We start from the raw sequence: 57671 nt of genomic DNA, 5'->3' as shown, positions 1-57671 counted from the left end.
AACATCGTCTTTTGTCGCATTTACGATAAAATCATTTCTTGGATACCCTGTCTCAATCAATCTCTCTTTATTGATTCCAAATGCACTTGGAAACACTTGGGAACAAAACGCATTTGGTGAAATCATATAGTTATATCGAGCTACATCCACATCGTAGGAATTGCACATTTGTTCATAAGTAACCGCAGAACGATAAAAAGTCGTATCTTCAGAAACATCTATATCATGTGCCAGGCGTTTTAAAGGTGTTCCATGCCATGTCTGAAGATAAAATTGATTCTCTTTTTTACAAATATATATAGGCATCTTACAATTTATGATCCAGTATTTTGCCTTTGACATATAGTAAAAATAGGAAAGACTGAAATATTCTTTTATTTCAGCACCTGGAATTGTTATGTTTTTACGTTTATGATCCTTAATAAACCATATAAAACGATATCCTTTAAATCTTTCATCTTGGACGATTTCTTCATAAATCGCTTTAGGATTATCTGAATATCCTTTTCCATGAAAAGATATAAAGATCATTAATTTATCATCCACTTTAAACAATTTATAAGTTAACTTATATGTGATCCTTATGATCTTACCGGCTATTTTCTTTATCTTTCGTAATATAAACATATCAACCCTCTTTTACCATCATTTTGATTGGAACAAATATCTTTTTTGATATCATATGAACAAAACGATCAAACACTTCTGCCATAATTCCTGTCATAACCAAACTAAATATAAAATATACTATCATATGTTCATCTATAAACTCTAAATGGTCCCCTATGATCATTGGAATCCTTTGAAGAATATATATACTAAAAATATGACTTCCTAACCATTTTAGCACAGGATTATCAATGTGAACGATCATAGACAGATGATTGATCAATAAAGTAAATACTAGAGCGTGAATTATATAAAACAACATCGCATTTCGCAATAGAATTGATATTAAAAATATAATTACCAAAACAGCTAAGGCCCAATAATATTTTTTCTTATCTTTCTGAACCATTTTTTCATATTTTGGTTTGATTTGAGCATACACCATACCAAGCCAGAAACAAAGAAAAGTATTGTACCATCTAGTCCCAGTCTGATACTGGGCCAGCAATACCATTGATATTAAAGAAAAAATCAAGACTAGACTTAATGACATTTTTCTATCTTTAGAAATCGTAAATGAAACATATGTGATCATATACAATAAAAGGATATCAAATAAGTACCAGTTGCTGTTTCCCACACTAATCCATCCTACACAAGATAATATGATTTCGATCGGATCAAAAAAACGTCCAAAGAAAGATTGAACAAGTAAAAATAAAACAATCGCAACCGAAAAATCAAAGATCAGTTCTAATACTTTGACGGGAATCGTTCTAATGTACGCCTCTTTTTTTCGGTTGATTGAAGTTAGGATGCCATAACCGGAATAGAATAAAAATGTTGTCACGACCAGCTGACCAAAGAAACCACGAACATTCATATAGATGAAATTCAATGGATATTCATGATCCAAATATCCTGCGAAATGACTTAAAAAAACTAAAAAAACAAATATCCCATTGATCTGAATCGTTGTGTCACGACTTATATAATCTCGATTGAAAAAATCAACTCTTACTCCGGTAATACATAAACAGAAAAAGATTAAAAGAATAAGCGTCATTAGATGATTTCATCCTTTCTCAATAACGTAATCAAACGTTCTGTATTCTTGCCATCATGGAAATCAACCAGTTTTGAATATCGTTTCTGATAAACTTCATCTTGACCATGGAAATAGTTAATATCAATTGCCTTGCTTAATTGATAAGGATTCATACAGATATCCCCATAAACATTTTCTTTATTCAACATCAATTTTGTCGTTGGGCCATAATTTGCCATACATTCATCTTTTTCTTCCCAATAGAAAATTACATTACAGCCGCGATAGAAGGCATCATAGGCAATGGAAGAATAGTCTGTGATCAAAATACGCGTATCCTTTAAAATTTCATCGTATTTATCCGTTACATTAAGATATTGTTTCAATTCAAATTCTGTATCCTTGATCGCATCAAAGAAAAGCGGATGTGGCAATACGATCAATTTATCTTTAAATTTTTCTGGAATTGCATCAACAATTCTTACCAGCATCTGATAATACTTCGTTTGAGTAAAATCATAACGAGCTTCATTATATTCCCAAGGTCTCCATGTAGGCATGACCACGATCTTATCCGCATCTTCATTCAAAGTATTTCTATCAAATTTAGGCAGACCGCAGACATAAATCGTTTCCGGATCATATCCGCCTAATTCAATAAAATGCCTAGCTTCTTCTACAGATGAAGTAACGACACGATATTTTCCTTCTGTTTTCATTGGTTTAAAGAAACTTCTAGATTCAGAATCTAATGAAACCATGTACATAACACCATGCTGCAAAAAGACATAATTCAAAGACTTGTCATTGATCTTATTTAGCGCATGTTTATTAGAGATTCTTAGATCAATCGCATGAACCAAAGCCTCTGAGCCCAAAAATGTCTTCGACATAAAGAAATATAAGTAATGTTTAAAAGATCCTTTATATAAGATATTTGTACGATACTTATTGGCAATTTCATGAAAATGTGAATAATTTTTATCTAAGATAAAATACGCATCCTTATATCCATCATCAATCAATTTCTCATATAAAACACTCGCACTTTCTTCATAACGACTGCTTTCTTTTTCATACAATAATACAATCTTTTTCTTTGGCATGATTTTTGATAAATAATAGGCAAGATCTAGTTTGATTTGTTCAATTGTTTTGTCTGTTAAATTCTTTTTTCGAACTGTCAAATACAAAATATTGTTTTTTGACTGACGAAAATAAGCCGATGTATTGTTCTTTTCAAAAATCTTGATAGGTCCTTGTTTATTCTTGCCTTTTCTTCTAGCCAAAGCACTATAAAGACATCCTTTTTCAAATCCATATCCATTTTCATCTTGATATACAAATTTTAATTTGTTCTGAATTTCAAATTCCATAATATCGCTTGTAGGAATCTCTACTTTATATGTAACGATTGATACATATTGATTTAAAGAAAACAATTTATTGATATGGCAAGGATAATTCTTTTCATTGATCTGACAATGAATCTTACCTAAATCAAATTCATATGCATTTCTCATTACGGCAACAGCCCAGACATTCATGCTATTGGATGTATTATGGAAACGATGAACGATATTGGCTAATTGAAAACTTGCATTATAATATGTTTCTTTCTTATCGTTCCAATACGCTTTTACATCTTTATCATAAAGATCAATTACTTGATCATACTTTTTTGATGCATCTGCACACATCTTTTTATAGATTTTTGTTGAAATCATCGTTCCTGCAAATGGCTTTGGTAAGATATATGCTGCTTTAGGACATTTGAATGTTTCTAACATCAAATTTATATATTGAGCCTTCCCCGACATGTTAATGACTAAACCAGGCTTAATGGAATAAAAGAAACGATTTCTTTCCTGATTGATAATTTTTCGTAGACCCCTATTGAATAATTTGTCAAAAAAAGTAAAAGACAAGCTTAGGCGAGCCTTAACAACTTGATAAAGGCTGAAATTGTATTTTTTAACTAAAGCTAAATAATCGACTTTTTCATTTAATTGTGATAAAAATTCAATTCTTTTATCATTCACAGCTCCTCTAAAACAAACAATAACCTTCTTATCTGGGTATTGATCTACCACTTTATCAATCTCATTTAAAAGATATTGATTTAATGCATCCCCTTTTAATGCCCCTACATAAACTAAAACAAGATCCTGCTTTTCATTCTTTTCCAAAATAAGATTTTTCTTCTCTCCATGCACCAAAAGATCCACAATTTTTTCAGGAATAAATAAATCTCTATAACGACAAAATTCATTTAAGAACTGCTCCATCAAAATATCTCTTGGATAGTTTATTTCATTTATCAATTTAACAACTGTCTCCACGATTGGAAAAGGAAGTTCTTCAATAGAAAAATAGGTTCCCCTTTCTTCCATATACTCATTTAAGTCATACGTAAATAAGATGATCTTCTTTTTCGTAATCGCAAAATCAAAAAAGACACTTGAATAATCTGTGACAAGAATATCACAGATACTTAAGAAATCATATGTTTCATATTCCTTAGGAAATGGTTTGATATGTTTGTATTTTGAATAATCCATTGTATTTCCTACAAGGAAATGAAGATTTACATAGAATATTTGATCATCTTCTAATTTTTTATCGATTTCTTCAAAATATTTTTCCAATATCTTTTTTTGAACGATCGCATCAGCTGTTCGATCACTTCCTCGCCATGTAGGCATATAGGCAATCAACTGTTTATCCATCAAGCCTAACTTTTGACGTAATTCTTCTTGAAAATCAAGATCTAAAAATACACTGTTGCGAGGATAATCACACATTAAAATATTGCCTCTATAAAGACTTTCTAACATGTAATCTTTCATAAAGACATTTCTTGTTAATAGATTTGGAAATAAAGCATAATCTGCCATTAAGTAGTTTTTCTGAATATTCGCAAGTGATTTGGCATTCTTTATATCGCTTTTACCCAAAGTTTTTAATGGTGTTCCATGCCAAGTATTTAAATAAATCTGATTATTTCTTTTTATAAAAAAAGGAGGAAATGAGTTATCCGTCAATAAATATTTACATGTTGCCAAAAGTTTTGCATACTCATCACTTAAGCGAACTACAAATTCTACATTGTAGCTATAAAAGGAAAACCTATCTTTGGCAGACTGTAATGTATCTTCTGTTACGACCCAGTAAACCTTGAACTTTTTCCACGCAGGATTTGTACAAAGTTCCCTGGCAATCGCAAACATATTCCCATTGATATTTTTCCCCTGCCCTGCTTCAAGTAAAAAGCCATTTGGATCAATATCTGTTTTTCGGTATTTCAGGTATGTATTTTGCACTCCTTTGACTTTTGTGATAACTCTTTTCAACATATTTATTCCCTCTTACTTATCTTTTAATTCTTCTTTCAACTGAGTTGTAGAAATACCCTGTGTTCTTGGCAAATACACAACTTCGCAGTATTCCTTTAAAAAATCAAATTTTCCTTTCCAGTCATCTCCCATGACAAAAACATCAACATTATATTTTTTAACATCTTCTATCTTTTGATCCCAACTTGTTTCTGGAATCACTTTATCAACATAGCGAATTGCCTCAACGATCTGCATACGATCTGTATCCTTGATCTGGCAAACTTTCCCTTTTTGAAGATTAAATTCATCACTACTTACCGCAACGATCAAATAATCACCTAACTCTTTTGCCCTTTTTAAAATATTTAAATGACCAATATGAAAAAGATCAAATGTTCCATAAGTAATAACTGTTTTCATGATATTCATCCTTTCATACATGTACACTATGTAGATTTTAGTATATTTCTTCTTTTTTTACAATTCTTCAAGATTTCATGTCATAAAGAAAAAGAAGATCGTATCAATCTTCTAATTAAACAAGGAAAAAAGCTTACGTTTTTTCTGTGGTGGCAACAATCTTTTCGCAAATTTTTCATCAAGAACTTTTTGTTTTTCCTTGCCTTTTAATGCGTTTAATTGTTCTACATACTCTGAATAATGTTCACACACTTGATTGATGTCACCAACTTCTTGAAGAACGCCGCCTTCAATCCACATTCCGGTCTTACAGAAATTTTTCACTTGTGACAAAGAATGCGATACGAAAAAAATCGTTTTTCCTTCATCATCTCTTAGCTGCATCATTCGATCCATGCATTTTTTCGCAAACCCCTTGTCCCCAACAGATAAAGCCTCATCAACGATAAAGATATCTGGATTTAATGCCAGAGATATTGAAAATCCCAATCTAGATTTCATACCACTGGAATACTTTTTGACAGGTTGATATAAAAAATCACCGAGTTCAGCAAAATTGACTACATCATCAATGATCTCATCAATTCTTTTTTTCTTTAAACCCATCAAAGCGCCTTTTACACGAATGTTTTCCAAACCTGTTAATTGTTGATTTAATCCCGTATTGATGGAAATCAAAGCCTGCTCTCCATTTACGTGAACACTTCCACTATCTATATCTGAAATCCCTGCCAATACCAAAGATAAGGTGGATTTCCCAGAACCATTGGTTCCTAAAATACCAACAACATCGCCTTTTTGAATTTCAAACGATACATCTTTTAAAGCATAAAATCGTTTTTTATCCTTTTTATACTGATTGTTCTTATTTTTTAATTCGTATATCTTAGATATATTTTCTACTTTTACCGCATAATCTTTCATATATGTATCCTCTATATCAAATCAATAAATTTCTTTTTAAATTTATACATCAACATACAACCAATCACAAAAAGAATAAGAACAACACCCCAAAAATATAAAGTTAAGGCTGGGTGATCTAAAAAAGTCTTTCCATAAAAAATAGAATCACGATATCCAGAAATAATATAGTAGGCTGGATTTAATTTCATGATCGTATTCAAAATATTATGAAATGGTACATGGCTGGCAAAATGGCATTCCCAAATAACAGGTGAAAAATACATAAACATACGAATCAATGATTTTACTAATTTTCTAATATCACGATATAACATCGTCAAAACAGAAAGGATCAAAGAAACAGCTTCCGCAAACATGAAAGCACAGAATGCATAATAAATGATTCCTAGCCAATGAATATTAGGAAAATATCCACACAATAATAAAGTAATAAACGCGATAATCAACATACAACCATGATTAAACATTTCTTTAGCACAAACTGTGGCCGGTAAAACTGATACGGGAAACTTCATTTTTGTGATGACATTGATCTTTGAAAAGATTGCCGTGCACCCATTTTGAATACATGGCTGAATGAACCACCATGCTGAATACCCAACGATCAACCATGGCAGATAACTTACAACGATTCCATTGACTTCTATTGGTTTTCGATTCCAAGCCACACCAAAGATCAACCAATACGTAAAAACTTGAATAGCTGGCGAAGCAAAATTCCAGAAAATACCGAATTTGGAATCGCGCATATCAGCTAATAATTCATATTTCGCAATACAGTAAATACGATATAAATTTGAAAAGTTTTCCTTTATTACATATTGAACACTTTTAAACATACTATCTCCTTTTGTGCCATCATTATACCATAAATGAGATTTCATATATTATATCTACATTTTTGTTTTATACAAATATCCTATATATGAAAAAGTCCGCTATTTTGTAGCGGACACAAAACGCATTCTTCCTCCTTTCTAACTACTATATTAGAAAGGAAAAGTGACAAAAGAATGACAATGCATAATTATTTACTCATCTTGATCATCATTGTTTTCTTCACTATCATCTTCAGCTAGATCAGAAAACTCCATATCTTCATCATCGGAATCCTCATCAATTGCGATTGAATCTGTATCAAGTACGCTTTCTGAATATGTATGACGACTTCTTAGATCCCATACATTTTGAGGAAGATTCAAGAATCGCCCATCCATTGAAAGATCTGTATAAAACTGTGCAATATTATCTTCTTTTTGACTTACACTCAATCCCAACTTTGCACTTACAGTATTCCATAATTCAATAAAAGGAACACCATTTTCATAATCATTCATTACTTCATATGCTACATCAGTCATTGATTGTTTCATAATACATAAACTCCTTACAACTACATTGATTCTACAGCTTCAACACCAACTGTTTCTAAAGCATTTGCCAACACGATCTGTGTTGCCTTTACAAGCGCTAATCTTTGTGAACTTAGTTTCATATTGTCTCTATCAATTACTTTACATGCATTATAGAAACTATGGAATTTAGAAGCTAAAGTTTGAATATAATGACAAACTTTATGAACTTGTCTTGTTTTTGCACTCTCGATAATAACTTTATTGAATTCCTGAAGTGTCTTCATCAATTCAATTTCTTTTTCATCTGTTAGATCTTCAAAAGAATCCGCCAGTTCTATATCCTTTGCCTGTTTCTGAATTGAACACATACGAGCGTGAGCATATTGTGCATAATATACCGGATTATCATTTGATTGACGCTTTGCCAACTCTATATCAAAATCCAGATGTGAATCCAATGCTCTTTGTACAAAGAAATATCTCGCCGCATCGACTCCTACACTGTCGCATAATTCATTGATCGTTGTGGCATTTCCTAAACGTTTAGACATCTTCACTTCTTTTCCATCACTAACTAAACGAACCATCTGAATGATATCTACATTTAGTTTGTCTGGATCATTCCCTAAAGCCTGCATACTAGCCTTTAATCTAGGAATATATCCATGATGATCAGCTCCTAGAAAATCTACCAGTAAATCATATCCACGTTTATATTTATCATTATGATATGCGATATCTGGAACTAAATATGTATAAGATCCATCTGTTTTTCTTAATACACGGTCTTTATCATCGCCTAATTCAGTTGTCTTGAACCAAAGCGCTCCTTCAGATTCATAAGTATAGCCTTTTTCATCAAGTACTTTTAAGGCTCTGTCTACATCTCCTGAATCACGAATCGTTTGTTCACTTGACCATACATCAAAATGAACACGATAATTATCAAGATCGGCCTTGATCTTATCTAATTCGAATTTAATTCCTTCTTTTCTAAAGAATTTTAAGTTTTCTTCAGTTGGTTCTAAATATTTTTCAGGATAATCTTTGGCAAGCTGTTCAGCCTTTTGTTTAACATCTTCACCTAAATAACCATCCTGGCCTATTTCAGTTTCAATACCGTGTGCCTGACGATAACGAGCATTTAATGATAATGCAAGATTAGTGATCTGATTTCCCGCATCATTTACATAGTATTCACGAGTCACATCATATCCTGCTTTTTTCATGATCCTTGCACAGCTATCTCCCCATGCAGCTCCACGTGCATGACCTAGATGGAGCGAACCTGTTGGGTTGGCACTTACATATTCTAGATTGACCTTAATACCATTTGAAGGTTGTTGACCAAAATTCTCACGTTTACTTAAAACTTCTTCGATTACTTTTGTAAAACGTCCTTTTGAAAGAATAAAGTTGATAAATCCTGGTCCGGCAATATCCATTTTTTCTACATTTTCGCTTTCAATATTGGCTACGATCTTTTCCGCAATCATTCTTGGATTCTGTCTCAACTGTCGTGTTAACTGCATTGCGACATTGGTAGAAAAATCGCCATGATCTTTTACCTTAGGTGTTTCGATAACAATATTGTTTTCTTCTAGTTCAATATCAAATGCTTTCTTTACCGCTTCTTTTATTGCCTGCTTCAATTCTATATCAATGGATTTCATGTAATTCCTCCTCATTCATCTTATAGAGTATAAAATGAAAATTTTGACTGTCTTTTCCCTGGAGCAGTTCATAAACAACTTCTACATAATTTTTATCTATTTTATATAGAGTTGTTCTACATTGCAAGTCTATTTGTCCAAAGTCCGTACGAATATGCCCTTGGGTACTATGATCCTGCCGCAGAGTTAAATGAACATTGGCTTCGGAAATTGTCTCGATGATCAATCCTTTTTCAAAGACTTTCCAAACATATGTTCTCTCTTCATCTTGAAAAACTAATTTTTCTTTTGATAGATTGGATTCAATCAATGCCTTGCCTTCATAAATGACTTGATTTGAGATCTTATCGATCAGCTGAATTTTTGTTTTCATAGCTCATGCATAATATCATACATTTGATTTTTTTCAATAGCAAAAACCTTGTTTTTAAAGGATTTCTTCATAAAGGATTTCTTCATATAAAAATAGAGCTAAGAACATATTCTTAACTCTTACTGATTTCTATATAGGAACTATCCTCTTTTTTAAATGGGACCAAATTGGCTTTATCTAGAGCTACCATGATTGCAGGAATGAGTATTAGCTGCAAGATGATACCGGGTAAAGCCTGAATGATAGCACCACTTAAAAACATCGTAAAAGTAAATCCGCCTTCTCCTATTCCAAGCAACACCATCTCAATAACAGCCCATACGATCCTTCCAGCTATCATAGCCATGATCATTGATTTATAAAGGGCAATCACGCATTGCCATTTTCCTTTATTAAACAACCACCCTGATACAATTCCATAGGTAGCTAATTCAAATGACATTGCAATTCCTGTTGGATAAATTGGTGGCATGCCAAATAAAGCATAACGCATCAATGGCAATAAAAATCCAATCACACCACCATATTTCCAACCACAAATAAACCCACATAAAAAAACGGGAATATGCATCGGCAATAACATACTTCCAATTTGAGGTATCTGACCTGTAAAAAAAGGTAAGATTAATCCTAACGCAAAAAACATCGCACTCAATGAAATCTTTTTAACCATAAAATTCCTCTTTTCTAAAAGTTATAGAAATTTTTCTATAGCTATTATTTATTGATCAGTTTCTTCACACATTCACTTGCCAATAACAAACCTGCACTTGCTGGTACGAAGATCATGCTTGGTAATGGCTTTCCTGCTTCTACAGGTCTTGGAGGTTCCGTAGAACAAACGACCCATATCTTATTTCGAATTTTGTTTTTTCGTTTCCAATTTCGCATTCTTTTCGCAATTGGATCATAACTTGTCTTTTCCAGTTCCATTATTTCAAGTTTTGACGGATCTAACCGTCTAGCTGTTCCCATACTTGATAAAAATGGGATATCTCTTTGAATGCATGCCATGGCCAAATCCTGTTTTGATTTTATCGAATCAATACAATCAATCACAAAATCAATTCTTTGTGAAAATATCTTCTCATCCATCGAGCAATCATAAAAACAGTCATATGTATCAACCTTGCATTCTGGATTTAAGGTTTGGATCCTCTTTTTCATAACAGCAACCTTGACTTGATCAATTGTTTCCGTGGTAGCCAACAACTGACGATTAATATTGCTGGATTCGATTTTATCTTTATCCACTAAAATCAAGTGGCCAATTCCTGTACGCGCCAAAGCTTCGACACAAAAAGAACCAACACCTCCAATGCCAACGACCAATACTGTTTTATTCTTTAAAATCTCTAAAGCTTCATTCCCCAGCAGCAAAGCACTTCTTTCGTTATTCATATAACCACTCTTTCACAGACTTTACGATTTGTCCTTCGTCTTCTCGATCAAACCAATGAACCTTCATTTGGTTTTTAAACCATGTATATTGTCTTTTGGCATATTGACGTGAATGAACTTTTATTTTATCTTTCACTTCTTCCAACGTTCTGGTATGTTCAAAATATTCTTTGAATTCTTTATATCCGATTCCTTGAAAACTTGTATAACCCCATGTTTGCGGATCTGAAAATAATTCTTCCACTTCCTTAACAAGTCCTTCTTTAAACATTAAATCAACTCGTTTATTAATTCTCTCATGAAGAATATCTCTATCTATATCCAGTCCAAGAAAAAATATATCATATAAAGGCTCATGACATTGTTCTTCTTCTCTTTGTGTTTTATTTTTACCACTGTGTGCTATTTGTAAAGCTCTGATTACTCTTTTTCGGTTATTTGGATGAATCTTTTCAAGGGCTTTTTCATCTTTTTGTTTGAGAAGTTCAACAAGCTGTTCGTTTGATAGAGAATGTAAATACGCTGTGTATTCTGTATCTTCCTGTTCTTCTTCAAATTCATAATCATATAAAGCGGCTTTTAGATATAATCCTGTCCCTCCACATAATATAGGCAGTTTATTTTTATTTTGAATTGTCTGGATCGCATCGCGACATTTTGTTTGAAAGATCATTACATTATATGGTTCATCATATTCCTGTTCATCCAAAAGATAATGAGGAATCCCTTCCTTTTCTCTTTCGGTAACTTTTGCGGTTCCAATGTTCATTTGTTTATAAACCTGCATACTGTCACAAGATATGATTTCTCCATCAAACAACTTGGCAAGCCTAATAGATAAACTTGTCTTTCCAATTCCTGTTGGTCCTACGATCGCAAGTATTTTCTTTCTATCCACGTTCAAATTCCTTTCTTAGATCATGATCGCTCATCGTGATGATGGTTGGTCTTCCATGAGGACAATGATAAGGTTGTTTGCATTTCTTTAAATCTTCAATTACTTGTTTCATTTCATCCATGGTCAAAGAACGATTAAATCGAATTGAACTATGACAGGCCATTGTAGCCAAAACATGTTTTCTAAGCTTGGACATATCAATTTCATTGTCTTTTTCAAAAAAATCTAAAAGATCGTATAAAAATGCTTCTTCATGTACATCCTGAAACCATAATGGAATTTCTCTTACGATCAACTGATCGTTTCCAAATGGTTCAAATTCTAAGCCAAAGAAAGATGTTTTTTCATTGATCGTATTTACTTGTGACATTATATTGGATGATACATCAAGTTGAATCGGCAGCATCAAAGGTTGAAGATTGTTACAAGGCTTATTTAAAGTTTCCTGTAACATTTCATAATGATATCTTTCTTGAGCTGCGTGTTGATCTATAATGACCAAGCCTTCTTCGTTTTCACATAAAATATATGAATCTTTTAATTGTCCAATTACTTTTAAATGATAAAAGAATTCATATCCTACTGCTTTTTCTACGCTTTCAATTTCTTGAATTGATTCTTCTTTTTGAAGTTCTGGTTTTGTCAAAACTTCAAGTTCTGCAGGATATTCGATCTTTTCTTCTTTGATGCTAGGATTTGTCTTTATAGGATAATCATATGATTTTTCATATTCTTCTTTTTTCTTAAATCCCTTTTCAATGATTGATTCTGTCTTTCTTTCATTTTTTATTGGATAGGGAAAATTCAATGTTTCCTGTTCAAAGATTGGAGTTTTTACTTTTGGCTTGATTTGCACAGTTTGCAGCGAATTACTTAAAGAATCTCGAATCGTATTTTTGACAAGTTCTAAAAGATCATTTTGTTTCGATAAACGAACTTCCCATTTATTTGGATGGACATTGACATCCACCAATTGTGCATCGGATTCAATTTGCAATACCACAATAGGAAAACGATTTGGTGGTAAAAAATGTGAATATGCATCCAATATTGCCTTTTGGATCGGAACGCTTCGAATCAGACGAGTGTTTAGCGTAATATACATAAAATACTTAGTAGCACGGTTGATCTTAGGTTGAATGGCATAACCATGAATCTTAAAATCATCATTTTTTCCTTCAAAATAAACCGCATTTTCCGCAACTTCTCTACCATACATCTGATAAAGAATCTCCTGGATTTTTCCGTTTCCGCTTGTTTGAAACACAACTCTTCCGTCATGTGATAATTTAAAGCGAATCTCAGGATGAGATAAAGCCATCTTATTCACGATATCCGCAATAACCGAAAATTCATAACTTGGGCTTTTTAAATGTTTAAAGCGAGCTGGAGTTTTGACGAAAAGACCTGAAATATCTATTTTAGTTCCTCTAGGACAAGATGAAGATTCTTCACAGATCAATTCTCCATAGCTGTATCTTATTAAAGTAGATTCGTTTGAATCATTGGTATTCAGTTCGACTTTAGCGACAGATGCGATACTAGGCAGAGCTTCTCCACGGAATCCCATCGTATGAATATTGAAAAGATCTTCTTCTGAATGCATCTTACTGGTGGCATGGCGCATAAAAGCTAAATGAGCATCTTCTTTGTCCATACCTATTCCATCATCTGTAATGATCAATCTTTCGATACCGCCTTGGAAAGCTTCAATTTCAATTGTCTTGGCTTTAGCATCAATGCTATTTTCAACGCATTCTTTTACAATGCCTGCTGGTCTTTCAACTACTTCTCCGGCAGCAATCATATTTGTCAAATGTTCGCTTAAAACATGTATCTTGGACATGAAAGCCTCCTTAATCTATTTCATTTGATAATTTCTTTAATTCATATAAACAATCTAAAGCTTCACGTGGTGTCATAGAATCTATATCCAATTGTTGTAATCTCTGCAGTAATTCTGATTTTTCAGGCTGCACTGGATCCATGACAAATAAACTTGGTTGATACCCTTTTGTATCATCCCTGTTTTCATATTCATTCAATAATTGTTTTGCACGATCTAAAACGACTTTCGGTAAGTGAGCCAGACGTGCAACATTGATACCATATGATTTATCCGCTTTTCCTTCTACAATACGATATCTAAATTCAATTTCTTCTTTCTTTTCTCTTACATCTACATGAACATTATGCATAGAAGGATGTTCTTGTTCCATATCGGTTAGTTCATGATAGTGTGTTGAAAACAAAGTTTTTGCCTGAATAGCTTCATCAATATATTCCAACATTGCCTGAGCCAATGCCATTCCATCATATGTAGCTGTACCTCGACCAATTTCATCAAAAAGAATCAATGAATGCTTTGTCGCATAACGCAATGCGATGTTTGCTTCCATCATTTCCACCATAAATGTAGATTTTCCAGTTAAGATATCATCGCTGGCACCAATTCGTGTAAAGATACGATCAAAGATAGGCATCACTGCTTTTTTACATGGTATAAAACTTCCCATTTGTGCCATGATCACCAACAAAGCATTCTGACGCATGTATGTTGATTTACCACCCATGTTTGGTCCTGTGATCAATTGAATGGTTTCATTTTTGTTCATCTTCCAATCGTTAGAAACATATTTTTTCTTTTTCATTCGATCATCCAGGATTGGATGTTTCCCTTCTACAATATCAATACTAGATTCTGCATGAAATTCAGGACATACGTATCCTTTATCACTAGCAAGCAGCGATAAAGATACAAATACATCAATTGTCGCAAGAGCTTTAGCACATGTATGAAGATCAAAAAGATTTTCTTTGATCTTTGATAATAGATCATCAAATAATGCCTGCTCTAATTTTACTTTTTCTTCCTGAGCATGCAGTATTTGATCTTCTTTTTCTTTTAATTCCTGCGTTATAAAACGTGTTGCATTGGCAAGTGTTTGTTTAGGTACATATCCAAATTCATCTTTAATAGCCGATAAATTTCCATTTCGTACTTCGATATAATATCCAAAAACACGATTGTAACCAATTTTTAATGATTTAACTTGTGTTCTTTCTCTTTCTTTAGCCTCGAGTTCTAAAATAAAGTCTTTGCCTTGTTTGGCAATCATTCGAATTTGATCAAGCTGTGCATTATAACCATCATTAAAAACGCCACCCTCTTTTAAAGTCAAAGGAGGATTATCCACAATAGCACCTTGGATCGTTTCATATAATTCATGGCAGTCATTTACATTCTGAAATTCTGACCAACCTTCTATATTAGCGGCAAGATTTAATATAGGTTTGGCATGTTCTAAAGTCGCGACAAGCTGAAGGACATCTCTTGGGCTTGCATTTCCATAAGCCATACGACTTGCCAAACGTTCCATATCATATACATAGACAAGATGTTCTTTTAGATTTTCTCGTAATAAAAAATCTTCTGTCAAAGTTTTAACCGCTTTTTGACGTTTGATGATTTCATTAACATCAATTAATGGCATTTCGATCCACCGCTTCAAAAGTCTGGAACCCATTGCACTTTGACAACGATCCATAAAGCTCCATAAGCTTTCTGCTTTTGCACTAGTAGAATGTGAACTGGTTAATTCCAGATGATTTTTGGTTTCAAAATCCATGACCAGGACTTTTTCCATATCCATTGATTCCATCGGCATAAAATGATCAATATGCTGTTTCTGTGTTTCTTTTAAATAAGCCATCAACAGCGAAAATGCATTGATCAAATTTTCACTAGGATTTAAAGGAAGCAACTTTTCATCCTCAGAATCTAAAGAAGCTTTCTTCTGCAAAGAAACTAGAATGCTGTCCATTTCTTCAAATGCATTTAACCATCTCTTATCAAAAGACATTGGTAATACCACTTCACTGACATGCTGTTCCATCAAAGCTTTCTGTAAACTTACCAATGATCTTTCTAAAGTCTGATATTTTAGCTCACCTGTGCTTAATTCACAATATATGACAACAATCTCAAAACTCGATACTGAAACAGAGGCCATATAGTTGGTTTGTTTTTCATCCAAAGCACTATCCATATATGTTCCTGGTGTGATGATTTTTATGATTCCTCGATCCACTAGTCCTTTTGACAGGCTTGGATCGGATAGCTGTTCGCATATAGCTACTTTATAGCCCTTCTTTACAAGTCTTTGAATATATGAATTGGCCGCATGGTAAGGTATGCCACACATCGGTACTTTTTCTTCAACGCCTGCACTTCTTCCAGTTAGTACAAGATTCAATTCTTGACTGGCAATTTTCGCATCTTCAAAAAACATTTCATAAAAATCTCCCAGACGATAAAAAAGGATCGAATCTGGATTCTCTTCTTTTAATTTTATATAGTGCATCATCATTGGAGTATATTTTTTCTCTGCCATAAATTAACCTCTTCAACTCAAGTATTATATCAAATTTTTTGGTCTAAACATAAATTATGTTATACTAATTAATAACTTAGGGGGCATAGTAAGTGAAACATACCATAACAATCAAGAATCATACATTTTCTTTCGATATAGGTTTTATTGGAATCCTGATCCTGTTTGGACTCACTAGTTTCTTTTCCTTATATAATGCATTTAATCTTATCAGTGATGGAAGTGGATTAGGATATCTAGGTCGTCAGATCATGTGGTATATCATTGGTTTTGGTGCATTAACCATCATTACAATGATTCAAAATGAAGTAATATATCGTTATATTCGAAAAATATATAATTTTTTATTAATATGTCTTGCCTACTTGTTTATTTCATCATTGTTGATTAGTGTTACAGGTAACACAAATATTCACCTGCCATTTGCACCATCAATCAATGGTTCTGTTTCGTGGTTTCAGTTTCCAATTGTAGGTAGCTTTCAACCTAGTGAATTTATAAAAATTGTTTTGATCATCATGACATCTCAAACAATCAATATTCATCAAGATAAATATCCAGAACAAACATGGCAAAATGACTTAAAACTTTTAATTGAACTTGCCAAGATATTATTGCCTCCATTAATCCTGATCTTTCTTCAGCCGGATACCGGATTATGTCTTATCATCTGTTTTAATACTTTAGTCTTGTTAATGTGCTCTGGTATTAAAAAACAATATGTATGGATCCTTGCAGCATTGATCATTCTCTTTATCGGTGGATTCTTCTTTTTATACTTCCAATTTCCGGATGTCTTATCATCTTTTATCTCAGCTTATCGTTTACAGCGTATTGAATCCTGGCTGGATCCAGAAAGTTATATTACAGGTAGTTCCAACCAGCTATATACTGCCTTGTTATCACTTGGAAGTGCCGGACTGACAGGCTATGGTTTACAGGCAAACATCATTGCCATTCCAGAAGCTCATACAGACTTTATCTTTGCGGCAATTGGGCAGTGTTTTGGATTATTAGGTACAACTTTCATCTTATTTATATGTATGCTGATGGATTTGTATTTATGTAAGATTGCTTATAATACTAAAAATAAAACAGATCGTTTTATCGTCATAGGCATCATTTCTATGTTGTTATATCAACAAATACAAAATTTAGGAATGATCGTTGGTTTATTACCAATCACCGGTATTACTTTACCACTTATTTCATATGGTGGAAGTAGTATTTTATCTTATTTTATTGCCTTTGGTATCATCATGAATATCTCTCCATTATCTAAAAACAATATTGAGATACACCCTCCAAAATTTAAAAAATTCAAAAAGATAAAGAGAACAAAAAAATCAAGGTTATCATTGAGATAACCTTTTAATATAGATTCTTTAAACGTTTTAAATATGAATACTTGCGATAGCGGGCGAATCGAACGTATTTATCCGAAGTACTGATCATTATTTCTGATATTCCATTTAAATCAGTTTCCAAGTGATCATATCCAGCATGTGCTAAACTCAAATCTTCACCTTTTACCAAAATTTTTCGATCAGATTTCATGATATATGGAGAGCGTAAAGAATGATGTGATTTATGAGCTATCGGCATAATTTCACAAAGCTGTAATACATTAAGTCCAGAATCAATTACAGCCCCCTGTAAAGCTCTATTAATGGCAGTCGAACCGGCTTGTGTGCTGACACAGATACCAGAACCTGTAGTATGTTCAAAAAATTCACCATCGATATATACATCAAGTGATAATGTTTTTAATAACGATTCAATACGAACTTCGTTTAACGCATAAAAGATTTCCTCTTTTTGCGGTGACGAAAATTTCAATAAAGGTGCTTTTTCTATATTGCATTCATCTTGCCTGATATCATTGATAAATGCATCAATTTCTTTATCCGTATAATCTGTAAAAAAACCTAATGTTCCAGTGTGAATTCCCACAAAAGATATATGATCTAGTTTATCTAAATGTTCATGGATACTTCTTAGTAATGTTCCATCTCCACCAACAGATAAAACCAGTTCAAAATCAGATTTATCAAATTTCCAGCCTGTTTCTTCACATCGTCTACGTAAATAATCAGAAACTTCTTTAGAATGATCATCCGGACGAGAAATAATCGTAAACCGCATCAATACCACTTTCCTTTCAATTAAAACCATTGTACCATATTTTATGGTAGGTGATTTAAATGGAAAACTATATTGAAAGAGAATTAAAAATTTTAGTAAGCAAAGAACAATTTCAAAAAATCTTAAATTCATATGAATTTAAGAAACCAATAATACAAACAAATACATACTACGATACAAATGATCAAAAAATCAAACATATGAATGGTGCATTAAGAATACGTACGATTGAAAATACACATATCTTTACTCTAAAAATAAAAAAGGATTCAATAACACATTATGAATATGAAAAAGAAATACAAACAACCAATATAAATGAAATTAAGGATCCAGAAATTTTAGGTTGGATCCAACAATATGATATTCCAACCAATATAAAACCGATAACATCATTTCGAACCGAAAGATATACATATAATTTTGAACATGGACAATTATGTGCTGATATTACATCATATGAAAATCATATCGATTATGAATTGGAATATGAATACATAGATAATCATGATGGTATCTCGTTTTTCAATCATATATTAAACAATATAAATACGAAATATGAAAAAAATTGCCCTAGCAAAATTGCCAGAGCAATGAATGATCAAAACTTATGTGTTAAACGATAGAAGAAGGACTTTGAGTTATATTCTTCTTCTTTTTTCTTATATTCTTCTATTTCTTTTTTCATGGATTCAATAGAAGAATTTTCTTCCTTTAACATCTGATTTTCATATTCTAATTTTTCAATTGTTTCATCTTTTGACTTCTGTTCCAATAAGAAGGTTTGTTGATGTTTTTCTAATTCTATCGCTAATCTTTCCTGATATAATTGTTCTATTTTTTGTTGAGATTTTTCTTTTTCTTCTATAATAGCTTTTAATTTATCATTCTCATACCGTAATTCCATCTCTACAGTAGATACTTCATGTTTTTCTTTTCTGAAGTAATTTGATAATTTTTCTACCCCTTCTGCCTTTATTGTAATACGTCTTGTTTCTGGATTTTTATACTTCCAATCCTTGTCTGGATAATCTTTTACTAATTTTGCTACTGCCTTATCTACTGTATTTCTTGATTTAGAAAAATGCTGGCAGATCTGAGAAATATCCATATCATAAAACACGTCGATTGGCTTTTCATTTTCTAACATGTCGATCCCCTTTCCTATGATTTTCATACATCAGCATTTTCTTTTCAGAGTTGATTATAGCACAATATTTTTTTAAAATCTACAACTTCATAGGAAATTCATATGTATTTTTCACATCCGATAATTTATATAGGATTCTTATTTCTCTTTTTCATATTACAATCACACTTATTTTTGTTATTCATATGAATTAAAAATCAATCTTTTCTATTTCATATGATTTAACATTTTATACTACTCTCATTCATATGAAATTAATAATTCATTTATACTGTTAAATATTTTTCATATTTTATTCATATGACTAATCAGAATATGTATTATATAATTTATTTAAAGATATTTCTATAATATATGATTTTCATATATTTAAATCATATATTATTTACTATTCATATGATTTTAACAAAAATATTTGTCCATGTGTTCTTATTTCATATATTAATCGTATGATTTAGTAAAAATAATATGAAAACCGGTTGAAAAATCATATATTATTCATAAAAACAAGAAAAATCGTATGATTATTCATAAATAATTCATACGATTGATAAGATATAGTTATTTTCTTCCTTCAAAAGCCTTTAATAGAGTATGTGCATCTGTATAATCTAAATGTCCGCCCATTGGTATACCGTGAGCAAGCCTTGTTACCTTAGTTCTTCCATCTAATAGCTTTGTAATATATAAAGCTGTTGTTTCTCCTTCTACTGTAGGATCTGTCGCAATAATCACTTCCTCTATGTCATCATTTATTCTATTCACTAACGATTGTATGTTTAAATTCTCCGGTAAGATACCTTTCTGAATATTAATCAATCCATTTAAAACATGATATACACCATTATATTCCTGCATAGATTCTATCGCAGCTATATCTTTAGGAGATTGTACAACACATATAACATTATGATTCCTTGTATCATTCATACAAAATTCACATTTATCTCCATCTGATAGATTGCCACACACTTCGCAACGTTTAATACCATCTTTAATAGAAGATAGGGAAGTGATAAATTCATTTATCCACTCCTCATCCCAATTTAATGTAGTAAAAGCATATCTTTCAGCTGTTTTTCTTCCTACACCTGGTAATTTAGAATACGCCTGGATCAAATCTTCGAATTTCTTTGGATACATAATATCTATCACTCTTTCTAATCATTCACTATTTCTATGTTTGGAAACAACTCAATCATCTGTTCCTCTTCACTTAACTTCTTCTCTTTATCAGATGAATTACTTCTACTTATTATTACATCAACTGGTTCAGGTAAGGTACCTTGAATCATTCTTTCTTTAAATTCTTCCAACACTCTTGTTTGTTGAATATGATCTATCGCAAATATTTTCTTTGCTTTTCCAAGAACTTGTTCCATAAAATCTTCAAATCCTTGCGTAAGCTGCATTTCATTAATTTCTTTTGCCTCTAATTCACTTCTAACCGCTACAACAATGTATTTATCTCCACTAGCAACAATAGCTATGTTGCGCAAACTATTTGCATATTTTGCATATTCTAAATCCGCTAAATACATATTTCTTTCATCCATTTTTGCGGTATCTATCTTTCTTTCTGTTTTATTAGCTCCTACCAGCAATTGTAATATATATTCATCGTTCAATATGATTTTACTATCCTTATTTCCTACTTCTTTTAATGTTTCACGTGAAACATCAGAAATTGTTTCCAACTCAGAAATACCGGTATTTTCGCTATTTTTAGGCACTTTTTTATCAATTTCTGATTTTTCAGATGTTAAATCATATGATAAATCACTTGATTTAGCGAAATTTTCTTTATTTTCTCTATCTGAATCTTCTATAACATCATGAGTTGTTTTAGACTTTATTTCATATGAATTTGATATTGATTTTAATAAAGCTGTTTCTAAATAATCCAACACATTGGATGCATAATTATATTTATTAAAAACATCCATTAATTCATTTAAAACATTGAAGCGAAATGGGGAAGGGGATTTTAATAAATACTTTTCAATGACTTCTTTATGAGTATTGCTAACAAGCTGTGAATTACTGGAATAATCCAGTATGATACTTTCCTTTAACAAAGTTATAAAATCACTGGTTAATCTTTTTAGATCCATTCCTTTATCTGAACACTCTTGAATCTGTTGAATCAACGCATCGACTTCGTGTGCATATAAATGTTCAAACAACTTTCCTATATCGGATGTTGTTAATACTCCATAAATTTCTCTTACATTATCTACAGTAATATTAGATGAACAATATGCGATACATTGATCTAGAATGGATAAAGAATCTCTCATTCCTCCATCTGCCAGCTGAGCAATCAAAGAAATAGCTTCTGGATCAATTTCAATCTTTTCTTCTTTACATACGATTGATAATCTTTTTTCAATGTCTTTTTGAGACACTTTATTAAAATCAAATCTTTGACATCTAGATATAATAGTAGGAATAACCTTATTAGGTTCAGTTGTTGCTAAAATAAATACGACATGTGCAGGTGGTTCTTCAATTGTCTTTAATAGGGCATTGAAAGCACCAGTAGTCATCATATGAACCTCATCAATAATATAGACTTTATATTTACCCTGCATTGGAGCATATTTTACCTTATCAATCAAATTACGAACTTCATCTACACCATTATTTGAAGCAGCATCAATTTCGATGATATCTGGATGTGAACCATTTTGTACCATTTTACAGTTGGTACATTTTCCACAAGGTTTATTAGATTCATCTTCACAATTCAACATTTTCGCAAATATTTTCGCAATTGATGTTTTTCCAGTTCCTCTAGGACCGCAGAATAAATATGCGTGCGCAATACGATTTTGCACAATTGCATTCTTTAATGTTTGTATAATAGGTTGCTGACCAACTACTTCATCAAAATTGGATGGTCTATACTTTCTATATAGTGCCTGATATGCCATATTATCACTCTTTCTAATGCCTATATTATATCAAATGTATATTCATTTTTGTATGCACAAAAAAAGACCAGTCAAACGACTGGCTGACTATAAAATATTCAAACATAACTATTTTATTTGCTTTGATTTCTTTCTTTTTTCTTTAAAAAAATCTTTTAACAGTTGAGAACACTGAGGTTCAAGAATACCTCCTATATATTCAGGATGATGATTATATTCCTTTACATCAAATAGTTTAGTACAGGTTTCAACACTTCCACCTTTTGGATCATATGCACCAAATACTACTCTTTTTATTCTTGATTGAATAATAGCCCCAGCACACATTGGACATGGTTCTAGAGTAACAAATAAATCACATTCATCTAATCGCCAGGAATCCAATTTACGACATGCTTTTTGGATAGCCAATATTTCAGCATGTGCTATGCTTTGATTCATCTTTTCTCTTTTGTTGTAAGCTCTTGAAATAATCTTACCATCTTTTACAATTACGCAACCAATTGGAACTTCATCAATTTCTTTTGCTTTAAGTGCCTGCTTGATTGCTTCTTTCATCATTTTGTCATCATTCATATGATCTTCCTTTATATAAAAAAACTACTACACATGATAGAGCATACTTAAGGCTGCTTCGTTCCCGACCTGACCTGATTCATAAGATATCATTGTAGTAGCTTATATATATTAACATAAATATGATTCAATTGAAAAGTATAAACTTATTTTTTATGATACACTATAAGTAAAGAAGGACATAATATGGCTACATATGTAATGAGTGATATTCATGGTCTTTGGGATAAATTCGAAAAGATGATGGATCTCTTAAATTTAAAAAATAATGATAAAGTATATTTCCTTGGTGATGTGATCGATAGGGGAGCTGACGGAATCAAAATATTACAATATATTTTAAATGATCCTCATTTTACCTTATTGATGGGAAATCATGAATATATGATGTATCAGGCCCTAGAAGAGGGAAAAGGAAAATTAGAAATCAACATGGAATATATTCAATGGGTATTGAATGGAGCTCAGCCTACAATTGATGCTTTTTTAGAACTTGAAGAATCAAGGCAACAGGAACTATTTAGCACAATCAAAAATCTTCCGGTTGCAATTACAGATCTTGTTGTAAATGATAAAAAGTTTTATTTAACGCATGGCTGCTATTCTGAATTGGAAAAAGAAGGAACTCTCTATTTAAAAGATATTGATGATCCTATTCTCTTTGTTTGGCAGCGTGTAGATCCAAATGAAGTAATCTTACAAGATAAAATTCTTGTTGCCGGCCATACGATATCTACTTATTATCATGGAAAGTATGAAATCTTTCATAATAAATCAGATATCATGCAATCCAATTATATTGATATTGATTGTGGCTGTTCCTGCAATAATGAAGATTGTCAGTTTGCTGCATTGAGATTGGATGATATGAAAACATTTTATGTGAAATAAAAAGCTATTGGCATATAACCAATAGCACTTTTTTATCCTATTTTTTTAGTTCCGCCCATATATGGTTGCAATGCTTCAGGAATCAATACACTTCCATCTTCCTGCAAATTATTTTCTAAGAAAGCAATCAACATTCTTGGTGGAGCAACACATGTATTATTTAGAGTATGTGCAAAGTATTTATTTCCTTTATCATCTTTTACACGAATCTTTAAACGTCTTGCCTGAGCATCTGTCAAATTAGAACAACTTCCTACTTCAAAATATTTTTTCTGACGAGGAGACCAAGCTTCTACATCTACAGATTTACATTTAAGATCTGCCAAATCACCAGAACAACATTCCAATGTACGTACAGGAATATCTAAAGTTCTAAAGAACTCAACTGTATTCATATACAATTTTTTAAACCATTCCATACTTTCTTCTGGTTTACAAACAACGATCATTTCTTGTTTTTCGAACTGGTGAATTCGATAAACACCACGTTCTTCTATACCATGTGCACCTTTTTCTTTTCTGAAACATGGAGAATAAGAAGTATATGTATAAGGAAGATCTTTTTCATCTAAGATCGTATCAATAAATTTACCAATCATAGAATGTTCACTCGTTCCAATCAAGTATAGATCTTCACCTTCAATCTTATACATCATACCTTCCATTTCCGCAAATGACATTACACCATTTACTACAGAACTGCGAATCATGTAAGGTGGAATAACATATGTAAATTCTTTATTGATCATAAAATCTCGTGCATAGCTGATAATAGCTGAATGCAATCTAGCAATATCTCCCATTAAATAATAGAATCCATTTCCAGCTACTTTTCTTGCACTATCTAGATCAATACCGCTTAATCTTTCCATGATTTCTGTATGATATGGAATTTCAAAATCTGGAACAACTGGTTCGCCATATTTTTCCAATTCAACATTTTCAGAATCATCTTTTCCAATAGGAACGCTGTCATCAATGATGTTTGGAATCTGCATCATCTTATTCTTTACAGATTCACGAAGTTTTTCTTCTCTTTCTTCCAAAGCATCCAATTCTTCAGCAATCTCAGAAATTTGAGCTTTGATAGCTTCAGCTTCTTCTTTTTTCCCTTGAGACATCATAATTCCAATTTCTTTTGAAATTTTCTTTCTCTTAGAACGAAGATCATCTGCATGTTGCTGAGCTTGACGAAGTTCTTTATCTTCTTTTAAAACTTCACCAACCAAAGGGATCTTCTCATCCTGAAATTTTTTTCTCATGTTCTCTTTTACAACTTCAGGATTCTCACGCACAAATTTAATGTCTAACATTTCAATCCTCCTAAAATAAAAAAGAGACATTCCACCCAATAAAGGGACGATGTCTCGCGTTGCCACCCTTCTTATCTTAAAAATAAGATCTCTTGACATGATAACGGTATGTACCGGATTTTACTACTAAATTCATAAAATCACTCAAAGGTGCTTTTCAAATTGAATTTCATCGATATTTTCACCAGCCATATCGTCTCTATGAAAAAACTCAATTTTACTTTTCCTTCTCAAAGCTTTTACTATATCTTTATACCATTCTTTTGAACTTTCTGCAAACAAATAGTAAAATATTCTATAGGAATATTCATATGAAAAGAGGAAAACACTATGATTCGAAAAATGAATTCATCTGATTTTGAAAAAGTTTATAAATTGGTATGTGATTTGGAAGAAACATGTTTTGATCTTGATAAGATGAAAATGATCATGAACGAGCTTATTCATTCACATGATATTTTTGTCTTTGAAGACAATGATAATATTATTGGATATCTCGATTTAAAAATTGAATACCAGATGCACCATTGTGATAAAGTGGCAGAAGTTATTGAATTTTGTGTTGATCCAAAACATCGAAGCCAACACATAGGCGCAAAATTATTTGAATACGCAAAGACATATGCCAAAGATAATGGATGTGTTGTATTAGATTTAACAACCAATCAAAAACGTCACCGTGCTCATAAATTTTATGAAAACCATGGTATGGATCAAACTCATTATAAATACACATTAAATTTGATAGATTAAAAAGAAGGCACCTATTCATATAAATAAGTGCCTATATTTTATTTCTCGCTTGTTTCTTCTTCCTCATGATCAACAAGAGTTACCTTGGTAACTTTTGCATCATCTGTCAGATTGATCAATCTTACACCCTGTGTATTTCTTCCGTAGATACCTACATTTTGTAAGCTGGTACGGATCATGATACCTGAACTTGATACGATCATAACATCTTCATCCCCGTTAACAGCTTTTACGCTGACTAGTTTTCCGGTCTTTTCTGTAATATTGATCGTACGAACACCTTTCTTACCGCGAGAAGTCAATCGATAATCTTCTAAATAGCTTCGTTTACCATATCCATTTTCACTAATAGATAGAATTGTCTTTCCCTCATTCGATAAAGCTACACCTACAACTTCACTTCCATCACAGTTGAATCCTGTTACACCGGCAGCGCTTCTTCCCATGACACGAATTTGATCTTCATTGAATCGTACAGCCTTTCCGTTAGATCCGGCAATGATAATTTCATCATTTCCTGTCGTTAACTTCACAAATGCCAATTCATCATTTTCTTTTAAACTGATTGCAATCTTACCATTACGATTAATGTTCTCAAATTCACTAATAGAAGTACGTTTTACGATACCATTTTTAGTAACAAATAGTAAGTTCTTAAATTCGATATCATTAAACTTATAATCTTTTGGTACAGGTTGTAAAGTTTTGATTTGTTCACCTTTTTCCAATGTTAATAAGTTTACGATAGGAATTCCTTTTGAAGTACGGGAAGCATTTGGTACATTGAAACCTCTCATTCGATAAACACGACCTGTATTTGTGAATAACAAAAGATAATCATGTGTAGACATAGAGATCATTGTATCAATACTATCTTCTTCATTTAGCGTTAAAGACTTGATACCTCGTCCACCACGATTTTGAGCTTTATATGTATCAACACTCTGGCGTTTGATATAACCAGATTCAGTCAACATAATGATCACATCTTCTACTGGAATCAAATCTTCATCTTCCATATCAAAGCTTGCATCACTAATTTCGGTTCTTCGATCATCACCATATTTTTTATTGATTTCAGTTAGATCATCACGAATGATCTTTAATACTCGATCATGATTAGCGAGAATATCTTCTAAATCAGCAATTGTCTTCAACAATTCCGCATATTCGCTTTCAATCTTATCTCGTTCTAATCCGGATAATCTTCTTAACTGCATCGCAAGAATTGCCTTTGCCTGGATTTGTGTTAATCCAAAAGCATCACATAGTTCTTGAACAAGCCCTGCCTCATCTTTTTTAGAAGAACGAATTAAATGAATAACTTCATCAATGTGATCCATTGCGATCTTTAATCCTTCTAAGATATGAGCTCTATCTTTTGCCTTTTTCAAATCAAATTGTGTTTTTCTTACGACAACATCCACTTGATGATCTATATAATCTAAAATAATGTTCTTTAATGGAAGCTGTCGAGGGCGCCCGTTTTCCAAGGCAAGCATATTAATACCAAAAGATGTCTGCAAAGGTGTCAATCTAAATAATTGATTTAAAATGACTTCTTCCTGTACATCTTTTTTAAGCTCCATGACAATTCGAATACCTTCACGGTTACTTTCATCATTTAAATACGTAACACCTTGAATGGCTTTGTCACGAATCAATGATGCCATCTTTTGAATTAAAGTTGCTTTATTGACCTGATATGGAATTTCGTAGAAAATAACACGTTTCTTACCATTTTCCATTTCTTCCACGCGGTATTTAGAACGAATAATAATAGAACCACGTCCTGTTTCATAAGCTTGGCGAATACCTTTTCTGCCTAAGATGATTCCACCAGTAGGAAAATCAGGTCCTTTAATAATTTCCATTAACTCAGGAACAGTAATATTTTCATCGTCCATCACCGCAAAGATTGCATTGATCGTTTCCGTTAAATTATGTGGTGGAATATTAGTTGCCATACCTACCGCAATTCCCACAGATCCATTGATCAATAAATTTGGAATGCGGCTGGGAAGAACGGTTGGTTCTGTTTCTTCGCCATCATAGTTTGGTTCAAAGTTAACTGTTTCTTTTTGAATATCTCTCATCATCTCCATAGAGATCTTAGACATACGAGCTTCGGTATATCGCATGGCAGCTGCACCATCTCCGTCCATGGAACCAAAGTTTCCATGACCATCAACTAATGGATAACGATATGAGAAATCCTGTGCCATTCGAACCATTGCATCATATACTGCAGTATCTCCATGAGGGTGATATTTACCAATTACTTCACCGACGATACGTGCACTTTTTTTATGTGCGACACTGGAAGTAATATTCAATTGATTCATCGCATGAAGAATTCGTCTATGAACGGGTTTCATTCCATCTCGTACATCCGGTAAAGCTCGTTGTACGATTACAGACATTGAATAATCAAGAAATGCTTCCTGCATCTCTTTGGATATTTCAACATCTTCTATCTGGTCATATTTTTTATTTTCTTCCATTTCATGACCTCCTATTAATAGTCAAGTTTTGCGTAAGTTGCATTTTTAGTAATGAATTCGCGACGAGGTTCTACATCTTCTCCCATCAACATGTTGAATACATTATCTGCTTCCATCGCATCATCTATCGTAACTCTTTTTAATACACGGTTTTTTGGATCCATCGTAGTTTCCCATAACTGTTCTGCATCCATTTCTCCAAGACCTTTATAACGCTGGATCTTATAACCATCTTTAAATTCTTCTCTTAATGCCGGCATTTCTTCTTCTTTATACGCATACGCTATCTTCTTACCTTTTTGGATCTTATATAAAGGTGGCTGCGCGATATATACATATCCATTTTCAATAACTGGTTTCATAAAACGATATAAGAATGTCAACATCAAAGTACAGATATGACTACCATCTACATCGGCATCGGTCATGATTACGATCTTATGATAACGTAATTTATCTAAATCTACTTCATCTTGTATACCACACCCAAAGGCTGTGATCATGCTGCGAATCTCTGCATTTTCAAAAATACGATGCGTTCTAGCTTTTTCAACATTCAATATTTTTCCTCGCAAAGGTAAGATAGCCTGTGTTTTAGCATTACGTCCTTGTTTTGCACTACCTCCGGCAGAATCACCCTCGACAATATAAATCTCACATTCGCTGGCATCTTTGCTGGAACAATCTGTTAGTTTTCCTGGCAAAGAACTGATTCCATCTAAAGCTGACTTTCTACGTGTTAATTCACGTGCTTTTTTAGCTGCAATCCTTGCCTTGGATGCAACAATTGCCTTATCTACAATGGCCTTGGCATCGTTTGGATTTTCCAAAAAGAAACGTGCAATCTGATCACCGGCAATATTGGATACAATTTTTCTTACTTCAGAGTTACCAAGTTTTGTCTTAGTTTGTCCTTCATATTGAGGATCAGGATGCTTAATGGAGATAATTGCAACAAGTCCTTCTTTTACATCATCCTGTGACAATGTTTCCTCTTTTTTGATCAAGTTATTATTCTTTGCGTAATTATTGATGACACGTGTCAACGCCATTCTAAATCCATCTTCATGAAAACCACCTTCATGAGTATGAATATTATTACAGAAAGAATAAATCTGTGACTGATATCCATCGTTATACTGCAAAGCAACTTCAGCTAGTATTCCATCCTGCAATCCTTCAACATAAATAACCTTATCTGATAAAACAGAACGAGATTTATTTAAATATCGTACATATTCCATGATTCCACCTGCATAGTGATAATCCACATGAACAGGTTCTTCTTCTCTTTCATCAGTTAACGTAAGTCGAATATTTTTATTTAAGAAAGCCAACTGACGCAATCTTGAATTCAATGTTTCAAAATCATAAACAGTCGTTTCTTTAAATATTTCAGGATCTGCCTTAAAACGAACTAAAGTTCCCGTTTCTTTTGTTTGACCAATGATTTTTAAAGGAGCTACTGTATTTCCACCATTTTCGAATCGTATAAAGTAAATTTTTCCATCCTGGTATACAGTAACTTCAAGCCATTCACTAAGAGCATTTACAACACTGGCACCAACACCATGTAAACCACCAGATACCTTATAAGCTCCACCGCCAAACTTTCCTCCGGCGTGCAAAACGGTCATGATCGTTTCAACAGCACTGATTCCTGTTTTTTCATGAATTCCAACAGGCATACCACGTCCATTATCACGAACAGCTATGATATCGTCTTTTTCTATAGTCACATCAATTTGTGAAGCAAAACCTGCCAATGCTTCGTCGATTCCATTATCTACAATTTCCCATACAAGATGATGAAGTCCTCGTGAACTGGTAGAACCAATGTACATACCAGGTCTCATACGAACAGCTTCCAATCCTTCTAATACTTGGATATCATCAGCAGTATAAGAGTGATCGACTAAAGTAGCTTCATTCTCTAATTTTTCAAATTCCAGTATCTCCTGTTTTAAACTATCTTCCATGGTCTACCTCCTTTATGGAACCTTTTTCTATTTTATAAAATTTAACCGGTCTAGATCCAAAACTTGATGGATCCATCCATTCTGTTGTTGTAATAAATATCTGCATATTTAACGGTAATTTCTGTATCAACTGTTTCTTTCGAATATCATCCAATTCACTAAATACATCATCCAATAACAAAATCGGATATTGATGTGATTTTTCATAAATGATCTGCGCAAGTCCTAATTTTAGTGCCAACAAGAAACTTCTTTTTTGGCCTTGGCTTGCGACATCATTGATATTGGAACCATTTAATAAAAATTGAATATCATCTTTATGAATTCCTAAATTAGTCTGATGATACAACTTATCTTTAGCTAAACTTTTTTGATATGCGTGAATTAAATTTTCTTCAAGATCATCATCAATAGAAACAAACGTTTCGTATTTAGCATCTATGATTTCTTTCTCGCTAGAGAAAAAAGGATAGATTTGTTTAGCTTTCAATATCAGCTGTTCAATAAAATGATTTCTTTGATTCAATATGATCTTTTCATCTTGAATCATTTGATCTGTATAAATATCAATTAAAGCATCATTTATTTCATTTTGTTTAAGCGCAAGATTTCGCTCCTTCAATATCTTTTGATAATGAGCTAAAGTTGTCGTATAAGTCTTAGAAAGCTTGATCAGCTCCATATCAATAAAACGTCTTCGAAACTTTGGAGACTGAGAAAAAATCATCATATCATCTGGGCAAAACAATATCGCATTTACGATCCCTACAAAATCAGAATATTTATTGACCGGATTCAAAAAACGAAATAAATGCTTTTTATGATGTGAGACAACAACTTTTAAATGCTCATTTTGTTTATTCGACTCAACTTTTGCGTCAATGATCAAAGATTCATTTTCTTTCATGACCAAATTTGAAAGTTGATTGGTTCGAAATGAATGAAGATGACTTAAAAAATAAATTGCTTCGATCAAATTTGTCTTTCCCTGAGCATTTTTACCATATAGATAATGAATACAGTTGGAATCAAAAGAAAAAGAAGTGTTTTCATAGTTGCGAAAATGAATTAGTTTCAGCTGATTGACATTCATTCTACTTCAATACGAATTCCTTCTGTTTCAACGATATCACCAACGCGTATTTTTCTGCCACGTCTTGTTTCAATTTCACCATTGACAAAACAATCTACATTGGCAAGATATTCTTTTACTTGTCCTCCGCTTGATACAACATCACATGCCTTCAAAAGTTGTTCAAGTTTGATATATTCATCTCTAAGCTTAAAATGCATTGAAAATACCTCTCTTTGCCTGTTTATTATATCATAAATAGGGGAATAGTGCGAATAATAAAAAAGGCTGCAATGAGCCTTTAAACTAGTCATAACTGCGAATTGGTACGATTACCATGATTACAGAGTCATCTTCTGGATCATAAATCTTAATAGGTTTCATCAAACCGGAAAACTCTAATTTTACTTTTTCGCTGTTTAATGCCTTGATAGCATCCAACATAAATGTACCGTTGCAGGAAAGTGTAATATCTTCTCCTGTGTACTCACAATTTGTTAATACTTCATCCGAGTTTCCAATTTCACTTGAACTTGTTTTGATACGAGTAATCTCGCTTGAACATTCTAATTTGATCAAATGAATTTTTTCATTTCGAATGAAATTCGTACGATCAATAACACCCGCAAGTTCCTTGGAATCAATGACCATAGAAGAAATAAAAGAAGTTGGAATGATTCGATCAACATCTGGGAATGTTCCATCGATCAATCGTGTCTGAATGATCGTCTTATCAAAAATAAACTGGGCTTTTTTAGAATCTACATAAATGTGAATTGATTCTTCATCTTCATTGATAGAACGAACTACTTCATTTAATGACTTGCTGGGAATCGTTATATTGAATTCATGATTAATTTGTAATGGCAAAACTTTACGAGCTAAACGATAAGAATCTGTTCCTGAACAATATAAAGTGTTGTTTGAAGCTTTAAAGTTTACACCATTTAAAACAGGGCGTGTGTCTTTATCGCTGCAGGCAAATGATGTCTGAGAAACAATATCTTTTAGATCCTTAGACTTTAACTCAAAAGAATTTGTTGGTTGAGAAAAATCAATATTAGGATATTCATTAGATTGAATACCATTTAAATTAAATTGACCATTATCACTTGAAATTCTTACTAAAGAATAATCAACTAATTCTAATTCAACCATAGTGCAATCCATCTTACGAATGATCTCTAATAAATATTTGGATTCAATAACGATAGATCCTGTTGAATCAATATCTAGTTGATTTAATTCACCACGAACGATCGTAGAACGAATAGATACATTAGAATCACTACCTGTTAAAATGATTTGATCACTTTTGACATCAATACAAATTCCTGATAAAGCTGGAAGTGGTGAGAAAACACTAATAGCTCTAGAAACGACACTTAACTTTTCATAAAAATATTTTCGATCAATTGAAAAATGCATAAAAATCTCCTTTTCTTTTTATATATTTTATATAAGTAATAATAATAATTGTGTGGATTTGGGTAAAAATCCTTATTTTTTATAATAAATCTCCTTTATTTAAAGGAAAAACACTCAATTCAAGCATTGTGGATTGAATGTGGATTTATGTGGAAAACTTATTTTTTCTCCAACATCTCCTGTACTTTCTCAACCGCCATCTTAAAATTCACATCGTTCTTTATTAACTGACAGGCTCTTTCATAAGAGCTGGAGATGGTCGTATGATCACGATTTCCCAGTTCCTGGCCAATTGAAATATATGCTTTATGCAGAAGTTCTCTAGATAGATAAACAAATACATGTCTTGCGTTCATCAATTTTTTCTGTCGAGATTTACCTTCTATATCTTTATAAGTTAGTCCATAGAATCTTGTGACAGCTTTTTTGATTTTTTTGATAGTTAATTCATCATTTTCATTTACGATAACTTCATTCATTAAGATGCGCTGGGCAAAATTGATATCAATAACGTCTGGATTTTCTAAAGTAGCATTAAAAATCAAGCGATTTAAGCTTCCTTCCAAATTTCTAACGTCATTTGAAAATTTTTGGGCTAAATAATCCAGTACTTCTTCTTCGATTTGGCATGCCTCTTCATTACCTTCGATTTTCTTTTTTAAAATAGCCTTGCTGGTTTCAAACTCAGGTTTTCCTATATTAATAGATAGTCCTGCATTAAAACGTGAAACAAGTCTTGTAGGTAATCCATTTAATTCATTTGGATGCATATCACTCGTGATAACGATCTGTGCACCTCGTGAAATCAGTTCATTATAAACGGTAAAAAATATTTCCTGACTTGATTCACGGGTTAAGTTTTGGATATCATCAATCAAAAAATAATCATTTTGAACAAGTAATGATTTTACTTTGTCTACAGTATTTCCATGAACATTCTTAGATTTCATCGCATCAATTAAAATTGACACCAAATCGCCACTATAAGCATAAAAAACATTACATTCTGGACGTTCTTCTTTTAAATAATTACCAATCGCATGTAATAAATGGGTCTTACCTAAACCAGAATTTCCATAGATCATGATAGGATTAAACATGTGAGTTCCACGTTGATTACAACAAGCTAAACAAGCTGCATAAGCTTCCTGATTTGATTTTCCTTCAACGAAATTTTCAAACGTGTATTCTTCGTTAAAAGTACATTTTAATAATTGATTTGTACGTTGCTGGATTTCTTCTTCAGGCATTAGTTTTTCCATATCTTTATATTGAATCAATTGGATAGTAACATTGCTGCCCCAAACTTCACTTAATACGGATGTGATCATGTTCTTGGTTTCTTCTTTATTCAGGATTGTTTTTGTGACCATAGAACGATAAGAAATATAGGCAATTGAGTTTTCAATTTTAAAAAGAGTTGTATTTTTTATCCAACGCAATGTATCTTCGGTAAAGAAATTTGATTGTTCAACTTGATCTAAAACTTGTTTCCAAATTACTTCATAGGAAGATAAGGACATAGTGGCACCTCTTTTCTACCTGAATATTATACACGAAATTGTTTTTTTAGAGAACCAATGAAGGATATTTAAAGACTTTTCCACATGGATTTCCACTTTTCCCCAATCATTGAAACGAGGAAAACTTTTAGGGATTGGGGAAAACTCTGAAAAATGTGGAAAACTTATGTGGAAAACTTAGTGTTTTACACTTGGTTATAAAGTGACATTATGCTTTATATAAAGGAAAATTTGGACTTTTCCCCACAATTTGAAAAATGCTTAAATTTAACAAAAAAAGTATAGGGAAAACTAGTAGGAAAACATTGGTTATCCCTGTTTCATATAATTTTTATATAATTTTAGATAGGAATATATGTGGAAAATTTAAAGATATAATTAGTTTTCCACATTAAATAGTGGTTGAGATTTTAATCGGTCTTTATTAGAATAGATTTGTTTGAATAGGTGATGATTATGAATAATTTAAGATTTTCATTAAATATAGATAAAAATACATATGAATCTTTTGTGAGTTCGCATATTATGTGTAATTTACTTCAAAGTTATGATTGGGCAAATGTTAAAGATAACTGGGATCATTTATATACAGGAGTTTATGAAAAAGATAAATTGATTGCATCATCTTTAGTATTGATTCGTCATTTACCTTTGGGATTTACAATGTTTTATTTACCAAGAGGTCCTATTTTAGATTTTGACAATAAAGATCTTTTAACATATTTTTTTAATGAATTAAAAAAAGTAGCTAAAAAATATCATTGTATATTTATAAAATTTGATCCAGGAATTATTATTTCAAGTTTTCATTTAAACGAAGACAAAAAATATAAGAATTATAAAAATCAATTAGATAATATTTTATCTTTAGGTGCAATTCATTATGGCTTTACGCAAGATTTTCATGCCACGATTCAACCACGATATCATATGGTTGAATATAAAGAAGATTTTGGAATGGATACATTATCTAAAAAAGGAAAGAAAAATATAAAAACAGCTCAAAAACAAAATTTAAAAATAAAATATGGGCATTTAGATTTACTAGATGATTTTGCGGCTGTTATGAAATGTACGGAACAAAGAAAAAATATTCTTTTAAGAGGCAAAGAATATTATTTACATTTATTAAAAACATATAAAGAAAATGCATTTATAACATTGGCTTATTTTCCAATCAAAGAAATGTTACATGATACAGAATTAAGGTATGAAAAATGTTTAGAAGATTTAAAAGTATGTCCTGAAAATGCTAAGAAAAAAAGATTTACTTTAGAAGAATTAAAAAGTTCTTTAGAAAACAAGATATCGCAGTATTCTCAAGATCTTAATAAATATGGAGAAGAAATATGTGTAGCGGGAACGTTAAGTGTTAAATATGGAAATACTTCTGAAATCTTATATGCAGGAATGAATGATGAATTTAAGAGATTAATGGCGCCTTATTTAACTTGGTATAAGACCATGGAAAAATGTTTTGAAATGGGATGTTTAACGAGTAATATGGGTGGTATTGAAGGAGACCTAAAAGGAGGTCTTGTAGATTTTAAAGAAATATTTTATCCACGAATCAATGAGTTTATTGGAGAGTTTGATTTACCTGTTAATAGATTTTTATATGGAATTTCTATAAAAGTTTATAAAAAACGTCAAGATAGATTAAATAAGTAAAATGATTTAAGTTATATTTAAGGAATCTTTTTTAGACTGAAATAGTTATAAAGGAGATTCCTTATTATGAATTATAGATTCGTAACTAGTATTAATAAAAATGAATATGATGCATTTGTTCAGAGTAGTCCTTATGTTAATTTGTTACAAAGCTATGACTGGGCATTGATCAAACATAATTGGAAACATATCCATACAGGTGTATATAAAGATGAAAAGCTTGTAGGAGCTGGACTTGTTCTTATAAAAGAATTACCTTTAAAAATGAGTATGTTCTATATACCAAGAGGCCCTATCTTAAAGAGGCCCTATCTTAAATTTTAAAGACAAAGAACTGATATGTTTTTATTTTGAAGAATTAAAAAAAAGAAGCTAAGAAACATCATTGTTTATTTATTAAGTTTGATCCAATGATCCATGTTAATGATTACAAGAGCTATGAAGCAAACGATAATAAATATAAGGATACAGATTTGTATTTAAATATTTTTAAAGAAATCGGTGCGCAGCATCATGGATTTACAATCAATGTTTAAAGATAATTTTAATCCAACGATCAATGAATTAATTGGAGAATTTGATCTTCCAGTGAATAAAATGCTGTATAATTTATCTCAAATTGCCTATAAATTATTAAAAAAATAAAAAAATCAAGAAATGAATTCAAGAATTTATTGACATAAACCAAGGTCTATGAAATAATAATTCAGCAATCTTATTTGAAAATTGAGGAAAAGAAAAGACTGAGGGGTGTAATTAAATATGAAAAGAACATATCAGCCAAGTAAGAGAAAACACCAAAAAGTTCATGGTTTCCGTGCTCGTATGGCAACTGTTGGTGGTCGTAACGTTCTTGCTCGTAGAAGAGCTAAAGGCAGAAAGGTTTTATCCGCATAGAAATCACCGACTTGGTGATTTTTTTGTCTAGATAGGAGGATATTCATGAAAAAAGAGTTTCGTGTTTGTAAAAATTATGAATTTTCTTCTATCATTCAAAACCGAACCTATATTAAATCGTCGTCTTTTGTATGTTATTTTCAAGCAAGAAAAGAAGAACATGCGCGTATAGGGATAAGTGTTGGTAAAAAATTAGGAAATGCAGTCTGTCGAAATAAGATAAAACGGCAGGTACGCAGTATGGTGGATGATATTTTTGATTTTAATGAAGAATATGATTTGATCATTATTGTTAGGCCCGCTTATCATAAAAAATCTTATAAGGAGAATTTTGACGAACTTAAGATCAATAAAAGACGATTAGAGAAAAGATTTAGAAAATGAGAGGTTAATGATGAAAAAATTCTTACAGGAAAAATCAAAGATTATCTTCCTATGTTTATTCATCGTAATGACATGTACAGCATGTTCGAATCCACGTGGTACGGATGGAAAAACGAAGGTAGACGAAATTATCGCAAGCGAACAAATTGAAGTTAAGAAAAGCTTAGTGAATGTTACCGAAATTGAGGATAAAAAATTATCAAATGAATATAAGAAATTAAATGATGACGATACGATTACAATCGAACCAACTACATTTAGTGAAGCTATTGCAGATGGATGGTTTGATGGATTGATTGTATGGCCAATTGCTCAGATTATCAATACAATTGCTTCTTATACAGATGCAGGTGTTGGTATTATTGTGACCACTTTATTGATTCAGCTTATCGTATTTATGTTTACACGTAAATCTCAGATGTCCAGTCAACGTATGCAGGAAATTCAGCCAGAAATGCAGAAGATCCAGAACAAATACAAAGACAAGACAGATGATCGTTCTAAGATGATGATGTATCAGGAAACACAGAATTTATACAAAAAATATGATATTCATCCATTTGGTTCTATTTTAGTAATGTTTATACAGTTACCAATAATGATGGGAATGTATTATGCAACGATGCGTGCAGCAAGTGTTGTATATGGTAGTTTCTTTGGTCTTCCATTCTCTGGAACACCAATTGATGGTTTCACACAGATGCAGTTTGGCTATATCATTATTTATGTATTAATGATCGTATGTCAGTTATTATCTATGAAGATGCCTCAGATCTTGAAGAAAATTCAAGATAAGAAAGATCATGTTAAAGAGAAAAAATATGCCGAAGAAAATCAGAACAGCATGATGAATACGATGAATACAACAATGTATTTCTCAACAGCTATGATTGCGTTCTTATATATTTCATGGCCAATTGCTATGTCATTCTATTGGTTAGTTTCATCAATTATCCGAATTATTCAGAGTGTTGTTCTTCATAAGATCATGAATAAGGACTAGGGAGGGCATATATGGTATTTGAAAGATTTACAGGAAAGACTCTTGAAGATGCACTAGCTCAGGCTGCTCAGGCAAAAGGTGTAGAAAAAGAAGAACTTCATTATACAGTAACAGAAGAAAAAAACGGATTCTTAGGAATTGGTAAAACAGTTGAAATTGAAGTTTACTGTAATAAAGACATCGAAACTTTCATTGTAGAATATATTCAAACATATTTTGACAATGCCAAACTTGATGGAACAGTGGAATTAGAAAACGATAAAGGATTCTATCGTATTACAGTAAACACTTTAAATAATGCAATCTTGATTGGAAAAGGTGGAAAATCTTTACAATCATTTAATCGTTTGGTAAAAGCTGCAGTAAGTGCAGAATTTAAAAAACGAGTTGGTTTATTAATTGATGTTAATGGTTATAAAGAAGACCGTTATGAAAAAATTTGTAAAATGGCAGTAAGAGTTGCTAAAGATGTACGCCGTACAAAAGTTGATGCAACTTTGGATCCTATGCCTGCAGACGAAAGAAAAGCCATTCACAATGCTCTAGCTAAAATGGCAGACATCTCTACAAAGAGTGAGGGTGAAGGCGAAGGACGTCGTTTAAGAATACTTTATACACCAGGAAAAGAAATAGAATAACGGGTAAAACCGTTATTTTTTCTTGTAGGAGGAAAACATGAAAATTATTATTGGTTTAGGTAATCCAGGAGTAAAATACGAAAATACCAGGCATAATGCAGGTTTTATGGTTCTAGATAAACTGGCTCAAAAATGTAATTTGGAATTTAATCAAGAAAAGTTTTCTGCATATTTTGCCAAAGGAAAAGTAAAAGGAGAAGACGTGATTTTATTAAAACCTACAACTTATATGAATAACAGCGGGTTTGCGTTAAGACAATGTCTTGATTTTTATAAAGTAGGTATGGAAAATGTAATTGTCATTTATGATGATGTAGATCTTCCTGTAGGAAAATTGAGATTACGTCAAAAAGGAAGTGCAGGTGGACATAATGGTATTAAGAGCATCATATCCTGCGGTTTTTCCAATGAATTTGATCGTATTCGTGTTGGCGTAGGAAAAGATGCCAAAATTCCTATGATTGAATGGGTACTTTCTAAATTTAGACCTGAAGAAAAAGAAGATCTTGAAAAGGGTATAAATAATGCTGCAGATGCAGCGTATTATTCAATTGATCATGGTTTTGATATGACCATGAATCGCTATAATAAAAAGTAGGAGAATATGAACAATCAGGAAGTTATATTTGATAAGTTAAAAGACAATGAGGTTGTTAAAGAAATTCTTTTAAATCAAGATCATGTAGGAAATTTATTTGATATGGAAGAAGCTCTTGTTTTGGCAACAGCCTTTAAACAGGATCATAAATCTCGACTCATTGTCAAAAAGAATCGCTATGAAGCGCAGCAATTGTTCCAAAGATTATCCATGTTGGAGGAAAATGTGCTGCTTTTTGTCATGGAAGAAAGTTTAAGAGTTCAATCCATCGCATCCAGTCCTGAAGATCGAGAAGGTATGATCTATGCATTGACAAAAATTGTTCGAAGTGATGAGTCAATGCTGGTTGTATGTAATACGGCTGCATTGTTACGATTTTTACCAGATGTAGAATACTTTAAGGAAAACTTAATTGATTTAAAAGTAGATCAAACCTGCAGCATGAAAGAATTAAGATCTCATTTAAATCAGTCAGGTTATGCTAAAGTGAATTATGTTGATAAACCTTGTACATATGCTTGTCGAGGTGGAATCATCGATATTTTCTCATTAGAATATGATTATCCTATTCGTATTGAATTCTTTGATACAGAGATAGAATCAATCCGTTTCTTTAATGAACAAACACAGAGAACCATTCGTTCAATCGATTCAGTAGAAATTGGACCGGCAACAGATATTTTATTAACGAATCAGCAAATTGAGACAATTAAAGAAGCAGTATTTGAAAAACTTGAAAAAGAAAAAAAATCGTTGGTCGATGATGCCAAAGACATGTTGATTGATCATGTTGAAGCGGACATGCGAGCCTTGGAAAATCATGATACAGATGCTTATTTATATCGTTATTACTCTTATATTCCTTGTCATTCCATTTTAGATTATTTTGATGGACAAGTTGTCTTAAGTTCCAAGGAAGAAGTAGAAAAATATTCCAAACAATTAAATGAAGAAAATATTTCTTTTATCCAGGAGCTTGTTCAGGATTATAAGGCTTTGCCTAAATATACGATGTTTCATGATCTTTATGTTCTTTTAAAACAACAGGATGTTTTGGAATTTCATGAATTTTTGGATTTTGATCATCCTATCACATCTAATATTTTTCCATTGGAAAAGGCAAATCAACCTGTTTTAAATATTCTACAGGATATTGGACAGGAAAAAGTATATTTTGCCTTGGAGAAAGAAGATAAAAAACACATTCAGAATATATTATTAGAAAATGATGATTTAAAACTTAATGTAGAATTTATTGATCCTGTCTTTTATGAAGGCTTTGTTTATGAAGATACACGTGTTTATACAAAATATGAATTATTCTATCGTTCTATTCATCGAGCAAAATATCAGAAGACATTTAAAGATGGCCAAATTTTAGAAAACGTATTAGAGCTAGAGAAAAACGATTATGTTGTACATGAGCATTATGGGATTGGTCAATATCTAGGAATTGTTCAAAGAGTTCAAAATAATAAAACAAAAGATTATTTGCATATTGTTTATAAAGGTGGAGATGAATTATTCGTTCCTTTAAATCAATTCCAATTAGTTAGAAAGTATATTTCTAAAGAAGGTGTTGGTGTTCCATTAAGTCAGCTTGGCAGCAATAAATGGGAAAAGACAAAGGAAAAAGTAAATCAAAAAGTTGAAGAAATTGCAGGCCGATTGGTTGAATTATATGCCGCAAGAAATGAAAATATAGGATTTGCCTTTTCAAAGGATGACGCGCTTCAAAAAGAATTTGAAGATGCATTTGAGTATGAGGCAACACCAGATCAAATCCAGGCAACAGAAGAAATAAAAAGAGAGATGGAAAAACCAAAACCAATGGATCATTTATTGTGTGGTGATGTGGGGTTTGGTAAAACTGAAGTTGCGATGCGATGTGCATTTAAGGCAGTTTCCAATAACAAACAAGTAGCTTTTCTTTGTCCAACGACCATTCTTTCGATGCAACATTATCAAACATTAAAGAAACGTTTTGAAAATGTTGGTGTAAATATTGCCTTGGTGAATCGATTTGTCGAAAACTCAAGAATCAAGGATATTCAAAAAGGCTTGGCAGCTGGTACGATCGACATTGTTGTCGGAACTCATAAACTGCTTAATAAAAACTTTAAATATAAAGATTTGGGCTTTTTGATCATTGATGAGGAACAGCGTTTTGGTGTAGAACACAAAGAAAAAATCAAAGAAATGAAAAACTCTATTGATGTTCTTGTATTGAGTGCAACACCAATTCCTAGAACACTACAAATGTCATTGATTGGTGTTCGTACGATTTCACAATTAAACACGCCTCCTGCTCAAAGACACCCAATACAGACGTATGTGATGGAAAAGAAAGGCAGTGTCATCAAAGAAATCATTCAAAGAGAATTATCTCGTGGAGGCCAGGTTTTCTATTTATATAATCGTATTTCTAATATTTATATTACTGCTAAAAATTTGCAGGCAGATTTTAAAGATGTAGGAATTGCGGTCGTACATGGAAGAATGGATAAAGAAGAAATAGAAGATACGATGGTGGATTTTGCGAATGGTAAGTATAAAATTCTTGTTTGTACTTCTATCATTGAAACAGGATTGGATATTGCCAATGCAAATACGATCATTATTGAGGATGCGGACCGTTTTGGTTTATCGCAGTTATATCAGATTCGTGGACGTGTTGGACGAAGAGATAAAATTGGATACTGTTACTTAATGATCCAACCACATAAAGAATTGACTGAAGTTGCGCAAAAACGATTAAAATCCATCAAAGAATTTACCCAGCTTGGAAGTGGATATAAGATTGCGATGCGCGATCTGACGATACGTGGAGCTGGAGATATGTTAGGGGCGAGTCAGTCAGGATTTATTGATCAAGTTGGTTTGGATATGTATCTTGAATTGTTATCGAATGCGATAGCTAGAAAACAGGGTAAACCAATTGAACCAAAGAAAGAATTAAAACATGCCAATGTGGCTTTAGATGGATTTATACCGGAGCAGTTTACGGATAATGATGGTGATAAACTTGAAATGTATCAGACAATCAGTAAGATTTCATCTTTAAAAGAGCTGAACGATTATCAAAATCGTATCAAGGATTTGTTTGGTAAGATTCCAAAACAAGTTAAGCTGCTATTTGAACATAAGAAATTAGATTTGTTTGTAAATATGCCTGGAGTAAAGAGCTTGAAAGAAAATGATACACAAGTTACTATAACCATGAATGAAACATGGACGAAACATTGTGATGGTGTAAAAGTATTTGAAGCTATGAATGAAATTAGTCCAAAGATTGGATTACGATTGACTAATGGAATGATTGAGATTTCAATTATGAAGAAAAAGAAATATACGGATTTATTAAATAAAGTAATCCAAAATTTACAGGAGAATGATTATGCGTCTAGATAAATACTTAAAGACTGCCAGGATATTAAAACGAAGAGAAGCTGCTAAGGAATTAGCTTTGGCTGGACGTATTTGGGTCAACGATAGAATTGCAAAACCAAGTACAGAAATCAAAATAGGCGATCAAATTCGTTTGCGTTTTGGATCACGTATTCTGGAAATAAAAGTAATAGATATTCAAAAACAAGTATCTAAACAAAATGCAGCTTTATTGTTTGAAGTAATAAAAGAAGAAAAAATCGAGGAAGAAAATGATTGAGGTCGTATGTGGTGCATTGATACACGATAAAAAAGTTATGATAGCACAAAGAAATTATGGAAGTGCAAAAGGAAAATTTGAATTTCCAGGAGGAAAAGTAGAACCCGGAGAAACTTTAGAAGAAGCCTTGATTCGTGAATGGAAAGAAGAATGTGGTATCATAATTGAAAATATTCAGTTTCTTGAAGAGAGTATAGATCATCAAGATGGAAATACCATTCATTTAACATGTTTTGTTTGTTCCAGTAAAAAGATTCCAGATAAACCTAAAGTACATTCTCAGTTTATCTGGACTACACCAGAACATATTTATGATCATAACTTTTTTGAATCTGATAAGATCCTTGTAGAAAAATTAAAGGAGAAATGGCCATGTTTAATAGAACAAATGAAATAAAAGTTTTAAGAGATCCTATTCATGGATATATTCATGTGGAATATCAGGTGATTTGGGATTGTATCAACTCCAGGGAATTTCAAAGATTGCATCGAATTCATCAACTCGGTGGTGATTTTCAAGTGTATCATACTGCAGAACATTCTCGTTTTGCGCATAGTTTAGGTGTATATGAAATTGTTCGTCGTATGACAAGTGAAATTCCTTCAATTTGTGAATCTATTGATGAATTTGAAAGAATACAAGTTCTTTGTGCGGCTTTATTACATGATTTAGGACATGGACCATTTTCGCATTTTTTTGAGAAAATCACGCATCGAAATCATGAAGAAATTACAGTGGATTTGATTATGGATCCGAATACAGAAGTTCATAAATGTTTGATCAAGGCACATCAAGATCTGCCTTTAAAAGTTGCTATGATCATTGAACATAGACATGAAAAAGAAGTATTAAATCAGATCATCAGTTCGCAATTGGATGCCGATCGAATGGACTATTTATTAAGAGATGCCTATGAAACAGGAACCAGCTATGGTACTTTTGATTTGGAAAGAATTTTAAGAACGATTCGAGTCAAAGATGAAAAACTCTGTATCAAAGAAAGTGGTATGCATAGTGTAGAGGATTATATTATGGCTCGATATCATATGTATTGGCAGGTATATCTACATCCGGATGCAAAATCATATGAAATTCTGATTGAATTGTTCTTTAAAAGATACAAAGAAATTGATGAAATCATTGATGTGTTTGAAATTTTTAGAGAAGGACATATCATAACAAATGAAGAGTTTATCTTGATGGATGAATGTCGTATGTTTTATGGATTTCAACAAGCTCTTTTTAGCAAAGATGCTATTTTAAGAGATTTTGCGACAAGAATATTAGATCGACATTTATTCGGATGGATCGAAGATCCTAGCATTGAAGAAGAAAAAACAGTATTAAATCGTATAGAAAATAAAGAATATTATTTCTTTAAAACTAGAAGTTCTTCTAAAGCATATCTTCCTTATCAGGAAAAAGATGATAAACAAACAATTTGGATCTTAACGCAAAAGAATGAATTGAAGCCATTATCTCAATGCAGTGAGATCGTAAAAGCATTATTAAAAATGAAGGCACAAACAAAAATGAGGATCTATTTTTCAAAATAGATCCTGCTTTTTTATATGAATACATATTTTTTCATGCGATCAAATGCTTCTTTAACTTTGGATAAAGGAAGAGCAAGATTGATACGGATATGCGTATTTCCTAAAAATTGTCTTCCGTCCTGCCAGCCGATACCAACATCCCATCCAGAATTTAATACTTCTTCGAGTGTTTTATTGGATTTTTCAAGATATTCTTTGCAATCAATGAACAACATGTAAGTTCCTTCCGGTCTTGTACACTGAACTCCTTTAAGTTTGTTATTAATAAATTGGATGGCATAGTCTACATTTTTTGAAATGACTTGATTTAATTCATCTTTCCATTCTTTTCCTGTATTGCTGTAGGCACCTATAAGAGCATGCATGCTTAAGACATTCATTGAATTATAATGCGATTTACTAGATTGAGCTCTGACTCTATCTTTTATATAAGAATCATAAATCACATGATAACTTCCTATCAATCCAGCCAGATTAAATGTCTTGCTGACAGCATAAAGAGCAATGGTTCTCTTTTTCGCATCGTCATTGATTGATTGTAGTGGAATATGTTTATGATCATCCAAAATAATATCAGACCAGATTTCATCTGAGACAACGATACAATTATTTTGTTTATAAACTTCCATAGCTTTTGTTAGTTCTTCTTTGGTCCAAACACGTCCACAAGGATTGTGCGGAGAACAGAAAACGACAAAATGGATTTTATGCTGTTTGATTTTTTGGTCCATATCTTGATAATCCATACGCCATACGCCATCTTCATCTTGGATCAAATTCGAGTAAATGATATTTCGTCCAGCATTTTTAATGGAATTGGTAAATCCAATGTAACAAGGAGAATGTAATAATACATAGTCTCCGGGAGCTGTAAATGCTTCTAAAGCACTGATCAATCCTCCCAAAACTCCATTTTCATAACCTATATTTTCTTTTTTTATGTCTGAATCATGATGGATCTTATGCCAGTTAATAATTGCGTTATAGTATTCATCACTGTTTTCAAAGTAACCAAATAAAGGATGTTTAAGTCTTTCTTGAATTGCCTCAGTAATAGAAGGAGCAGTCTTAAAATTCATATCGGCAACCCACATAGGGATAAAATCAAAACCTTCCTTGGGCTTTTTAGGGCCAGTTGGGCTTTTTCCAATTCCATCAATTGCGATAGCATCTTTTCCGCTTCGTTCAATTATTTCATTAAAATCAAATTTCATATAAAGTCTCCTTTTGATAAGCATAATTATTATAACGCAATTTATAGGATTTGTGATAAAGTATACATGTAGTGAGGTAGAAGAAGATGAAAGACGTTTTTATAGTAAATCCCAATTCAGGCAGAGAAAGTCAGTACCATTTGATGACAGAAATCAAAGATCATTTCCAAGGAAAAAGAATCATTATAGAGAAAACAAAATCACCAGGCCATGCGGTGCATATTGCACAAAAATATGCATTGAATTCTAGTGAACCTGTTCATATTTTTGTTTGTGGTGGTGATGGTACTTTACATGAGGTGGTAAATGGAATTGCAGGATGCAAGCATATCAGTCTTTCTATTATTCCAATTGGAACGGGAAACGATTTTATAAAGTCTTTTGGAGATTATCAAAAAGATGATTTTCTTGATTTATCGAAATATGATGAACCGGTTGAACAAAAATGTGATTTATTAAAAATTAATGGAGAATATGCAATCAATACGGTTTCTTTTGGCTTTGATGTCAATGTAGCTAAACATGTGAATCATTTTCGCGATAAGATCCCTGTAGGAGGAATTATTCCATATTATGTTGGTATGTTGGCAAGTCTTTCTAAGCCGTTAACACAGGAATATAAAATTCAAATTGATGATAAGAAATATCCTAACGATAAGTATACGTTCGTGGTTTTTTGTAATGGAAAATATTATGGTGGTGGATATAAACCATGTCCAGATGCTTTGATTGATGACGGTAAAATTGATGTATGTATGATTCGTAATGTAAAACGATCTCAAATTGTGGGGCTTGCGAAAAAATATGAAAAAGGTCTTCATGTACAATATACAGATATTGTAGAGATGAGAAGAGGACAAGCTATTCATATGGATACAGATAATAAAGATGTGGATGTTAATTTAGATGGAGAAATACGATCTATGAAAAACCCAACAGTTGAAATCGTACCGGGTGCTATTCAACTTCTATTGCCAAGAAAATAAGTAGATGATAGAATAAGCTCAATTTAAGTTATATAGGAGGAAATATGGACTCGGAAATAGGAACTCAAATTATTATTTTAATCATATTGTTATTATTGTCAGGATTCTTTTCTTCTGCTGAAACCAGCCTTGTTGCCGTTAGTAAGATTCGCATGCGAACTTTAAGTGAAGAAGGAAATGCTCGAGCTAAGATGGTTTTGGATATATATAACAATCAGGCTAAGATGTTAAGTGCTATCTTGATTGGAAACAATTTAGTAAATACATTTGCGGCAAGTATAACTGCAACAATTGCCTATAATTTTGGTGGAGCTGCAGTGAGTGTTGCGACGTTTCTGATTACATTATTAATCTTGATTTTTGGAGAAATCACTCCTAAAACTTTAGCAGCAGATCATGCAGAAAAAATGGCACTGACTTATGCTCCCATTGTAAAAGTATTAATGTTTGTTTTGACACCTGTTATTCTCTTGATCAATCTATTCAGTAAATCAATCTTAAAAATTTTAGGTGTTAATAAAAATGGTTCAAATCCTTCAATGACAGAAAGCGAATTAAGAACGATCGTGGATGTTTCCCATGAAGAAGGTGTTATTGAAGAAGATGAAAAAGATATGATCAATAATGTGTTTGATTTAGGAGATGCTAAAGCTAAAGAAGTAATGGTACCTAGGGTACGAGTTATTATGGCTGATATAGATAGCTCATATGAAGATCTTATTGAAATCTTTAGAGAAGAGCAGTTTACCCGTATCCCGATTTATAAAGATTCAATCGACAATATCGTTGGTTTGGTAAATATGAAAGACCTTCTTTTATATCGTGATTTTGAACATTTTAAGATTGAAGATATACTGAGAAAGCCTTATTTCACATATGAAAACAAGCCTGTTTCAGAGCTTTTATTAGAAATGAAGAATGCGGCTTTCAATTTAGCCATCGTAATGGATGAATATGGAGAAATGGCGGGAATCATCACTTTAGAAGATATCATTGAAGAAATTGTTGGGGATGTTCATGATGAATATGATGTTCATGAAGAAAATAATATCTTAAAGATAGATGATAAAACGTATGAAGTAAAAGGGTTTATAAGTTTGCATGATTTAAATGACGCTTTAGATTTAGATTTGGATAGTGAAGATTTTGATTCAATCGGTGGATTTGTAATCGATAAACTTGGTAGACTTCCAGAAGTAAATGATGAGATCTTGTTGGAAGATGGTACAAGATTACAGGTAAAATCCATTGAGAAAAACCGCATTGAAGATATTTGTTTAAGACTTCCATAAAAATTTTAAGAGATGTTATCTGTAATTTTGCTAGATAACATCTCTTTATTATCCTTTGATAGTGCTGACTATATAATCATTATAGGCATTTGCGATGCATTCTGCTATGAGCTCTTGATTGGAAACTTTTTTAAGATCTGCACATTCTTGTGGATTAGTGATGAAACCAACTTCAAATAACATGGAAGGAATATCCAAATTATCTACGACATATAAAGGATAAGAATTCGTATATTCTAAACCACGGTTATATAGCCAGTTTTCTTCAGTTAAATTATTGTCGATGGAATTCGCAATAGTTTCACTGGCTGGATCATTTGAACGGATAAAGGCATTATATCCATATGCTGCTGTGTTTTCGCTTGCATTTAAATGAATAGAGAGAAAATAATCTGCATTTTGTTCATTTGCAAAAATGACGCGACCAATTAAATCGTCTTCTTCATTATCTGCCCAGTCAACAGTATCATTCGATCGAGTATATACGACATTGATATCAGGATTTAATTCTTTTAGTTTTCTTCCTGTTCGTAATGCAATCGAAAGTGTCAAATCTTTTTCATAACTTCCATCATATCCAATCGATCCTACATCATATCCTCCATGCCCTGGATCAATCACAACAGTGGCAATATATTGGTGTTCACGAAATAGGTTATATCCAAAATATCCAGAGAATATCATAGCAACAATGACCAATACAATTAAAACAATTTTTCCTTTATAAAATTTATTCTTTCTATATTTCATGTAGTTATTTTATAAAAAAGGTTTGTGATAATTATGTGAATGAAAAAGAGCACTTTAGTTTCGTGCTCCAAATATGGCAGATCCAATGCGTACAGTGTTAGATCCATGTTTAATAGCTAGTTCGTAATCATTTGACATGCCCATTGATAAGGTATCCAATTGATACAAATCTTTATAATTTTTATATAAGTCATTCATCATTGAAAATTCTTCTTCGATCAATTGTATATTGTCAGTATGGCTGGCAACACACATAAATCCTTTGAGTTTAATATGAGGGTATGTTGAAACTTCTTTTAAGAAGGAATCCGTTTCTTCAATAGGTAAACCGGTCTTTAATTCATCTTTAGATATTTTGATTTGGACTAAAACGTTTTGAATGACATCGTGCTTGGCAGCTTGTTTTTCAATTTCTTTAGCCAGCTTGATAGAATCTAAACTTTCGATCATTTCAACTTTACCTATGATATATTTCACTTTATTTGTTTGAAGATGTCCAATAATGTGCCATTTATATTTAGGGTCATATTTTTCAAGAAATTCTTGAACTCTATTCTCACCAAAAGTAATGAGTCCTTCTTTTGCAACAGCATCAATTTCTTCTTTTGTGTGATACTTTGAAACGGCAACTATATTTACATTCATATTTTTTAGTTTATTGATCATTTCTTTGTTCATGTAAATAGTATAGTCTTTTTATAAAAGAAGTTCAAAACTATTTCTAAAGATTAAAGAGTAGTTTTTGCTTACTTTGACAATTGTTTTGTTACACATTTAAAGCTTAGGATCATTTCATCCGTATATCCTTTTTCTATCATTCCTGGATAAATTGAAAGATTTGTTTTCTTTCGTCTTTTAACCTTCCTTCATTCCTTGCCTGTTCACTGATTTCTTCTTCCTATTCTTCGATGGCTTTGCACATGTCTATCACACCTCAAATGGTAAAAAGGACAAAAAAATCAAGATTTTTTTGAAATCTTGATTTATAAAGACACTTCTTTCCAAATTTTATCTTCGATTAATACTTTACGAGTAAATACTTCATGTATCAATGTTCTATCATGGGAAATACAAACAATACTTCCTTTAAAATCTTTAAGTGCTTGAATTAAAACAGGTTGAGATAAAGGGGATAGATTTCGGCTTGGTTCATCCAAAAATAATACATTACATTTATTTAAAATTAGTTTTGCCAGATAAATTTTTGCTTGTTGTCCTAATGAACAATCAAAAATATTTTGATTCATTTCACTTTCAATGATTTTTAAACTTCCTAACATTGTTTGAATATCTGTATAGGAAATATCATCCTCTTTTAAAAAAGAAATGGGGGTATCGTCTTTTTTAAAGAAATCACTGTAATTTTGAGGCATATAGCCAAGTTTGATATCATTGCGTGTTTGTAGATCTTTAATGGTTTCTTTCATCCATAAGCTTTTTCCACAACCGTTTTTTCCTGTGATCACTAATTTGTCTTGTCCATAGACTTCTAGATCAAAAGGTTCAATCAATATTTTATTGTTTATTGAAATTGTTTTTTGATGTTGACTTAGTATGATCTTAGAAGATGGCAGTGAATTGACGGAAAAGAAAATATGAATTTCTTCTTCAAATGAATCGACTTTAGGATAGGCCTTAGCTTCCAAGTTTGCTTGACTGGATTTTACAGAACGCATTTTGTCTTTGAGGTTTTTGGCAGCTTGAGGAGCCTGTCTTGAAACGCTTCGCAAATCACTTTGAATTTTATTATGAAGATTATTTAAACGCTGTTTTTGTTTGAAATATTCTCTTTTTTGATTAACACTTGTCTGAATATCTTTTTCATGCTGGTGATATCTTGTATCTATATAATCTTGATAAGTTCCATTAAATAAAGTGATTACAGGTTTTGATTTCTTATTACGTTGTTCAAGATGAAGAATACGCGTAGCTGTATGCGTTAATAAAGTAATGTCATGTGATATATAAATAATAGGTTCTTTTCGTAATAAGATCCATTTTTCCAACCATTCTAAAGTATCAATATCTAAATCGTTTGTAGGTTCATCCAGACAATAAAGATCAGCTTCATTAAGTGTAAGTTTTAAGAACTGAAGTCTGACTTTTTCCCCACCGCTTAATGTATAGATTGGTCTTTCTGTATAAATGAAGTTGGAATCAATATACATGGAAGAACAAAGACTTTCTAATTTTTGGCATAAATTATATTGTTCTGGAAGAATTTCATCTTCGGGTTTTTCTTTTAATAAGAAATCTAAAGGAAATGATTGATTCCATTTTTCTTCGATTTTTTGTGGTAAATATGCTACTTTATAATTTGAGATTATCTTACCAGAGACATGGACATAGTCACATGGAATATTGGATATTATTTTTAATAAAGTTGATTTTCCGTTTCCTTCTTCGGCTATGATTGCAAGGCGATCTCTTTCTTTTAAAGAAAAATCAAAGGGTGGAAATAAAACACGCGAATTTTCTAATGATGCGGATAGTTGAACACATTGAAACATAGTAAAAACACCTCCATTCGATAATTATTTGGATGAATCAGTTCTTACTATATTCTCATGTTCTCACGTCCTTTCCTAAAAAGAATACTAAAAAAATAGTACAAATTCAATTAAAAAAAGCCTCAATGAGGCTTAATGATCAAAGATTAGGAATTGGGGGAATATCTGGGGTAATTTCAATTTGTTTGATTTCTTTTAATTTAAAATATAGTTCAGCCATTGTAGCATAGTAATACGGATAAACAAATATAATTCCAATGCCGCATAATAATAGCCCTAAAAAATACCATCCGAAAAAAGATAACTCTAGAACAAATAATTCTGTTTTTTGATAGTCAGTTAATTCTTTAGATAATCTAAAAGCTTCTTCACTTGAAATATCTGGCCTTTCCGCAAGGATATAAGGAATCATGGAATATTCAAGTGCTTTTATGATTCCTGGAATGATAAACAACAAAGTCCAAAGCATCAATTTTATTTGCATAAAGAAAGTAATTTTTACGATATTCATATAGTTATGTGAAAAAGCATAGAACAAGTTATTAAATCGTCCTTGATCTTTGCGGTTATTAATAAAATATTTTGATTCACCTACAGATAATGGATTGGCAATAAAAATTGTATAAAGCGTACGAATAATAAAACCAATGAAAGAACTTAATAAGATAAAGTAAAATAAAAATAATATAAAATTTTGATCCGGTTCTATTGAATAGATTGGTGTGCTTGGTTCATTGATAACATCATTGATTTGGGTGTAGTAATAATTTATAGTAAAAAATATAGTACCACTTAAAATTAGATATAAACTAGATACACCTAACATTTGTGAATACCGTTTATGCATTAAGATTTTTGCGTTTTGTTTGAGCTCTTTTCTAGACCACATAAAGAATCCCTCCTTTTCTTATATTATACTTTTATTATACTTTGAAAAAGGAGAGATATTCAATATTCCGATTGTAAAAAAATACTGAAACTAAAGTTCCTGTGCTAATTTTGATCCTTTTATATTTTGCATCTTTTGATCTAGAGTAGCACAAAGTTTGGCACATTCTAAGAGTTCGCTATCAATTTCGGCAAGCCTTTCTTGAGAAAGTTCTTTTTTATATCTTAGCTTATGCTCAAGGCTAGCCCAGAAATTCATCGCAATCGTACGAAATTGCACTTCTACCTTGACCCATTTCTTCTCATTGGCAAGGAAAATGGGAATTTCTACAATTAGATGTAAAGATCGATATCCATTAGGTTTAGGATGCTGGATATAATCTTTTGTTTCAATAAGGTGAACATCATCTTGTTTTAAAAAATAATTTGCTAGATCATAGATATCTTCTAGAAAAGAACCAATGACCCTGACACCGGCAATATCAAAAATGTTTTCTTCCATAGATTCCAGAGATAGTGGAAGATTACGGTTTTGGAGCTTTCGCAAGATACTTGCTTCTGATTTAATTCGAGTACTGATGGACTCAATTGGATTACGATCATAATACAAGGAAAATTGTTCATTCAGTACTTTAAATTTGGTCTCTACTTCCATTAATGCACAACGGTAATAAGACATACTTTGTCTTATCGCAAGCAATTGTTCTTCAAATTCTTCATCAAACGCTTGTTTGATCAATTCTTCAGGCATATTCATGATACTTTTATACTCCCTACTTCTTTTAAACATCAAAAAACAAGTCTAATTTAGACTGAATAAAATAGATGATAGTCTCTTATTTGTGTCTTGCAAAGAAATTGTAACATAGAAAAAATAAAAGGAAAAGCGTACATTTTTTGTGTATAAGACTTAAAAAGTTATGTGATATCATAGTAACAGGAGATTGATACATATGAAAAAATATAATTATGAAGATGCAGTTTTAAAAGAAATTCCTGAACCTGAAAAAGACTGTACTCTTATTCCAGTAGATATAAGTGATAAAACGATAGAACAAAGAAAACAAAAAATAATTGAAAAGATGAATCAAAGAAAAATTGATGTTTTGCTCATTTATGCTGATTTGGAACATGGTAGCAATTTTGAATACTTAGTTGGTTTTCTTCCTCGTTTTGAAGAAGCTTTATTGGTTTTTCATAAAGATCAAAAAGCCTATTTAGTGATGGGGAATGAGAATTTAAATAAAGTTTCTAAAGCGCGTTTACAGTGTAAGGCAATTCATGCACCTTATTTTTCTTTACCGAACCAACCAATGAATAATACCAAAAGTTTTAAAGATATCATGAAAGAGACAGATATAGAAAATAAACGCATTGGTGTTGTTGGATGGAAAAACTTTACGAGTTTATATGAAGATAATCGTCAGCTTTATGATATTCCTGTTTTTATCATGGATGCTTTAATTGAATTATGTGGCAAAGAGAACATCACAAATCAAACAGATATATTTATTGGAGAAAACGGAGTTCGTACAATCAACGAACCAGATGAAATTGCGCATTATGAATTTGGAGCATCTTTGGCATCCGATTGTATGCTGGATGCGCTAAATACATTACAAGAAGGTGTTACTGAGATGGAGATTGGTGATATATTATCTCGTTATGGACAAAGAAATAGCGTTGTAACAATTGCAGCATTTGGACAACGCTTTATTAAAGGAAATATGTATCCAACACAAAGAGAATTGCAACTGAAAGATACAGTCTCTTTGACAGTGGGATATAAAGGAGGATTATCAAGCAGAGCTGGTTATGCAGTGCATTTCACAAGCGAATTGGATGAAGATGTCCAGGATTATATGCATAAAATATGTGCTCCTTATTTTATCGCAATAGCTGCATGGCTTGAAAATATACATGTAGGTATGACAGGCAAAGAGATGTATGATTTGATCAATGATGTGTTGCCTCAAGAAAAATATCATTGGACACTTTGTCCTGGTCATTTAACAGCGGATGAAGAGTGGTTGTCATCTCCTATTTATGAAAATTCACATGAATTGATCCAAAGTGGAATGTTATTACAGAGCGATATCATTCCTTTTGTTGAAGGGTATGGTGGAGTATCCGCAGAGAGTACAATATGCATAGCGGATATAAAACTTAGAGAAAAAATCAAGGAACAGTATCCAGAGATGTATCAAAGAATGATTAAGAGAAGAAAATACATCATTGAAAATTTAGGGATTCAACTTCATGAAGATGTATTGCCTATGTGCTCAACTCTTGCCTATATGCGACCATTTATGTTATCAAAGCAGGCAATAACCATAAATCATGAATAAAAATGAGATTATTTAACATTTTAGACATAAATAATGTCAATTTTAATCGTACATTAAAGGTGCTTTAAAAATGTGTTTAAAATGATATAATTTGACTACACGGAGAATGAGTATGACAAAAGAAACATTTAAAAAAGCTTTAGAAAATAAAAATATTATGGTTACAAAGAAGATGTTAGACCAGTTTGAAAAATATATGCATCTTTTATTAGAGTGGAATCAGAAGATGAATTTGACAGCCATTACTATAGAAGAGGAAATCTGGGAAAAACATTTTTATGATTCAATCGTTCCATTTGAGAATTTATCACATAAGACACTTTGTGATGTTGGATCGGGAGCTGGTTTTCCAGGAATTCCTTTAAAAATTGTATTTCCGGATATGGAATTAACGATCGTTGAACCTTTACAGAAAAGATGCCGGTTTTTAGAAACAGTAAAAGAAGCATTGGATTTAAAGGGTGTAAATATCTATCCTGAAAGAGCTGAAGATTTTGTGAAAGAACATAGAGAATCTTACGATGTAGTCAGTGCAAGAGCGGTAGCTAGACTCTCTATTTTGTTGGAATTATGTGCTCCTTTGGTAAAGATGAAAGGACATTTTATTGCCTTAAAGGGGAAGCAGGGACATGAAGAATTATTAGAAGCCCAAAAAGCTTTAGATATTCTAGGAATGAAGCTTGAAAAAGAAGATACGATCGACGTTGATGAAGCAACAAGGATCAATCTATATATGCAAAAAGTAAAACCTACGCCAAATAAATATCCTAGAGCGTATGGGCAGATAAAAAAGAAGCCTTTAGGAGGAGTGTAAAATGGGAAAAATCATTGCGATATCCAATCAAAAAGGCGGTGTTGGAAAAACGACAACCGCAATTAACTTATCAAGTGGATTAGCTCAGATGAATAAAAAAGTATTGTTGGTTGATTTTGACTCACAGGGAAATGCCAGCCAGGGCTTGCTAGCTATAACCAAGCAGGGACAGCCAACGATTTATTCAGTTTTGTTGGAAGATTATCCAATTGAAGATGCTATTGTACATAAAGAAGCACCAAATATAGATATTCTTCCGTCTTCTATTTCATTAGCTGGTGCTGATCTGGAAATGGATAAGATGGAAGCAGGAAAAGAAGAATTATTGAAAAGACAGCTTATGAAGGTTCGTGATCAATATGATTACATAATTATTGATTGTCCTCCTTCTTTAGGTTTATTAAATACAAATGCATTAACAGCTGCCGACAGTGTCTTGATTCCAGTACAATGTGAATACTATGCTCTAGAAGGTGTCACACAGTTATTGTTGACGATTCGCTTGGTGCAGCAACTATACAATCCGCATTTAAAAATAGAGGGAATCTTGTTGACGATGTTTGATATTCGCACCAAGTTAAGTGTAGAAGTTTCGCAGGATGTTCGCCAAAACTTTGGAAAACAAGTGTATCAAAATTCGATACCACGAAATGTAAAATTATCCGAAGCACCAAGTAGAGGTTTATCTATTTTTGAATATGATATTACATGCAATGGAGCCAAGGCATATGCAGGATTAACACAGGAATTTTTAAAGCGAAACGGAGGAAACTAATATGAGCACAAGGGATACAAATCGTTTAGGTAAAGGATTGAATTCCATTTTTGGTCAAGATGTTTCAAAAGTTTTAGAAGATATTCAAAATGGAGATGTAAAAACAGAAAAACAAGAACAAACTAAGATCAACATTGATCAAATTCGTCCAAATCCATATCAGCCACGTAAAGTTTTTGATGATACAGCTTTACAGGAACTAAGCCAATCTATTAAACAACATGGAGTGTTTACACCAATCCTGGTCAAAAAGAGCATACAAGGATATGATCTGATTGCCGGAGAGAGGAGGCTTCGTGCCAGCAAGCTTGCCGGAATGAGTGATATTCCAGCAATCATCGTAGATCTAAATGATCAGGAAATGATGGAAATTGCGCTTCTAGAAAATATTCAACGAGAAAACTTAAATGGAATAGAAGAAGCCAAAGCGTATGAGCAGTTAATTCAAAGATTGAACTACACACAGGAACAATTGGCAAATCGTGTAGGAAAATCACGTGAACATATTACAAATACATTGCGTCTTTTAAAACTTCCAGAAGATGTACAGGAATACGTTGTTCAAAAGAAACTTTCAATGGGACATGTTCGAGCATTGATTGGTTTAAAAGATGAAAACATGATTCGAAAGATTGCCAAACAGGCAATTGATCAAGGATTGTCTGTTCGTAAAATTGAACAGTTAGTAAAAGATCTTCAACATAAAAAAGAGCCGGAAAAACAAGTAGAAGAAAATATTTTTATTAAAGAAGCTAAGAATAAATTAGAGGAATATTTCCAAACATCAGTGAAAGTTAGTGAACATTCTATCTCTATTCATTATGAAAATGAAGAAGATATGAACCGTATCTTAGAATTATTAAATCTGATTGAGGAATAATTCCTCTTTTTTTTATGCTGTACTAAATAATGCCATGAGAAGAAAAAATGAAAAAAATCATCTATTTTTTTGTCATTTTGGTCATTTCCGGTG

Annotated in this window: 55 protein-coding genes, 1 other RNA gene and 1 other annotated feature (1 of these 57 running past the window's edge); of the genes, 23 read left to right on the top strand and 33 right to left on the bottom strand. The window is 32.1% G+C overall.

Annotated features, from left to right (window positions below; all coding sequences use genetic code 11):
- From HMPREF0367_RS04600 to mutS, 14 genes are all read right to left on the bottom strand, one after another.
- Positions 1-627, bottom strand: partial view of a CDP-glycerol glycerophosphotransferase family protein gene (locus HMPREF0367_RS04600; protein ID WP_035401612.1) — the 5' portion only. 573 nt of this gene lie to the left of the window's left edge; 627 of the gene's 1200 nt are visible here — the first part of the coding sequence; it begins with the start codon at positions 625-627; its stop codon lies off the left edge, out of view.
- Between the two features lies 1 nt (position 628).
- Positions 629-1675: a hypothetical protein gene (locus tag HMPREF0367_RS04595; RefSeq protein ID WP_035401609.1), complete on the bottom strand. Its 1047-nt coding sequence runs from the start codon at positions 1673-1675 to the stop codon at positions 629-631.
- Positions 1675-5013: a CDP-glycerol glycerophosphotransferase family protein gene (locus HMPREF0367_RS04590; RefSeq protein WP_035401606.1), complete on the bottom strand. Its 3339-nt coding sequence runs from the start codon at positions 5011-5013 to the stop codon at positions 1675-1677. The genes HMPREF0367_RS04595 and HMPREF0367_RS04590 overlap by 1 nt, the downstream gene beginning before the upstream one ends.
- A gap of 12 nt (positions 5014-5025) precedes the next feature.
- Positions 5026-5415 carry a glycerol-3-phosphate cytidylyltransferase gene (gene tagD, locus HMPREF0367_RS04585; RefSeq protein ID WP_022356607.1) on the bottom strand — a complete coding sequence of 130 codons (390 nt, stop codon included), beginning with the start codon at positions 5413-5415 and terminating at the stop codon, positions 5026-5028.
- A 111-nt stretch (positions 5416-5526) separates the two neighbouring features.
- A complete protein-coding gene (locus HMPREF0367_RS04580) occupies positions 5527-6339 on the bottom strand; it encodes an ABC transporter ATP-binding protein (RefSeq protein ID WP_022356606.1) in 813 nt (270 codons plus the stop codon).
- 11 nt (positions 6340-6350) lie between these two features.
- Positions 6351-7181 carry an ABC transporter permease gene (locus tag HMPREF0367_RS04575; protein ID WP_022356605.1) on the bottom strand — a complete coding sequence of 277 codons (831 nt, stop codon included), beginning with the start codon at positions 7179-7181 and terminating at the stop codon, positions 6351-6353.
- A 192-nt stretch (positions 7182-7373) separates the two neighbouring features.
- Entirely contained in the window at positions 7374-7715 is a 342-nt protein-coding gene (gene rpoE / locus HMPREF0367_RS04570; protein WP_022356604.1) for a DNA-directed RNA polymerase subunit delta, read from the bottom strand.
- 20 nt (positions 7716-7735) lie between these two features.
- On the bottom strand, positions 7736-9370 hold the full coding sequence (gene argS / locus HMPREF0367_RS04565) for an arginine--tRNA ligase (RefSeq protein ID WP_015535989.1): 1635 nt from the start codon (positions 9368-9370) through the stop codon (positions 7736-7738).
- The gene (locus HMPREF0367_RS04560) at positions 9357-9743 is read right to left on the bottom strand and encodes a DUF1934 family protein (protein ID WP_035401603.1); all 387 of its coding nucleotides are present in this window, start codon (positions 9741-9743) and stop codon (positions 9357-9359) included. Before HMPREF0367_RS04560 ends, argS begins: the two co-directional genes overlap by 14 nt.
- A gap of 112 nt (positions 9744-9855) precedes the next feature.
- Entirely contained in the window at positions 9856-10416 is a 561-nt protein-coding gene (locus tag HMPREF0367_RS04555) for an ECF transporter S component (protein WP_022356603.1), read from the bottom strand.
- A gap of 44 nt (positions 10417-10460) precedes the next feature.
- Positions 10461-11144 carry a tRNA threonylcarbamoyladenosine dehydratase gene (locus HMPREF0367_RS04550; protein WP_035401600.1) on the bottom strand — a complete coding sequence of 228 codons (684 nt, stop codon included), beginning with the start codon at positions 11142-11144 and terminating at the stop codon, positions 10461-10463.
- Positions 11137-12042 (bottom strand): tRNA (adenosine(37)-N6)-dimethylallyltransferase MiaA, encoded by a 906-nt coding sequence (gene miaA, locus HMPREF0367_RS04545; RefSeq protein ID WP_022356601.1) that lies wholly within the window; start codon positions 12040-12042, stop codon positions 11137-11139. The genes HMPREF0367_RS04550 and miaA overlap by 8 nt, the downstream gene beginning before the upstream one ends.
- A complete protein-coding gene (gene mutL / locus HMPREF0367_RS04540; RefSeq protein WP_035401597.1) occupies positions 12035-13888 on the bottom strand; it encodes a DNA mismatch repair endonuclease MutL in 1854 nt (617 codons plus the stop codon). Before mutL ends, miaA begins: the two co-directional genes overlap by 8 nt.
- Positions 13889-13898: 10 nt before the next feature.
- Positions 13899-16436, bottom strand: coding sequence for a DNA mismatch repair protein MutS (gene mutS, locus HMPREF0367_RS04535; RefSeq protein ID WP_035401595.1), 2538 nt, complete (start codon positions 16434-16436; stop codon positions 13899-13901).
- Between the two features lie 92 nt (positions 16437-16528).
- Here mutS and HMPREF0367_RS04530 point away from each other — a divergent pair, with 92 nt between their 5' ends.
- Positions 16529-17803: an FtsW/RodA/SpoVE family cell cycle protein gene (locus HMPREF0367_RS04530; RefSeq protein WP_051335175.1), complete on the top strand. Its 1275-nt coding sequence runs from the start codon at positions 16529-16531 to the stop codon at positions 17801-17803.
- Positions 17804-17807: 4 nt separating this feature from the next.
- On the opposite strand, the gene HMPREF0367_RS04525 is transcribed toward HMPREF0367_RS04530, so the two are convergent.
- On the bottom strand, positions 17808-18581 hold the full coding sequence (locus HMPREF0367_RS04525; protein WP_035401592.1) for an NAD(+)/NADH kinase: 774 nt from the start codon (positions 18579-18581) through the stop codon (positions 17808-17810).
- Positions 18582-18640: 59 nt separating this feature from the next.
- On the opposite strand from HMPREF0367_RS04525, the gene HMPREF0367_RS04520 reads away from it, so the two are divergent.
- Positions 18641-19207: a CYTH domain-containing protein gene (locus tag HMPREF0367_RS04520; protein WP_035401591.1), complete on the top strand. Its 567-nt coding sequence runs from the start codon at positions 18641-18643 to the stop codon at positions 19205-19207.
- Here HMPREF0367_RS04520 and HMPREF0367_RS04515 read toward each other — a convergent pair.
- The 5 genes from HMPREF0367_RS04515 to ffs form a co-directional block, all read right to left on the bottom strand.
- Positions 19183-19731, bottom strand: coding sequence for a hypothetical protein (locus tag HMPREF0367_RS04515; protein WP_248660663.1), 549 nt, complete (start codon positions 19729-19731; stop codon positions 19183-19185). The two genes, HMPREF0367_RS04520 and HMPREF0367_RS04515, sit on opposite strands and share 25 nt — an antisense overlap.
- Before the next feature lie 561 nt (positions 19732-20292).
- Positions 20293-20874, bottom strand: coding sequence for a recombination mediator RecR (gene recR / locus HMPREF0367_RS04510; RefSeq protein ID WP_035401585.1), 582 nt, complete (start codon positions 20872-20874; stop codon positions 20293-20295).
- A 17-nt stretch (positions 20875-20891) separates the two neighbouring features.
- On the bottom strand, positions 20892-22667 hold the full coding sequence (gene dnaX / locus HMPREF0367_RS04505; RefSeq protein ID WP_035401583.1) for a DNA polymerase III subunit gamma/tau: 1776 nt from the start codon (positions 22665-22667) through the stop codon (positions 20892-20894).
- A gap of 108 nt (positions 22668-22775) precedes the next feature.
- Positions 22776-23243 (bottom strand): nucleoside deaminase, encoded by a 468-nt coding sequence (locus HMPREF0367_RS04500; protein WP_035401581.1) that lies wholly within the window; start codon positions 23241-23243, stop codon positions 22776-22778.
- 11 nt (positions 23244-23254) lie between these two features.
- Positions 23255-23352: signal recognition particle sRNA small type (ffs, locus tag HMPREF0367_RS10220), an RNA gene on the bottom strand.
- Between the two features lie 77 nt (positions 23353-23429).
- Here ffs and HMPREF0367_RS04495 point away from each other — a divergent pair.
- Positions 23430-24134 carry a metallophosphoesterase gene (locus tag HMPREF0367_RS04495; protein WP_035401579.1) on the top strand — a complete coding sequence of 235 codons (705 nt, stop codon included), beginning with the start codon at positions 23430-23432 and terminating at the stop codon, positions 24132-24134.
- A 32-nt stretch (positions 24135-24166) separates the two neighbouring features.
- On the opposite strand, the gene serS is transcribed toward HMPREF0367_RS04495, so the two are convergent.
- On the bottom strand, positions 24167-25447 hold the full coding sequence (serS, locus tag HMPREF0367_RS04490) for a serine--tRNA ligase (RefSeq protein WP_035401577.1): 1281 nt from the start codon (positions 25445-25447) through the stop codon (positions 24167-24169).
- 39 nt (positions 25448-25486) lie between these two features.
- Positions 25487-25690 (bottom strand) — a binding site (T-box leader).
- A gap of 87 nt (positions 25691-25777) precedes the next feature.
- Between serS and HMPREF0367_RS04485 the strand changes: the two genes are divergently transcribed.
- Positions 25778-26200: a GNAT family N-acetyltransferase gene (locus HMPREF0367_RS04485; protein WP_035401575.1), complete on the top strand. Its 423-nt coding sequence runs from the start codon at positions 25778-25780 to the stop codon at positions 26198-26200.
- Between the two features lie 38 nt (positions 26201-26238).
- Here the strand turns inward: HMPREF0367_RS04485 and gyrA are convergent, their stop codons facing one another.
- The 6 genes from gyrA to dnaA form a co-directional block, all read right to left on the bottom strand.
- Positions 26239-28704 carry a DNA gyrase subunit A gene (gene gyrA / locus HMPREF0367_RS04480; protein ID WP_035401573.1) on the bottom strand — a complete coding sequence of 822 codons (2466 nt, stop codon included), beginning with the start codon at positions 28702-28704 and terminating at the stop codon, positions 26239-26241.
- A 14-nt stretch (positions 28705-28718) separates the two neighbouring features.
- Complete coding sequence (gene gyrB / locus HMPREF0367_RS04475) at positions 28719-30683, bottom strand: DNA topoisomerase (ATP-hydrolyzing) subunit B (protein ID WP_035401570.1); 1965 nt, start codon at positions 30681-30683, stop codon at positions 28719-28721.
- Positions 30673-31776, bottom strand: coding sequence for a DNA replication/repair protein RecF (gene recF, locus HMPREF0367_RS04470; protein WP_035401568.1), 1104 nt, complete (start codon positions 31774-31776; stop codon positions 30673-30675). Before recF ends, gyrB begins: the two co-directional genes overlap by 11 nt.
- Positions 31773-31976, bottom strand: coding sequence for a S4 domain-containing protein YaaA (gene yaaA / locus HMPREF0367_RS04465; RefSeq protein ID WP_022356585.1), 204 nt, complete (start codon positions 31974-31976; stop codon positions 31773-31775). Before yaaA ends, recF begins: the two co-directional genes overlap by 4 nt.
- An 85-nt stretch (positions 31977-32061) precedes the next feature.
- Positions 32062-33183, bottom strand: coding sequence for a DNA polymerase III subunit beta (gene dnaN / locus HMPREF0367_RS04460; RefSeq protein ID WP_022356584.1), 1122 nt, complete (start codon positions 33181-33183; stop codon positions 32062-32064).
- Positions 33184-33341: 158 nt separating this feature from the next.
- Complete coding sequence (gene dnaA, locus HMPREF0367_RS04455) at positions 33342-34706, bottom strand: chromosomal replication initiator protein DnaA (protein WP_035401566.1); 1365 nt, start codon at positions 34704-34706, stop codon at positions 33342-33344.
- A 456-nt stretch (positions 34707-35162) separates the two neighbouring features.
- On the opposite strand from dnaA, the gene HMPREF0367_RS04450 reads away from it, so the two are divergent.
- The 13 genes from HMPREF0367_RS04450 (at position 35163) to HMPREF0367_RS04400 (ending at position 45121) form a co-directional block, all read left to right on the top strand.
- Positions 35163-36377 (top strand): peptidoglycan bridge formation glycyltransferase FemA/FemB family protein, encoded by a 1215-nt coding sequence (locus tag HMPREF0367_RS04450; protein ID WP_035401564.1) that lies wholly within the window; start codon positions 35163-35165, stop codon positions 36375-36377.
- Positions 36378-36443: 66 nt separating this feature from the next.
- The gene (locus tag HMPREF0367_RS10810; RefSeq protein ID WP_051335174.1) at positions 36444-36701 is read left to right on the top strand and encodes a peptidoglycan bridge formation glycyltransferase FemA/FemB family protein; all 258 of its coding nucleotides are present in this window, start codon (positions 36444-36446) and stop codon (positions 36699-36701) included.
- An 86-nt stretch (positions 36702-36787) separates the two neighbouring features.
- On the top strand, positions 36788-36913 hold the full coding sequence (locus tag HMPREF0367_RS10855) for a hypothetical protein (RefSeq protein ID WP_148449365.1): 126 nt from the start codon (positions 36788-36790) through the stop codon (positions 36911-36913).
- Positions 36891-37022, top strand: a complete 132-nt coding sequence (locus tag HMPREF0367_RS10215) for a peptidoglycan bridge formation glycyltransferase FemA/FemB family protein (RefSeq protein WP_081683631.1) — start codon at positions 36891-36893, stop codon at positions 37020-37022. Before HMPREF0367_RS10855 ends, HMPREF0367_RS10215 begins: the two co-directional genes overlap by 23 nt.
- Before the next feature lie 117 nt (positions 37023-37139).
- Complete coding sequence (gene rpmH, locus HMPREF0367_RS04440) at positions 37140-37274, top strand: 50S ribosomal protein L34 (protein WP_022356580.1); 135 nt, start codon at positions 37140-37142, stop codon at positions 37272-37274.
- A gap of 45 nt (positions 37275-37319) precedes the next feature.
- Positions 37320-37658: a ribonuclease P protein component gene (gene rnpA / locus HMPREF0367_RS04435; RefSeq protein ID WP_022356579.1), complete on the top strand. Its 339-nt coding sequence runs from the start codon at positions 37320-37322 to the stop codon at positions 37656-37658.
- A gap of 10 nt (positions 37659-37668) precedes the next feature.
- The gene (locus HMPREF0367_RS04430; protein ID WP_015536007.1) at positions 37669-38661 is read left to right on the top strand and encodes a YidC/Oxa1 family membrane protein insertase; all 993 of its coding nucleotides are present in this window, start codon (positions 37669-37671) and stop codon (positions 38659-38661) included.
- 11 nt (positions 38662-38672) lie between these two features.
- The gene (locus HMPREF0367_RS04425) at positions 38673-39299 is read left to right on the top strand and encodes a Jag family protein (RefSeq protein ID WP_035401561.1); all 627 of its coding nucleotides are present in this window, start codon (positions 38673-38675) and stop codon (positions 39297-39299) included.
- 37 nt (positions 39300-39336) lie between these two features.
- Positions 39337-39897, top strand: a complete 561-nt coding sequence (pth, locus tag HMPREF0367_RS04420; protein WP_022356576.1) for an aminoacyl-tRNA hydrolase — start codon at positions 39337-39339, stop codon at positions 39895-39897.
- Positions 39898-39903: 6 nt separating this feature from the next.
- Entirely contained in the window at positions 39904-43308 is a 3405-nt protein-coding gene (gene mfd, locus HMPREF0367_RS04415; RefSeq protein WP_035401557.1) for a transcription-repair coupling factor, read from the top strand.
- Positions 43295-43564 (top strand): RNA-binding S4 domain-containing protein, encoded by a 270-nt coding sequence (locus tag HMPREF0367_RS04410; RefSeq protein WP_035401556.1) that lies wholly within the window; start codon positions 43295-43297, stop codon positions 43562-43564. The genes mfd and HMPREF0367_RS04410 overlap by 14 nt, the downstream gene beginning before the upstream one ends.
- A complete protein-coding gene (locus HMPREF0367_RS04405; RefSeq protein ID WP_015536009.1) occupies positions 43557-43961 on the top strand; it encodes a (deoxy)nucleoside triphosphate pyrophosphohydrolase in 405 nt (134 codons plus the stop codon). The genes HMPREF0367_RS04410 and HMPREF0367_RS04405 overlap by 8 nt, the downstream gene beginning before the upstream one ends.
- The gene (locus HMPREF0367_RS04400; RefSeq protein WP_035401554.1) at positions 43937-45121 is read left to right on the top strand and encodes an HD domain-containing protein; all 1185 of its coding nucleotides are present in this window, start codon (positions 43937-43939) and stop codon (positions 45119-45121) included. The genes HMPREF0367_RS04405 and HMPREF0367_RS04400 overlap by 25 nt, the downstream gene beginning before the upstream one ends.
- An 11-nt stretch (positions 45122-45132) precedes the next feature.
- Here HMPREF0367_RS04400 and HMPREF0367_RS04395 read toward each other — a convergent pair whose 3' ends face one another.
- Positions 45133-46335: a MalY/PatB family protein gene (locus tag HMPREF0367_RS04395; RefSeq protein WP_035401551.1), complete on the bottom strand. Its 1203-nt coding sequence runs from the start codon at positions 46333-46335 to the stop codon at positions 45133-45135.
- A gap of 86 nt (positions 46336-46421) precedes the next feature.
- Between HMPREF0367_RS04395 and HMPREF0367_RS04390 the strand changes: the two genes are divergently transcribed.
- Together HMPREF0367_RS04390 and HMPREF0367_RS04385 are read left to right on the top strand one after the other, a co-directional pair.
- Entirely contained in the window at positions 46422-47321 is a 900-nt protein-coding gene (locus HMPREF0367_RS04390; protein WP_035401549.1) for a diacylglycerol/lipid kinase family protein, read from the top strand.
- 44 nt (positions 47322-47365) lie between these two features.
- A complete protein-coding gene (locus tag HMPREF0367_RS04385; protein ID WP_035401547.1) occupies positions 47366-48613 on the top strand; it encodes an HlyC/CorC family transporter in 1248 nt (415 codons plus the stop codon).
- A gap of 48 nt (positions 48614-48661) precedes the next feature.
- Here HMPREF0367_RS04385 and HMPREF0367_RS04380 read toward each other — a convergent pair whose 3' ends face one another.
- The 5 genes from HMPREF0367_RS04380 to HMPREF0367_RS04360 form a co-directional block, all read right to left on the bottom strand.
- On the bottom strand, positions 48662-49363 hold the full coding sequence (locus HMPREF0367_RS04380) for an N-acetylmuramoyl-L-alanine amidase family protein (RefSeq protein ID WP_051335173.1): 702 nt from the start codon (positions 49361-49363) through the stop codon (positions 48662-48664).
- A 54-nt stretch (positions 49364-49417) separates the two neighbouring features.
- Entirely contained in the window at positions 49418-50041 is a 624-nt protein-coding gene (locus tag HMPREF0367_RS04375; RefSeq protein ID WP_035401544.1) for a YggS family pyridoxal phosphate-dependent enzyme, read from the bottom strand.
- 305 nt (positions 50042-50346) lie between these two features.
- Positions 50347-51873: an ATP-binding cassette domain-containing protein gene (locus tag HMPREF0367_RS04370; protein ID WP_035401542.1), complete on the bottom strand. Its 1527-nt coding sequence runs from the start codon at positions 51871-51873 to the stop codon at positions 50347-50349.
- Positions 51874-52012: 139 nt separating this feature from the next.
- Positions 52013-52762 carry a DUF975 family protein gene (locus HMPREF0367_RS04365; RefSeq protein ID WP_035401540.1) on the bottom strand — a complete coding sequence of 250 codons (750 nt, stop codon included), beginning with the start codon at positions 52760-52762 and terminating at the stop codon, positions 52013-52015.
- Positions 52763-52852: 90 nt separating this feature from the next.
- Complete coding sequence (locus tag HMPREF0367_RS04360) at positions 52853-53518, bottom strand: GTP pyrophosphokinase (protein ID WP_087158226.1); 666 nt, start codon at positions 53516-53518, stop codon at positions 52853-52855.
- 196 nt (positions 53519-53714) lie between these two features.
- On the opposite strand from HMPREF0367_RS04360, the gene HMPREF0367_RS04355 reads away from it, so the two are divergent.
- From HMPREF0367_RS04355 to HMPREF0367_RS04340, 4 genes are all read left to right on the top strand, one after another.
- Positions 53715-55109: a M24 family metallopeptidase gene (locus HMPREF0367_RS04355; protein WP_035401536.1), complete on the top strand. Its 1395-nt coding sequence runs from the start codon at positions 53715-53717 to the stop codon at positions 55107-55109.
- A 112-nt stretch (positions 55110-55221) separates the two neighbouring features.
- Positions 55222-55923 (top strand): 16S rRNA (guanine(527)-N(7))-methyltransferase RsmG, encoded by a 702-nt coding sequence (gene rsmG / locus HMPREF0367_RS04350; protein ID WP_035401533.1) that lies wholly within the window; start codon positions 55222-55224, stop codon positions 55921-55923.
- Between the two features lies 1 nt (position 55924).
- Positions 55925-56698 (top strand): ParA family protein, encoded by a 774-nt coding sequence (locus HMPREF0367_RS04345; protein ID WP_022356560.1) that lies wholly within the window; start codon positions 55925-55927, stop codon positions 56696-56698.
- Position 56699: 1 nt separating this feature from the next.
- Positions 56700-57578 carry a ParB/RepB/Spo0J family partition protein gene (locus HMPREF0367_RS04340; protein WP_022356559.1) on the top strand — a complete coding sequence of 293 codons (879 nt, stop codon included), beginning with the start codon at positions 56700-56702 and terminating at the stop codon, positions 57576-57578.
- The last annotated feature ends 93 nt before the right edge of the window (positions 57579-57671 follow it).

It is taken from the genome of Faecalitalea cylindroides ATCC 27803, from assembly GCF_000469305.1.
GTDB classification, from domain to species: domain Bacteria; phylum Bacillota_I; class Bacilli_A; order Erysipelotrichales; family Erysipelotrichaceae; genus Faecalitalea; species Faecalitalea cylindroides.
This window is presented reverse-complemented; position numbering and strand designations above follow the sequence as displayed.

Excerpts from the sequence above, each read along its gene's own strand:
- recF (WP_035401568.1), bottom strand. The coding sequence starts at position 31,776 with ATGAATGTCAATCAGCTGAAACTAATTCATTTTCGCAACTATGAAAAC.
- HMPREF0367_RS10215 (WP_081683631.1), top strand. The coding sequence starts at position 36,891 with ATGGATTTACAATCAATGTTTAAAGATAATTTTAATCCAACGATCAAT.
- HMPREF0367_RS04590 (WP_035401606.1), bottom strand. The coding sequence starts at position 5,013 with ATGTTGAAAAGAGTTATCACAAAAGTCAAAGGAGTGCAAAATACATAC.
- HMPREF0367_RS10855 (WP_148449365.1), top strand. The coding sequence starts at position 36,788 with ATGATCCATGTTAATGATTACAAGAGCTATGAAGCAAACGATAATAAA.
- HMPREF0367_RS04580 (WP_022356606.1), bottom strand. The coding sequence starts at position 6,339 with ATGAAAGATTATGCGGTAAAAGTAGAAAATATATCTAAGATATACGAA.
- rsmG (WP_035401533.1), top strand. The coding sequence starts at position 55,222 with ATGACAAAAGAAACATTTAAAAAAGCTTTAGAAAATAAAAATATTATG.
- rpoE (WP_022356604.1), bottom strand. The coding sequence starts at position 7,715 with ATGAAACAATCAATGACTGATGTAGCATATGAAGTAATGAATGATTAT.
- HMPREF0367_RS04340 (WP_022356559.1), top strand. The coding sequence starts at position 56,700 with ATGAGCACAAGGGATACAAATCGTTTAGGTAAAGGATTGAATTCCATT.
- gyrB (WP_035401570.1), bottom strand. The coding sequence starts at position 30,683 with ATGGAAGATAGTTTAAAACAGGAGATACTGGAATTTGAAAAATTAGAG.
- dnaX (WP_035401583.1), bottom strand. The coding sequence starts at position 22,667 with ATGGCATATCAGGCACTATATAGAAAGTATAGACCATCCAATTTTGAT.
- HMPREF0367_RS10810 (WP_051335174.1), top strand. The coding sequence starts at position 36,444 with ATGAATTATAGATTCGTAACTAGTATTAATAAAAATGAATATGATGCA.
- mutL (WP_035401597.1), bottom strand. The coding sequence starts at position 13,888 with ATGTCCAAGATACATGTTTTAAGCGAACATTTGACAAATATGATTGCT.
- HMPREF0367_RS04365 (WP_035401540.1), bottom strand. The coding sequence starts at position 52,762 with ATGTGGTCTAGAAAAGAGCTCAAACAAAACGCAAAAATCTTAATGCAT.
- HMPREF0367_RS04405 (WP_015536009.1), top strand. The coding sequence starts at position 43,557 with ATGATTGAGGTCGTATGTGGTGCATTGATACACGATAAAAAAGTTATG.
- mfd (WP_035401557.1), top strand. The coding sequence starts at position 39,904 with ATGAACAATCAGGAAGTTATATTTGATAAGTTAAAAGACAATGAGGTT.
- HMPREF0367_RS04515 (WP_248660663.1), bottom strand. The coding sequence starts at position 19,731 with ATGTTAGAAAATGAAAAGCCAATCGACGTGTTTTATGATATGGATATT.
- HMPREF0367_RS04395 (WP_035401551.1), bottom strand. The coding sequence starts at position 46,335 with ATGAAATTTGATTTTAATGAAATAATTGAACGAAGCGGAAAAGATGCT.
- HMPREF0367_RS04575 (WP_022356605.1), bottom strand. The coding sequence starts at position 7,181 with ATGTTTAAAAGTGTTCAATATGTAATAAAGGAAAACTTTTCAAATTTA.
- HMPREF0367_RS04425 (WP_035401561.1), top strand. The coding sequence starts at position 38,673 with ATGGTATTTGAAAGATTTACAGGAAAGACTCTTGAAGATGCACTAGCT.
- HMPREF0367_RS04380 (WP_051335173.1), bottom strand. The coding sequence starts at position 49,363 with ATGAAATATAGAAAGAATAAATTTTATAAAGGAAAAATTGTTTTAATT.
- HMPREF0367_RS04560 (WP_035401603.1), bottom strand. The coding sequence starts at position 9,743 with ATGAAAACAAAAATTCAGCTGATCGATAAGATCTCAAATCAAGTCATT.
- HMPREF0367_RS04485 (WP_035401575.1), top strand. The coding sequence starts at position 25,778 with ATGATTCGAAAAATGAATTCATCTGATTTTGAAAAAGTTTATAAATTG.
- mutS (WP_035401595.1), bottom strand. The coding sequence starts at position 16,436 with ATGGCAGAGAAAAAATATACTCCAATGATGATGCACTATATAAAATTA.
- HMPREF0367_RS04595 (WP_035401609.1), bottom strand. The coding sequence starts at position 1,675 with ATGACGCTTATTCTTTTAATCTTTTTCTGTTTATGTATTACCGGAGTA.
- rnpA (WP_022356579.1), top strand. The coding sequence starts at position 37,320 with ATGAAAAAAGAGTTTCGTGTTTGTAAAAATTATGAATTTTCTTCTATC.
- dnaN (WP_022356584.1), bottom strand. The coding sequence starts at position 33,183 with ATGCATTTTTCAATTGATCGAAAATATTTTTATGAAAAGTTAAGTGTC.
- HMPREF0367_RS04450 (WP_035401564.1), top strand. The coding sequence starts at position 35,163 with ATGAATAATTTAAGATTTTCATTAAATATAGATAAAAATACATATGAA.
- HMPREF0367_RS04375 (WP_035401544.1), bottom strand. The coding sequence starts at position 50,041 with ATGAACAAAGAAATGATCAATAAACTAAAAAATATGAATGTAAATATA.
- HMPREF0367_RS04550 (WP_035401600.1), bottom strand. The coding sequence starts at position 11,144 with ATGAATAACGAAAGAAGTGCTTTGCTGCTGGGGAATGAAGCTTTAGAG.
- tagD (WP_022356607.1), bottom strand. The coding sequence starts at position 5,415 with ATGAAAACAGTTATTACTTATGGAACATTTGATCTTTTTCATATTGGT.
- HMPREF0367_RS04525 (WP_035401592.1), bottom strand. The coding sequence starts at position 18,581 with ATGCGGTTTACGATTATTTCTCGTCCGGATGATCATTCTAAAGAAGTT.
- argS (WP_015535989.1), bottom strand. The coding sequence starts at position 9,370 with ATGAAATCCATTGATATAGAATTGAAGCAGGCAATAAAAGAAGCGGTA.
- recR (WP_035401585.1), bottom strand. The coding sequence starts at position 20,874 with ATGTATCCAAAGAAATTCGAAGATTTGATCCAGGCGTATTCTAAATTA.
- HMPREF0367_RS04500 (WP_035401581.1), bottom strand. The coding sequence starts at position 23,243 with ATGAATGATGACAAAATGATGAAAGAAGCAATCAAGCAGGCACTTAAA.
- HMPREF0367_RS04495 (WP_035401579.1), top strand. The coding sequence starts at position 23,430 with ATGGCTACATATGTAATGAGTGATATTCATGGTCTTTGGGATAAATTC.
- HMPREF0367_RS04520 (WP_035401591.1), top strand. The coding sequence starts at position 18,641 with ATGGAAAACTATATTGAAAGAGAATTAAAAATTTTAGTAAGCAAAGAA.
- HMPREF0367_RS04370 (WP_035401542.1), bottom strand. The coding sequence starts at position 51,873 with ATGTTTCAATGTGTTCAACTATCCGCATCATTAGAAAATTCGCGTGTT.
- HMPREF0367_RS04400 (WP_035401554.1), top strand. The coding sequence starts at position 43,937 with ATGTTTAATAGAACAAATGAAATAAAAGTTTTAAGAGATCCTATTCAT.
- rpmH (WP_022356580.1), top strand. The coding sequence starts at position 37,140 with ATGAAAAGAACATATCAGCCAAGTAAGAGAAAACACCAAAAAGTTCAT.
- pth (WP_022356576.1), top strand. The coding sequence starts at position 39,337 with ATGAAAATTATTATTGGTTTAGGTAATCCAGGAGTAAAATACGAAAAT.
- HMPREF0367_RS04390 (WP_035401549.1), top strand. The coding sequence starts at position 46,422 with ATGAAAGACGTTTTTATAGTAAATCCCAATTCAGGCAGAGAAAGTCAG.
- HMPREF0367_RS04355 (WP_035401536.1), top strand. The coding sequence starts at position 53,715 with ATGAAAAAATATAATTATGAAGATGCAGTTTTAAAAGAAATTCCTGAA.
- HMPREF0367_RS04555 (WP_022356603.1), bottom strand. The coding sequence starts at position 10,416 with ATGGTTAAAAAGATTTCATTGAGTGCGATGTTTTTTGCGTTAGGATTA.
- yaaA (WP_022356585.1), bottom strand. The coding sequence starts at position 31,976 with ATGCATTTTAAGCTTAGAGATGAATATATCAAACTTGAACAACTTTTG.
- HMPREF0367_RS04345 (WP_022356560.1), top strand. The coding sequence starts at position 55,925 with ATGGGAAAAATCATTGCGATATCCAATCAAAAAGGCGGTGTTGGAAAA.
- HMPREF0367_RS04360 (WP_087158226.1), bottom strand. The coding sequence starts at position 53,518 with ATGAATATGCCTGAAGAATTGATCAAACAAGCGTTTGATGAAGAATTT.
- dnaA (WP_035401566.1), bottom strand. The coding sequence starts at position 34,706 with ATGTCCTTATCTTCCTATGAAGTAATTTGGAAACAAGTTTTAGATCAA.
- serS (WP_035401577.1), bottom strand. The coding sequence starts at position 25,447 with ATGTTAGACATTAAATTTGTGCGTGAGAATCCTGAAGTTGTAAAAGAG.
- HMPREF0367_RS04430 (WP_015536007.1), top strand. The coding sequence starts at position 37,669 with ATGAAAAAATTCTTACAGGAAAAATCAAAGATTATCTTCCTATGTTTA.
- HMPREF0367_RS04385 (WP_035401547.1), top strand. The coding sequence starts at position 47,366 with ATGGACTCGGAAATAGGAACTCAAATTATTATTTTAATCATATTGTTA.
- gyrA (WP_035401573.1), bottom strand. The coding sequence starts at position 28,704 with ATGGAAGAAAATAAAAAATATGACCAGATAGAAGATGTTGAAATATCC.
- HMPREF0367_RS04410 (WP_035401556.1), top strand. The coding sequence starts at position 43,295 with ATGCGTCTAGATAAATACTTAAAGACTGCCAGGATATTAAAACGAAGA.